Below are 56,914 nucleotides of genomic sequence, written 5' to 3'. Positions count from 1 at the left end.
CGTTTTTCTCCGGCACAAGGTTCAGACGACATCTGCAGTGGCAGGGGGCGCGCCGACCAAATCGATCTGATGTTCGATCACGGTCGAGGTGTCGTTGGTTGCGAAGATCACGCCGCCTTGGCTGAGATCGTCGCGCACGTCGCCCTTGAAAAGGACTTCAAAGCCGCGACCTTCGGCATCGTTATCCAGCGATTTGAGAGCCGTCTGGTTGCCCGCTGCGTTGACGCTGAGCTTCAAAGTGCCGTGATGGCCATCGCCCAGACCGGTAAAACCGAGTATCGAAAGGTCCACCAGATCACCATCCGCGGCGTTGAAGTCGGTGATCACGTCACGACCGCGCACATCGGTGGTATCGACCCTATAGCTGTCCATCACGCCGGCAAAAAAGAAAATGTCGCCGCCACTGCCACCGGTCAGCGTGTCACCGTCGCGCCCGCCGTCGATGCGGTCATCGCCTCCCGCACCGTTGAGCGTGTCACGTCCCAACTCACCAGACAGGGTTTCCTGGCCACCGTCCGTTCCAGTCAGCGTGTCGTCGAAACGATCTCTGGCTTCCAGACTCCAGAAGTTCGCGTTGGTAAGTGTCGTACGGAAGTCGCCCTGCAAGGCCACCTGAAATATTTGAGGTCTTCGCCTGGAATATAGACGTGGTCGTAGCTTCGCAGGTAGGTGCGATCCAGCGTCTGGTTGTAGATCAGGTCAGCCTTGCCGCCGTATCCCTGGCCAATCCCATCGATGCCCAGCGTGGTCAGGTCCAGCATGTCATTGGCGGGATCGAAACCCACGATCAGATCGCTGTGGCCTCCGGTGCTGTCGTAGTAGCTGTCGCTTTCGGTGAGATAACGAAAGGTATCGCTGTGGCTTCCGGCAACCAGCCGATCACGGCCTTCGCCGCCTACCAATACACTGACGCCAACGCCCTCACCCGCCGTGAGAACGTCGTTGCCTGCATTGCCGTAGAGAATGTTATTGCCATCGCTGCCGGTAATCGAATCGCTTTTGGCGGTACCGTACCAATCGGTTTGTTGGGCAAATGAAGTCATCCTGGCCTCCTCTCAATCGATGATTGCTGAGGGGGCAAGGGTAGAGAACGACCGCGATATCGCCAGATCGAATGGACGAGTGGTGCCGATCGCAAAAGGGGCCGGCGAGTGGAAAAACGCCGGAAGACGCTCGCCGACCAGCCTCGGGGTTCAATGATCACGAAGCGTGGAAAAATCAGAGCTCACAGTACAGCGGCCCGATGCAGCGGATCGATTACATGCTGCGTATTGGCTTGATCGATCCGCCCGCGCGCCTCTCGACGCGTCATTCATGGCTCCTTTAGCAAAAAATCGATGCGTGCCGGGTCAGGTAATGGCTCCGATCTGCCATGGTACGAATTCGTTCTGGCCGTAACCGTGGCTTTCGCTTTTGCTTCGCTCGCCCGACGCAATTCGCAGCATCATTTGGTAGATATAATCACCCCGTTCTTCGATGGTCATCGATCCGTCGGCAATACCGCCGCAGTTGACGTCCATATCGTCTTCCTGGGTTTCCCACAAACGATTGTTGGTGGCCAGCTTGATCGAAGGCGCGGGAGCACAGCCGTAAGCAGAGCCGCGTCCGGTGGTAAACGCAATCAGGTTTGCACCTCCGGCCACCTGCCCGGTGGCGGATATCGGGTCATAGCCCGGGGTGTCCATGAACACCAAGCCGTGGGCACGTACGGCTTGGGCGTACTCATACACATCCACCAGATCGCTGGAACCGGCCTTGGCCACTGCGCCCAGGGACTTCTCCAATATGGTGGTCAGGCCGCCAGCCTTGTTGCCCGCCGAAGGATTGTTATTCATTTCGGCGTTCATGCGCTCGCAATAGGCTTCCCACCACTTGATTCTGGCGAGCAGCTTTTCACCTACCGCTCGGCTTACGGCGCGGCGCGTCAGCAAGTGCTCGGCGCCATAGATTTCCGGCGTTTCCGAAAGGATCGCAGTGCCGCCTGCAGCCACCAGACGGTCCACCGCGTTGCCCAGTGCCGGGTTTGCGGTGATGCCCGAATAGCCATCCGAGCCACCGCATTGCAAGCCCACGGTCAGGTGCCGGGCACTGACCGGTTCACGCTCAACCTGATTGGCCTTGGCAAGAAGGTTTTTCACCTGAGCGATGCCGTTGGCGATGGTCTTGGTGGTTCCGCCAGTGCCCTGAATGGTGAAAGTGCGCAGGGTTTCGCCGGATGTCAGCCCTTGAGCAGCCAGCAGGTCGGGGATTTGGTTGGTTTCACAGCCAAGGCCAATCATCAGCACAGCGGCGAAGTTGGGATGAATCGCATAGCCACCCAGCGTGCGCTGCAACATGCCAAGCGCCTCGCCTGCCGGGTCGATCGCGCATCCGACGCCGTGAGTGAGTGCGACAACCCCATCGACGTTGGGGAAATCAGCCAGCGCCTGGGGATGGATGTCCCGCCGAAAGTAATCGGCGATGGCCCGCGCCACCGTGGCCGAACAATTTACCGAAGTCAGAATGCCAATGTAGTTGCGCGTCGCCACCCGGCCATCCGAACGCACGATACCCATGAAGGTGTCGTCAATGGGAGCGGTTTGTCCTTTGGCGTCGACCCCGAAGGCGTAGTCGCGGGCAAAATCGCCCATAGCCAGATTATGAACGTGCACATGCTCACCGGCACTGATGGCTTTGCTGGCAAAACCGATGATCTGGCCGTAACGGCGCAGCGGTTCGCCCTTGGCAATGTCCCGGGCCGCCACCTTGTGGCCGGCTGGCACGGGTTGGCGCACCTGAATGCCTTCCTTGGCGAGAGTCAGGCCTTGAGGCAGCGGTTGGCGAGCAATCAGCACGTCGTCCAACGGGTTAAGTCGAATCACGGCATTGGCGGCACTTTGGTCGCCCGTTTTAATAATGATTTGCATCGTTGTCTGTGTCCTGTTTGCAAGGCGCGGCAGGATGGCCTGCAGGCACCAGTTCGTACCGCATCAACGGATGAAAAACAGCGCCACGCTCAGCGGCGAGATCTACCAGCGCATCGGAGCTTGTAGGCCATGGCAAGGACTCAACAGCACCGTTCTCCCGCCCCGCCGATCATGCTGACCTTCCATCCCCCGACGGCAGGCCATTGAGCTCCTTCAATACGTTGAAGATATGCGGCACATACTTGTCGCCATGCCCAAGATTGGTCGCCAGCACGTAAAGCTGGCGTACCGCTTCAGCGATCACGGCTGTCGACGACTGCGCCGCGGCGAGCTGCGAGTACGAGCGCATATCCTTCGCGGCGTTGCGAATCGCGAATTGCTGACCGCTATCGTCACCCTCGAGCAGAAACGGAATGATTCGATCGAACGTCTTGCTGTGCGCACCGCTGAGACGGCAGACCGCCGCAAATTCGTGCAGATCGAGGTTGGCCTTGGCGGCCGTGCCGAACGCTTCGGCAAGAATTGCACCGTTGGCCTGCGCGATGAAGTTGTGGATTAGCTTCGCCCTATAGCCCGAACCGTGCGCGCCCAGATGATGCACCGTCTCCGCATAGGCAGCCATCAGCGGCCGCACGCGGTGGAGCACATCGGCATCGCCGCCAGCGAGCACGTTGAGCCTGCCTTCGCGCGCTTCCTTCGGCGTGCGATTCACAGGCGCGTCCAGGAAGACTGCGCCCTTCTCCGCGAACGCGGCGGCCGCTTCGTCGGCGAATTCGGGGTCGGCCGTCGTGCTGTCGATGACGATCAGTCCGGGATGCGCGCCAGCGAGCAGGCCGTCCTCCCTGAACACGACGTCACGCACCTGCGGCGTCCCGGTGACGCAGATGAGTACCACATCGGAGCCGCCCGCGAGTTCGGCAGCGCTTTGGGCTTCCGTTGCGCCTTTCCCGATTAGTGCATCGATCGCCGCCCGGCTGCGGTGCGCGAGCGCCGACAGTTGAAAGCCCTTTTGCAGCACCTGCTCGGCAATCGCGCTGCCCATCAGACCCAGTCCCACCATGCCGACCCGCTCAATGTGATCGGCCGGCAATCTTTTGTCCGTGTGTTCCATGATGCTCGTCTGGCTCATTGCCACTCCGCTTCTAATACTGATTGATGACCGGATGGTGTTACGCCGTGGCTCGTCTGTCGAAGCGCGCGCGGCGTCCATTGCACATACTGATGGTCGAGCGCCTGGATGCTGCTACAGCCCAACAATCCGATGACGCGATCAACTTCAGTCATCAAGATCTCGATGGCGCGATCCGCGCCCGAGCGGCCCCCGGCGGCCAGTCCCCAAGTGGTCGCGCGGCCCACAAGCACCGCGTCCGCGCCCAGGGCCATCGCCTTGACGATATCGCTGCCGCGCCGGAAACCGCCGTCAAGCATCACCGCCAGGCGTCCCTTCACGACATCGACAACTTCGGGCAATACGTCCATCGCCGAGACCGCGCCATCGAGTTGGCGACCGCCGTGGTTCGACAGCACGATGCCGTCCGCTCCAAGCGCCACAGCGCGTGCGGCGTCGTCCGGATGAAGCAGCCCCTTGACGATGAGTCGTCCGGGCCAGAGATCGCGCAGCCAGCGGATATCGTCCCATGACAGCGACGGGTCCAACTCCTTGGCGAGCGCCGATGCTGCACCGCGCACGCTGTCCTGTCCCGGCGGCAGCAGATCGCCGAGGTTGGCAAAGCGCGGCATGCCGTGTGGCCACAGTACGTCCATCATCCAGCGCGGATGGGCGAGTACATCGAGCGCATTGCGCAAGTCGAGCTTGAGCGGCCGTGCGTAGTTGCGTAGATCCCATTCACGTTTGCCATAGATGGCGCTGTCAGTGGTCACCACGAGTGCTTCCACGCCCGCGCGATGTGCCCGATCGGCCAGCTTTGCGACGAAATCCCGCGTGCGATACATGTACACCTGCATCCATACACGGCCGCCCGCAAGCTCAATCACACGTTCGAGCGGCACCGTCGATGCATTGCTCAGGATGAACGGAATGCCTGCGGCGGCGGCGGCGCTTGCCATCGCGATGTCCCCTTCCCGCGACAACAGCCCGCTGAAGCCTGTCGGCCCGATCATGAAGGGCGCCGCGCTCCGGCGTCCGAACAACGTGATGCCTATGTCGCGTTTGGACACATCGACGAGCGAGCGCGGCTTGAACGCGATTTCCGAGAACACGTCCCGATTGCGCTGCAGGGTGGCTTCCTGCTCCGAACCACCTTCGACGTATTCGAAGCAGAAGTTCGGTACGCGCCGAGCCGCCATCGCACGTAACTCTTCGATGCTGTGCGCGCGGCGCGGATCGTTGCCTGTGTAGAGACGACGTTGCACTTTGCTCTCCTTAGACGGGCAGCTTGTGTTGATAGTTGATGGTCAACACGCTGAGCATCTGGAACACCGCCACACCAACGAAGAACATCAGCGCCAGGAAATACGAGCCGGTGGTTTGTACGATATAGCCGATAAAGATCGGCACGAAAATGCCTGCAATATTGCCGACGAAGTTCATGATGCCGTTGAGCGTGCCGGTACGCGCGCGGGTGGCGAGCATCGCCGGCGTCGCCCAGTTGCAGCCACCACACCAGCGCAGGAAGAACAGCGCGACGCACAGGAGCGCCACCACCATGAACGGCGAGCGTACGTAGGCGACCCCAAGCATCGACAATGCGACGGCAAGCGCGCCGACGATCATCATGCTGCGATACACCAGATTGGAGCCGGCGCCCGACGCCTTCCACTTGTCCGCCACGTGCCCCGCTATTACCTCGCCGACGAAGCCGAAGAAAAATATGATGAACGTCGCGCCGCCGAGCGATTTTAGGTCGAAGCCGTGTACGTTGAAGAGATATGTCGGCAGCCAGGTCATCAGCCCGAAGAAGATAAGGTTGGTGCACGTATGACTCGCGCACATGCCCCAGACAGAACGGAACGAGAAGAAGCGGAATAACGAGCCGCCTTTCGCGACCTTCGGTTCACGCGCGTCTTCTTCGGCATGCGCATGCTCGATGTAGGCAATCTCGGCTTCGCTGATCGATGGATGCTCGCGCGGCGTGTTGCGGATATACCACCATGCCCAGATGCCACAGAGAATCGTGCCGACGCCCGCCACGATGAACGCCGCGCGCCAGGAGCCCAGCCAAGCCATCAGTGACGCGACAATCACCGCGCCCACGCCCGAGCCCAGCGCACAGCCTGCATCGACGAGCGATGCACCTCGTGTCTTCTCGTTCTGGGTCAACCAAAGAGCGTTAAGCTTGCCGCCGACCGGATAAATCGGTGCTTCGGCAATGCCCAGGCCCATACGCGTGAGCATTAACGCGAACCAGCCGGTGCAAAACGCACCGAGTGCTTGAAACCCGCCCCAGCCCACGGTTGCCGCCACGATCAGGAAACGAGGCTTCAGGCGGTCGGCGAGCATGCCGGAGGGCACTTGCATGAAGAGATACGTCCAGAAGAACGAACTCAGAAGCAGCCCCTGCTGCTCGGGCGTGAGAGAAAATTCCTGCGAAATGGCCGGCATCGCGACGGACAATGCGGCGCGGTCGATATAGTTGATCGAAACGAGTAGCAGCAGTAGAAGAAAAATCTTCCATCGCACGCTCGTCATTTTGACGCTTTGCACACTGGACATATCCATGCCTTGTCTCCTGTTATTTTTATAAGTTCGAGCGTGTTATCAGGTCAAAAAACTGCTTACAGCCCCCAACGCAGCACGAGGGGATCGAGACGGCGCGCGGCTGTCAGCAAACCTTCGCGAGTCTTCGGATGCACGGGTGCGAACGGACGACGCACGGCATCCGAGCGAATGATGCCGCCTGCCTTCATCAGAATCTTGCAGGCTGCAAGCCCACACTGACGATTTTCGTAATTGATCAGCGGTAACCACTGCTGGTACAAAGCGGCCGCCTGCTCATGCTCGCCGCGCATATACGCGTCGACGATCTTGCGGATGCCGTCCGGATAGGCGCCACCGGTCATCGAGCCGGTTGCGCCGGCCTCGAGGTCGGGCATCAACGTGATGGCTTCTTCACCATCCCACGGACCAATGACGCTGTCACCGCCGAGTTCGATGAGTTCGCGCAGCTTCGCCGCCGCCTGGGCCGTTTCGATTTTGAAATACGACACGTTGTCGATCTCACGCGCCATGCGCGCGAGAAATGATGCCGACAGCGGCGTGCCGGCGACGGGCGCATCCTGAATCATGATCGGGATGCGGATCGCGTTCGATACCTCGCCGAAGAAATCGTAAATGCCCTGCTCGGTTACGCGGATCGTTGCGCCGTGGTATGGCGGCATCACCATTACCATCGCGGCACCTGCGGCTTGCGCGGCGAAGCTGCGGCGCGCACAGACTTGGTTGCTGAAGTGCGTCGTCGTGACGATGACCGGCACGCGGCCCGCGACACGTTCCATCACCACGCGTATCACCGCGTCGCGTTCATCGTCCGCGAGCGCGAACTGCTCCGAGAAGTTCGCGAGAATGCACAGGCCATTGGAACCTGCATCGATCATGAAGTCGATGCATCGCTGCTGGCCTTCGAGGTCTAGTCTTCCGTCATCGTCGAAAATCGTAGGGACCACCGGAAATACGCCGCGATAGCGGTTATTGTTTTGTGTGCTCATAACTTGCTCATAACTGGCGAGGATGGATGTGAAATCGCAGAGGCTGGGCGGGCGCGTCCAGATGATCGCGCCGCTTTGGCGATATGCATGGCTGGCCCGGCTCGCGGGGCCGTAGTGATTGCCGCCGGGGCCGACTATACGGCGGCGTTTTCCGGCCTGTATATTGAGTCGTTTCCATCCCCTGATGACTTTTACGACTCACCGATGAATACCATCAACATGCTGCTGTCCAGACTGCGGGTGAAACAGCTGCAGCTGGTGATTGCGCTCGACGAGCACAAGTCGTTGCACAAGGCTGCCGCCGTGCTGTCAGTCACGCAGTCCGCTGCGAGCAAGGCGCTGCACGAGCTCGAAGTAATGCTCGATGCCGCGTTGTTCGAGCGCTCGGCAAGCGGCATGATTCCCAATCAGTACGGCCGGCGTGTCATCGAATACGCCCGGTTGCTGACCACGGACCTAACGCAACTTTGCGACGACATCACAAACATTAAATCCGGGCGCAGCGGACGGCTTGCAATCGGTGCGATCATGGGCGCCATTCCCGCGCATGTGGTCCCCGCGCTCGACGCGCTTCATGCGGAATTGCCGGCCATTACGGTCGAGATAGTCGAGGACACGAGCGCGCGCATGTTGTCGCAGCTCGACGATGGCCGTCTCGACCTGGTGATAGGCCGATCGGCCGTCAGCGCGCATCCCGCCAGATACCGCTATCTGAAGCTTGCCGATGAACCGTTGTCGGTCGTCGCGGGATACAGCCATTCGACCAAGTCCCAGGGGAACATCAGCATGCGCGAGCTGGCGCATTGCCGTTGGGTTACGTATCCGAGCAAGATGCCGCTACGCGAACTGCTGGAACGCGAACTCGATCTGGCCGGTATCAACACGCCCGTGGACACCGTATCCACCGCCTCGACCTTCGTCACGGTGGCGCTGCTCAATCAAGGCCGGGACCTCGTCTCTCTACTGCCGACCGGGATCGCCGAGCTGTTTGCTCGGCACAGGATGCTTCGAATTTTACCCGTTGTACTGCGATCACCTTCGCAGCCGTTTGGCATAGTCACGCGGCGCAGTAGCGTTCTTTCACCCATGGCAGAGAGGTTCATCGAGTTGCTGCAGGAGGGCGCGGGACAATAACCGATGTCCGTTTCCAGTACGCAGCTCTTCCCTTCTGCTTCGGCAACGAAGGGAGTGCTGACGCAGAATGGCGGGTCGCCTCGCTGTTTCCCATATCCATTGAGGCCATGCTGATTTTCCGACCGCAAATGTAGGCCAGCGCACGTCATTCTTCTTTAGGCGGTTTTTCACTGGAACTAATCGAGCCGCGCCGACCCAGCGACAACAGGAAGCCAGAGCTCTATTTGATCACGGTGAAGTGGTTTCGTACGCTGCCATTGGATGGATCAACAAACCACAACTCTCCGTTGGACTCTTTGACAACGCTGCATTCGCGGGGATAGGTCGGTGAAACTACGCAGACCTGGCCGCCCGCAACCGACCACCGCTCCACTTGCGTCTCGGAACCCATCGTAAAGACCTCCGTCCCATCACTTCGAAACGCCATGGAAACGCTCTGCCCGGACTTGCTCCGAGTTCTGAGTTCTTTTCCTGCTAGAGCTGCTGTGATCTGGGTATCGTCCAGGGTATTCGCGCCTGCAGGCACGCCCTCATGCCCTGGCGAGGAGGCGGTAGACGTACATCCCGCCAAGAAAGCCAGCGTGACGCCACAAACTGCTTGATGAGTTTTCATGACACTTCTCGGAGGTGATGTTTGACATGAAAAGTCTAGTTCGCCAAATTTCGCGGCCCTTGATATCCGATATGCGGAGATTTCATCGCTCGCCGTTTTGGGCGTGCAAGCGACACTGAAATGGCTTGTTCGGTGGACAGGCTTGTCTGCCATGCCTCTATCGGAACCGTCCTATAGGCGGCTTCCGCTAGACCTCGGGTTTGCACAAACAGGGATTCCGACCATCGACAGCTTCGGGGGTGCGACACCGACCACCGTATAACTGTCGTCCCACTTATGCGACAATCCGCAAAATGTCTGGCATGAATCCCTTCTTTATCGCCCAACAGCTTGGACACTCAGTCCAAATGCTGTTGTCGACTTATGCGCGCTGGCTCAATTCGAGCGGCGACTGGGGCGAGATGGAAAAGCTAAAGATTGGTCCAGTCCTGGTCCAAGGCCAAAACCAGCAACCTGTAACTCCTTGATAGGTAAAGTAATTGATTTCCACAGCTAACATCACGATGCAGTTCGGCGCCAAGCCGCTGTTCGAGAACGTATCGGTCAAATTCAACAACGGCAATCGCTATGGCCTCATCGGCGCCAACGGCTGTGGCAAATCCACCTTCATGAAGATTCTGGGTGGTGATCTGGAGCCTTCCGGCGGTCAGGTCATGCTCGAACCGAACGTGCGCCTGGGCAAGCTGCGCCAGGACCAGTTCGCCTACGAAGAATTTACCGTGATCGACACCGTGATCATGGGCCACGAGGAGCTGTGGAAGGTCAAGGCCGAGCGCGACCGTATCTATTCGCTGCCGGAAATGAGCGAAGACGACGGCATGGCCGTTGCGGAGTTGGAAACCGAGTTCGCCGAGATGGACGGTTATACCGCTGAATCCCGCGCCGGCGAGCTGCTGCTGGGTCTGGGCATTCCGCTGGAGCAGCACTTCGGCCCGATGACCGAAGTCGCGCCGGGCTGGAAACTGCGTGTGTTGCTGGCTCAGGCGCTGTTTTCCGATCCGGAAGTCCTGTTGCTCGACGAACCGACCAACCACCTGGACATCAACACCATTCGCTGGCTGGAAACCATTCTCACGGCGCGTAACAGCACCATGATCATCATTTCCCACGACCGGCACTTCCTCAACAGCGTCTGCACCCACATGGCCGACCTGGACTACGGCGAACTGCGCCTGTTCCCTGGCAACTACGACGAGTACATGACTGCGGCGACCCAATCCCGCGAGCAGTTGCTGTCGGACAACGCCAAGAAGAAAGCGCAGATTGCCGAACTGCAGACGTTCGTCAGCCGCTTCTCGGCCAACGCCTCGAAAGCCAAGCAGGCCACCTCCCGCGCCAAACAGATCGACAAGATTCAGCTGGCCGAGGTCAAGCCATCGAGCCGCGTCAGCCCGTTCATCCGTTTCGAACAGACCAAAAAGCTGCACCGTCAGGCCGTGACCATCGAGCAGATGTCCAAGGGCTTCGACGGCAAGACGCTGTTCAAGAACTTCAGTTTCACCGTCGAAGCCGGCGAGCGCGTGGCGATCATCGGCCCTAACGGTATCGGCAAGACGACCCTGCTGCGCACGCTGATGGGCGAGCTAACCCCGGACGCAGGCTCGGTGAAGTGGACCGAGAGCGCGGAACTGGGTTACTACGCTCAGGACCACGCCCACGACTTCGAAGACGACGTCAGCCTGTTCGACTGGATGGGCCAGTGGACCCAGGGCGAGCAGATCATCCGCGGCACCCTGGGCCGGATGCTGTTCTCCAACGACGAGATTCTGAAGTCGGTCAAGGTGATCTCCGGTGGTGAGCAAGGCCGTATGCTGTTCGGCAAGCTGATCCTGCAAAAGCCAAACGTGCTGGTGATGGACGAACCGACCAACCACCTGGACATGGAATCGATCGAAGCGCTCAACCTGGCGCTGGAGAACTACCCAGGCACGCTGATTTTCGTCAGCCACGACCGCGAGTTCGTATCGTCTCTGGCCACTCGCATCATCGAGCTGAGCGCCAACGGCGTCACTGACTTCAGCGGCACTTACGATGATTACCTGCGCAGCCAGGGTGTGGTGTTCTAAAGAGCAATGCGCAATACCTGAAAGCCCTGTCCTGGTGACGGGGCTTTTTTGTGGGCGATGATTTGACTTGATCAGGAGTCGTAGGAGCGCGTTCGCCCGCGCTGGCGATTTTCCAACCCCCCTTCAAATCCTGCCATCCTTTTCGCGGGCAAGTGCGCTGCCGCGAAGTTGCTCTCACTCAATCTTCAGGCGCGCCTGAGGATTATCCAGCCGAAACAAAGAGCGGGAATAAACCGTTAGCCAGCTTTCATTTCTGCTCATCACGGGCGATGATGGCGCACTCCCACCGCTCCTGCGAAGAGTCCCATGTCTGCTGCCCTGCCGCCGAATGCACCCATTCAGAACGCCAGTTCAATGGCGATCACCCTGCAAATCGTCTCCATCGTCCTTTATACGTTCATTGCCTTCCTGTGCATCGGTCTGCCCATCGCGGTGATGCCCGGCTATGTCCACAATCAACTGGGCTTCAGCGCTGTGGTAGCAGGTCTGGTGATCGGCTCGCAGTACCTGGCCACCCTGCTCAGCCGCCCCGTGGCGGGCAGGATCTGCGACACCATCGGCACCAAACGGGCAATCGTCTACGGTCTCTCAGGCATTGCCTTGAGCGGCGTCCTTACGGTGCTGGCCGTGTTGCTGGAAAAATTGGCTGGTATCAGCCTGATCATCCTGGTCATCGCCCGCTTGATCCTCGGCGGCTCACAGGGCTTGATAGGCGTCGGCACCATCAGCTGGTGCATCGGTCAGCTCGGAGCGGAACATACGGCACGCTCGATTTCCTGGAACGGCATTGCCTCATACGGCGCCATTGCCATCGGCGCTCCGTTGGGCGTGGTGATGGTCGACGCTCTGGGTTTTGTCAGCCTCGGGCTGGTACTGACGGTGCTGGCCGCCGGCGCGCTGCTGATGATCCGCAACAAGCCGCCGGTGCCGGTGGTGCGCGGCGAGCGCATGGCGTTCTGGTCGGTGTTCGGCCGGGTTGCCCCCTATGGCCTGGGCCTGACCCTGTCGTCCATCGGTTATGGCACGCTAACCACCTTCATCACCCTGTATTACGTCAGTCGCGGCTGGGAAGGTGCGGCCTGGTGCCTGACGATTTTCGGCATCTGCTTCATCGTCGCCCGGCTGTTCTTCATCAACGCCATTACCCGCTTCGGCGGCTTCCGCTCGGCGATCACCTGCATGTCGGTGGAAACCATCGGGCTGGTGGCGCTGTGGCTCTCGCCCAACACCACCGTCGCCCTTATCGGCGCGGGGTTGGCCGGGTTCGGGCTGTCGCTGGTGTACCCGGCGATCGGCGTCGAGGCAATCAAGCAAGTCCCCAACAGCAGCCGCGGTGCCGGGCTGGGGGCTTACGCGGTGTTTTTCGATCTGGCATTGGCGATTGCCGGCCCGCTGATGGGAGCGATTGCGCTGGGCATGGGTTACGGCTGGATTTTCTTCTTCGCCGCGCTGCTGTCGACTCTCGCTCTGGGACTGACGTTGCTGTTGTCGCGTCGCCCCGCCGTAGACACTCGGATGTGATCGAGCACAACCCAAAGCGTATTCGAAAAAGCTGAACTGCCCCGGTTCGAGTCGGTCGGAACTAGCACATCCCCTCGCAAAAAGGAGCGTGCGTGTGACCTCCGACCCCGCTGGCAACAGTATTCCCCCCTCGGACATGGCCGGTATGCGCGATGTGCACAAGCTGCGTGTATTGACCGTTAATACGCACAAGGGCTTCACCGCGCTGAACCGGCGCTTCATCCTGCCAGAGCTTCGCGAGGCGGTGCGCAGCACCGGCGCTGATCTGGTCTTTCTCCAGGAAGTGCTCGGCGGCCATGATCGTCACGCCACTCGTTACCACGACTGGCCAGTCACCTCCCACTACGAATTCCTCGCCGACAGCATGTGGAGCGACTTCGCCTACGGCCGCAACGCGGTCTATCCAGAAGGTCATCACGGCAACGCGATTCTCTCCAAGTATCCGATCCTGCATTACCGCAATCTCGATATTTCGATCACGGGACCCGAACGGCGCGGCCTGCTGCATTGCGTATTGCAGGTGCCGGGGCATGACGAGGTGCACGCGATCTGTGTCCACCTGAGCCTGTTGGAGAGCCATCGGCAGTTGCAACTGGATTTGCTTTGCGCGCTGCTGGACTCCTTGCCGGAGCATGCGCCGGTGGTGATTGCCGGGGATTTCAATGACTGGCAGCTGCAAGGTAACAAACGCCTGGCGCGTTGTACTTATCTGCACGAAGCCTTCGAACGCGGCAATGGACGGTTGGCGAAAACCTATCCAGCTCGTTTTCCGCTGCTGCGCCTGGATCGGGTGTACCTGCGCAACGCCACCAGCCATAACCCGAAGATCCTTGGGACGCGGCCATGGACGCATCTTTCAGATCATTTGCCGTTGGCGGTCGAAGTGCATATGTGACGCACGCCACGAATGCTCTACGAGTGTCGTTTAGCCATTCCACCGTTTGTCCGCTAATGCCTCTGATTATCTAAACCTACTGCCGCTCGGTTCATCACATTTAATGCGAGGCAAATGACTCGCCTTTCTTAGATAACAAGAGGTACGTAATCATGGCTAATACCGGAAAATCGAACCCTGGCAATTTCTCCAACGATCGCCAGAAAGCCTCTGAAGCAGGCAAAAAAGGCGGCCAGGCGTCGGGTAGCAGCAATGTCGCCAATGACCGGAGCAAAGCTTCCGACTCCACCCGTAGCGACAATAAAGGTGGCGCAGGCCGCAAATCCTGATCCAAGGCTGACTTTCAGCTGATCAGCGCAACGAGCGAGAGCGAAAGCTCTCGCTCGTTTTGTTTTCTGAGTTTCACTTGCCTCATTCGTCCGGATTGATCAACGGCACCGTGGCATCACGATCGAACTGCGAACCCGGGTCTTCGTTGCCCGGATCGTTATCGACATCTACTTCAACCTCTTCCTCGGCAGGATTGATCGCCCCTTGATGCGTAGGGTTCGGGGTGTTTTGCGGTTGCGCGTACATGGCAGATTCCTCATGTTCAGCCGAGTTCTTTCGCGACCCGGTTGGGTTGATTGAGCTTAGCTTGCGCTGACTGTCCAGTGGACGGCGTCTTCGTCGAATTGCAATTGCTCCATCCGATGGGCGATGCCGCAGGCCATCGAATCTTCAGCGCGGATGACTTTTTCTTCCGAAGACAGGCACCTGCCAATGTCCAACGGACTGGCCGCGCCCTCGGTTTCATTCTGGTAGATGTTGACGTAGCGCTGAAGATCGTTGTCCAGGCTGCGCAGGTATTCGCGCATGCGCGAGTGATCCACCGAACTCTGATTGAAATACCAGCTCATCGGATGAATCAAAAATCGCGAGTGGGGACAGACGATGCGCTCCTGCGCCGCGAGGTAGATAACGATGCCCATGGATTCGATATTGCCGCTGTTGAGCGCGCGAATCGGCACCTTCAGGGACTTCAGGAAGTTGTAGATCGTGAAACCCAGCGCGGTGCTGCCACCGGCGGTAGACAGATTCAACAACAGCCCGGTCGCGCCCTGGCCAAGGGCCTCAAGGCAGCGATCGCGAAAATGCTCAGTGGTGGTCTGATCGACCCCACAATGGAAATGGACGATGTGCTCGCTCACCGACTGCCCTCCCTTTGCGGTTATCGACGCGGCGTAAAGCGTTGGAAGGCGCACGGTCGGGAAAAGTTGCATGGTGTGGGTTTGGTGGATCCTGCAGGAGCCGGCTTGCTGGCGAATGTGCCAGCTGAGTTGTAGATAAGCAGCCTGACACGCCGCCTTCGCCAGCAAGCCGGCTCCTACACGCCATGCGTTGAGCGGCGCCAGCCGCGGTCGGACAGAACTCCTGCTTCAATACACGATCAGTAAACAACACCGGGCACTGACTTCACAGCGCATATCCGGTTCTTCATGACGCCAGACAGGACACCTTCATGAGTCTGCACGACAAGATCATCGGCCGCCTCGGCTTCGGCGCCGCGCCTTTGGGCAATATGTTCCGCAACATCAGTGAAGAAGAAGCCGCCGCCACTGTGCAATCGGCGTGGGATCAGGGCATTCGCTATTTCGATACGGCGCCGATCTATGGCGCAGGTCTGTCCGAACAGCGTGTGGGCAAGGCGCTCGCGCATGTGCCGCGCGATGAGTACACCCTCAGCACCAAGGTCGGTCGGCTGATTTCCGATGAACTCGACACCCAGGCCCGCAGCGGTCCGTTCACCGAAGGCCTGAAGAACAAGATCATCACCGATTACTCAGCCGATGCAACGATGCGCTCCATCGATGCCAGCCTCAAGCGGCTGAATACTGACCGGCTGGATATCGTGTTCGTCCACGACGTCGCCCAGGACGCCCACGGCGATGAGTGGATCGAGCACTTCAACGTGGCCCGCAAAGGTGCGTTCCGAACCCTGACTCGGTTGCGCGAAGAAGGCGTGATCAAGGCTTGGGGCCTGGGCGTCAATCGGGTCGAGCCGTGTGAGCTGACATTGGATTTGAGTGAAGCGCAACCGGACGGATTCTTGTTGGCCGGGCGCTATTCGTTGCTCGATCACGACCAGCCGCTGCAGCGGCTGTTCGCCAAGGCCCGCGAGCATAACGCTGAATTCGTCGTCGGCGGGCCTTATAGCTCGGGTGTGTTGGTGGGCGGCAAGCATTTCGAATATCAGGAAGCTCCGCAGGCCATGCTCGACAAAGTCGCGCATATCCAGGAAATCGCCCGCCAGTATCAGGTCGACATCAAGTCGGCGGCGCTGCAATTCGTTCTTGCCAATCCGCTGGTAGCGGCAGTGATACCAGGGGCCAGTCGCCCTTCGCGGATCGCCGAAGACGTAGCCGCGCTTCACGCCCAGGTGCCGGTCGGCTTCTGGCAGGCGATGCGCGATCAGGGTTTCATCGCGGTGCAAGCGCCGGTGCCGATGAAGGATTGACGATAACGGCCCTGTAGAAACATCTTCCTGTAGCAGTCCGGCTTGCCAGCGGCGACGACTTCACTGACGCCACTGCCGCCAAGCCTTGCTGCTACGGAGTTCACGTCGCACCGGGTTTTTCGGATCGCCCGATCTTCGCGGCGCACCGGGATTTTCGGATTGCCCGATTTTTGTAGGAGCCGGCTTGCTGGCGACCGGGTAGCTCAGACAAACGTCTGTAATTGACCCACCGCATTCGCCAGCAAGCCGGCTCCTACAGGTTGGCGGCGTGCCGGATTGGTGCGTAGATGCTGCCCCTTGTAGCAGTCCGGCTTGCCAGCGGCAGCGATCTCACCGACGCCACTGCCGCCAAGCCGTGCTGCTACGAATTCGCGGCGCACTGGGATTTTTCGCATGGCCCGATCTTCGCGGCGTACCGGGGTTTTTCGGACAGCCCGATCTTCGCGGCGCACTGGGATTTTCGGATTGCCCGATCTTTGTAGGAGCCGGCTTGCTGGCGAACCGGGTAGGTCAGATAACCGTCTGTAACTGACCCACGCATTCGCCAGCAAGCCGGCTCCTACAGGTGTGGTGGCGCGGCGGATTGGTGCGTAGATGCTGCCCTTTGTAGCAGTCCGGCTTGCCAGCGGCAGCGATCTCACCGACGCCACTGCCGCCAAGCCGTGCTGCTGCAGATTCTGTATCCCACCCCCCTTCCTAAATCCCGAAAATCACACCATCTGTAATCTTCGCGTTGACTCAACTGTCATTTGCGTTAGTCTTGCCTGCGCACTGTATACAAAAACAAATACAAATAGCGCCGGAGATTGTTGAACATGCCAGTAGACAACACCCTCGATCCAGCCCTTGCCAGTTCTACATCAACTACCGAATACGCGGCGCTCAGCCCCCGCCTGTACAACCAGGACCTTGCCCCAAGCAAGCGTGAAGGCAGGACCTGGGGTGGATACAGCATCTTTGCCCTGTGGACCAACGATGTACACAATCTTGCCAACTACTCCTTCGCTATCGGTCTTTATGCGCTGGGACTCGGCGGCTGGCAGATCGTGCTGTCGCTGGCCATCGGTGCCGCGCTGGTCTACCTGTGCATGAACCTGACTGGCGATATGGGGCAAAAGACCGGGGTGCCGTTTCCGGTGATCAGCCGGGTCAGCTTCGGCATTTTCGGCGCGCAGATTCCGGCGCTGATCCGCGCGGTCATCGCCATCGCCTGGTTCGGCATACAGACCTACCTGGCCTCGGTGGTGTTGAGGGTCTTGCTCACCGCGCTGGATCCGGCGCTGGATAGTTACGATCACGACGCGTGGCTGGGACTGTCGAGTCTGGGCTGGCTGTGTTTCATCAGTATCTGGGTGGTGCAGTTTGTCATTCTCGCTTACGGCATGGAGATGGTCAGGCGTTACGAAGCCTTCGCAGGTCCCGTAATTTTGTTGACCGTGGCCAGTCTCGCGGTCTGGATGTTCAGCCAGGCTCACGGGCAGATCGCCTGGTCGATCAAGGCGCCACTGGCAGGCGCGCAGATGTGGCGCAGCATTTTTGCCGGTAGCGCTTTGTGGCTGGCGATTTACGGCACGCTGATCCTGAATTTCTGTGATTTCTCGCGTTCGGCTCCCAGCAAGAAAACCATCCGCAAAGGCAATTTCTGGGGCCTGCCGGTGAACGTGCTGCTGTTTGCCTTCATCACGGTGCTCATCTGCGGGGCGCAGTTCTCTATCAACGGTCAGATCATTCAAAGCCCCACCGATATCATCAAGACCATTCCCAATACCTTCTTTCTGGTGCTCGGCTGCCTGGCGTTTCTGATCGTCACGGTGGCGGTGAACATCATGGCTAACTTCGTCGCCCCCGCGTTCGTGCTCAGCAGTCTGGCGCCGCGCTATCTGACGTTCCGCCGCGCCGGGATGCTCAGCGCTACTGTCGCGGTGCTGATCCTGCCGTGGAATCTCTACAACAGCCCGGTGGTGATCGTGTATTTTCTGTCGGGCCTGGGCGCCCTGCTCGGCCCGCTGTATGGCGTGATCACTGCTGACTACTGGCTTTTGCGCAAGGGTCGTGTCGACGTGCCGCAGCTCTATACCGAAGACCCGGCCGGTGCCTATCACTACTCCCGCGGGGTCAATCTGCGGGCGGTGTGGGCATTCATTCCGGCGGCGGCGATTTCCATCATCACCGCGCTGGTGCCAGCATTCGAATCGGTATCGCCATTTTCCTGGCTGATGGGCGCTGCCATTGGCGCGGCACTGCACCTGCTGTTGGCGGACCGTCGCAAGAGCTTCAGAGACGTCAGTGGTGAATCCATTGCCGTGCAAAATATCCAGCATTGATCGCAAGCGAGAGACCGTCACCCATGCGTATTTTGATCGTCAACGTGAACACCACCGAGTCGATGACCCAGACCATCGCCGAACAGGCCCGCAGCGTCGCGTCCCCCGGCACCGAAATCATCGGTCTGACCCCGCGTTTCGGCGCGGAGTCGGTGGAAGGTAACTTCGAAAGCTACCTGGCCGCCATCGCCGTGATGGATCGCGTGCTGTCTTACGATCAACCGTACGACGCGGTGATTCAGGCCGGTTATGGCGAGCACGGTCGGGAAGGTTTACAGGAGCTGCTTGAGGTGCCTGTGGTGGACATCACTGAAGCAGCCGCCAGTCTCGCGATGTTACTGGGGCACAAGTATTCAGTGGTGACCACACTGGATCGCGCCGTGCCGCTGATTGAGGATCGTCTGAAACTGGCGGGTGTGTTCGAGCGCTGTGCTTCGGTCCGCGCCAGTGGCATGAGCGTGCTGGAACTCGAAGAAATGCCCGACCGCGCTCTCGAAGCCATCGCCGGTCAGGCCGTCGAAGCGGTGACCCAAGACAAGGCCGAAGTGATCTGCCTGGGTTGCGGCGGCATGGCGGGACTGGATCAACTGATCCGCGACCGCGCGGGGGTCCCGGTGGTCGACGGCGTGACCGCGGCGGTCGCACTGGCGGAATCACTGGTGCGTCTGGGCCTGAAAACCTCCAAGGTGCGCACCTATGCCACGCCACGTCCGAAGAAGGTGGTTGGCTGGCCGTTTACTCTGTGATGACCGGTTAGCGGCCGAGCTCCGCGGAGCGTTCAGACATAGCGAAATCGCACCACCATCGAGGCTTTTGACTCCGGGCGAATCCCGTAGGAGTGCAGCTTGCCGACGATCTGACGCGAAGCGGCAGCAAAACCACGCTTGGCAGAAACGCCGCTCCAGGGCATCGCGCAATTACTCTGGGGCGCACACGCCGCCTTCAATGTGCCCCCGTCGCTACCGGCCGGATCGGCGCGCGTTCGGCTGCGACGTGGAGGTAAAACGGTGTTTTTCCGACACCCGAATCAGGACTCGGCCAAATCTCTTCTGCCATCAATCAATGCAAGACACTCTGCAGAAACTGCCGCGTCCGCGGATGCTCCGGCGCAGAAAATATCTGCGCAGGCGGTCCCATCTCGACAATCTTCCCTGCGTCGAAAAACACCACCCGATCAGCCACTTCACGGGCAAACCCCATCTCGTGGGTGACCACGATCATGGTCATGCCCTCGGCAGCCAGCGCCTTCATCACATTCAGCACCTCGCCGACGGTTTCCGGATCCAGGGCCGATGTAGGCTCGTCGAACAGCAGCAGACGCGGCTTCATCGCCAGCGCCCGGACGATCGCAACACGCTGCTGCTGGCCGCCCGACAGCTCGCCGGGATAACCATCGGCCTTGTGTTTCAGGCCGACCCGATCCAACAGCGCCAAGGCATTGGCCTGCGCATCGGCCTTGTTCATGCGTTTGAGCTTGACCGGCGCCAGAATCATATTGGCCATCACGGTCATGTGCGGAAACAGCGTGTAGTCCTGAAACACCATGCCGACGTCCTCGCGCAAGCGTGCCATGGCCTTGCGATCCCCAGCCTTGATTGACTCGCCGCCACCCACCACGACCGTCCCCGCCGAAGGTTCTTCCAGGCTGTTAAGGCAACGAATGAACGTCGATTTGCCCGAGCCGCTGGGGCCGATGATCACCACGACCTCGCCCTGACGCACGTCGAGATCGACACCCTTGACCACTTCGTGCTCGCCGAAATGCTTGTGCAACCCGCGGACTGTCAGCATCGCGCTCATATACCGGCCTGCGCGCGGGTGGCGGCCTGCAGCTTGTCCTGCGCCGCCAGCAGACGGTCTCGTCGCGCCTGATTGGCCTGACGCTCGGCCTGCAATCGCGCATTGGCCCGCAACAAACTTGGTCGCAGCGACGACAATGCCGGCCCGCCTGCTGAATCGCGGGACTGCACGTTGGCCGTCGGGTCCAGGCACTCGCGAACCTTGTGCGCGGGCAGATTCAGCGCATGACCCAGTTGCTCCATCGCACAGACATCCACCATGTCCGTGTCGATCCGGTGCGCGGGCAGCCCTGCATCCATTGCCATGCGCACCGCCGCGCCGACGATGTGATGGGCCTCGCGAAACGACAGGTCGGCCTCGCGCACAATCAAGTCGGCAAGGCCGGTGGCCGTGGAGAAGTCTTCACCTGCACGACGCACCGCGAGCTCGGCATTGGGAGTGGCGGTACGCAGCACCAGCTCCAGCAATTTCAGGCAACGCAGCGTCTCTTCGGCAGCTTCCCAGAACCCTCGCGTGCTTTCGCGGTTGCCGTCGCCGGTGTGCGAGAAGTTGCTGCCCTTGACGGTCACGCTCGCCGCCATCAACAGGCCGACGATATGCCCGGTGCGGCCTTTGAGGTACTCCAGGACGGTCGGGTTTTTCTTCTGCGGCATGATGCTCGACGTCGCCGCGACGCTGTCGGGGAAATCGATCAGGCTGAATTCGTGAGTGCTCCAGACGAAATAATCCTGAGCGACGCGGCTCCAGAACACCGACAACAGGCTCAGGTGCGACAGGCTTTCCAGAATGAAATCCCGCGACCCTACCGCGTCCAGCGCATTGTCGAGATAACCGTCGAAGCCCAGCAGCTCGGCGGTGCGCGCCCGGTCGATGTCGAACGGCGTGCCAGCAAAGGCAGCGGCCCCCAGCGGGCTCTGGTTCATGGACTCAAGGGTCTGGGTCAGGCGCTTGCAATCGCGTTCCAGCGCCTGTTCCACCGCTGACAGGTAATAGCCATAGGTGATCGGTTGTGCCGGTTGCAGGTGGGTATAACCGGGCATCACCACTTCGGCGTAGACCTCGGCGTTGTTCAGCGCGGTCTGGCGGGTCTGGATCAACGCGTCGATCAGGCTCATCAGCACTTCGCGGCAACGCAGGCGGTCGAGGGTGGCAAGGATGTCGTTGCGACTGCGACCGGTGTGCAGGCGGCCGCCGATGTCGGCACCGATCTGCTCGATCAGGTGCGCTTCGTAATTGAAGTAGGCGTCTTCGCGGGAAGGATCGAGGGTCACCACGCCGGGACCCGCGGCTTCCATGTCCAGCACCCCCTTGGCCAGCGCGGTCGCATGTTCGCCGCGAATCAGGCCCTGTTCGGCAAGCATCACGATGTGCGCCTTGTTGACGTTACCCAGGTTGATGAAGCCGTCGGCGAAACCCTCCAGCCGTGGCCGGTAGATGTACTCGTTGACCTCGGGGGCGGTGGTTTCCTTCAAGCGACGACTGACTTTGGACTCTTGCATGATCAAACCCCTTAACGAGTTGCGCGCATCGCCGGGCGACCCAGGCGACGTTCGAGATAACGGCTGAGCCAGCTCAGCAATGAACAGATGACGAAGTACACCAGCAGCACCGCCCCATAGACGGTAAATGCGGGGCTGACGCCGGTCATGACCGTGGAGCGCTCGACGATGATCTGGCCGACCTTGAGAAACTCGCCCACACCCACCAACGCCCCGAGTGACGTGGCCTGAACCAGCATGGTCAGCAGACCGGTATAGGCCGGGAGAATCGCCCGCATGGACTGCGGCGCAATCACATACAGGTAGATTTGCCAAGGGCGCAGGCCCAGGGTCCAGGCGCTTTTCCACTGGTGACTGGCGACCGATTCCAGACCACCGCGCACAATTTCGATGCCATTGGCACTGCCCCATAGCGTCAAGCCCGTGACCACCGCCGCGAAAGGGCTGAGATCGAGACCGAGCATGGGCGCGCCGAAGAAAATGAAGAACACGTTGACGATCAGCGGAATCGAACGAAACAGCTCGACATAGCCGTGAATCGTCCACCACAACAGGCGATTCTTTAGGGTCGCCAGCACGCCGAACACCGCCGAAATGATCGTGGTGAACAGCAGGATTACCAGCGCCAGGCGCACAGTCATCCATAAGCCCTTGAGCACGAACCCCCAGTTTTCGAACAGAAAATTCATCGAGGCCTCACTGCCGGAAGGGACGTTGCAGGTGGGCCGAGAGACGCCCGGTGCCCAGCGCCAGAATCGCAACCAATGCCAGGTACATCACACAGATCGCGCTGAACATTTCGATGGCGCGGAAATCCGTGGCAATGCGATCCACCGCCACGAACGTCAGTTCAGCCAAGCCAATCGCCTGCAAGTACGACGAGTTCTTCAGCAGCGAGATCGCGGTGTTGAGCACCGCCGGCAGACTGGTGCGAAAGGCAATCGGCAACGCCACCAGACAGAAGTAATGGCTGGGCTTGAGGCTCAGGGCCATGCTCGCTTCGCGCATCCCGTGTTCGACCGTTGCCAGCCCGCCGCGGATGTTTTCGACCTGGTATGCCCCCGCCCATAGCGAAAGACAGAACACCCCCGACCAGAACAGCGACAGCTCAAGGCCGATCGCGGGCAGGCCATAGAAGATGAAAAACAACTGCACCAGAATTGGCGTGTTGCGAATCAGCTCTACGTACAACGCCACGATCTGCGCCAGCACCGGCACCCGCATCACCCGTGCCGCGCCACCGAGAATGCCGATCAGCAGGGAAAATGCGATGGCCAGCAGCGAGACCCGCAGCGTCATCAACACGCCATCGAGCAGCGCCGGCCATTGCGCCAGCAGGTAGCTGTAATCGAAATCCATGACGGCGCCCGGTCAGAGTTTTTCAGCAGGTTTGGCCTGCTCGAATACGCTCAGGTAGTAGCTCTGGATATTTTCCGGGACGTACTGCCGCACCCATCCGCTGAACAGTTTTTCCTCGTGCATCTTCGCCACGGCGGCGCTGAGGTAGTCGCGGAACTGCTCGTCGTTCTTGCGCACGCCAATGGCGGCGTCGGAGATCTGGAAAGGCTCGTTGATCAGCCGCGCATCGCTGTCGTTGGCGGCAACCACCACCAGCGTTGCGGCGTCATGGGTGTACGCATCGGCGCGGCCCTGGCGGAAGGTCTGCAAGGCGTCGGCAGCGCTGTTCATGCGTAAGGTCTTGACCTCGGGCATGTGGTCCTCGAACCACTTGGCCTGAACCGAGCCCTTCAGCGTGGCCAGGGTCCTGCCATTGAGGTCCTTGATCGACTTGATCGGACTGTCTTTCTTCACCACCACGTCACTGGCGCCCCAGCGGTAGGGCGTGGTGAAGTCGATCACGCGCTGGCGTTCCGGGGTGACGCCCAGGGTCGCGATGAGGAAGCCGACCTTGCGCCCCAACAGTTGCGGCACGCGGTTTTCAGCGGTGACGCAGGTGAAGGTCACCTTATCCTTGGAGCCCAGCGCCCACAGGGCGATCTGTTTGGACATCTCGACCTCGACGCCGGCGAATTCGCCGTTGCCGTTCTGGAAGCCATAAGGCGGCTGGTCGCAGCGCACACCGGCACGCAGTTGCCCTGCCTCTTTTATTTCATCGGGAACCGGCGGCAGATCGGCGGCGTGAACCTGCGCCAGACCCGCCAGGGAGACACATGAGAGAGCCATGGCACGAACGAGAGTTTTCAACGAATACGACATGATGCCTCCTGGTAACTACCAGCGCGGCGGCGCACGACGCGATACCGCGCAACGATTTCAAGGGCAGAAAACAGCGGGGACTGCAGCGCGGTGTTGGCGATTGAAGTGCGCTTGGGCATCGCGTCCGTCTGCGCGGAACCGTCGATGTCGAAAACAGTTATAAAGCCTCTGGCTCATGCCAACAAATGACAATACATTGGTCATCCATACCGAATTGATATGGCCTGTCATGAACTTCAAACAAGTCGAAGCCTTCCGTGCCGTGATGTTGAGCGGCTCGATGACCGCTGCAGCCGAGTCGCTGCACACCTCGCAACCCAACATCAGCCGCCTGATCGCCCAACTGGAGCGCGGCAGTGGTTTCAAACTGTTCGAACGGGTTGGCGGGCGCCTGTTGCCGACCGACGAAGGGGCTGCGTTGTTCGCCGATGTCGAGCGCGCCTTCATCGGTTTGCAGAGCCTGGAAAAATCAGCGCAGACCATCCGTCGTGGCGGCACTGGCCAGTTGCGGATTGCCGCCGTGCCGTCGCTGTCGCTGACGGTGCTGCCGAGGGTGATTCAACGGTTTCGCCACGAGAATCCCGACGTCGCTATTTCGATCCACACCAGCGATTCGCCGATGGTCGCGCACTGGGCCGCATCGCAGTTCTGTCATCTTGGGCTGGCGTCGTATGTCGGCGAGGAAATGCCAGGCGTGCGCACGCAAAAAATCTGCGATGTGCCGGGGGTTTGCGTGTTTCCCAAGGGGCATCGGCTCGCGGCATTGGAGACAGTGGGGCCAAAGGATGTGTATGGCGAGGAGTTCATTTCGCTGTCGCAGAATGACGGCTCGCGCACCCGGGTGGATCGGGCGTTCGCCGCTGACAAGGAATACCGCAAGTTGAGCCTGGAAACGCCCTATGCGGCGACCGTGTGTTCGTTGGTGGCGTTAGGTCTGGGCGTGAGTATCGTCAGCCCGATGGTGGCGCGGGAGTACCTGCACATGGGCATCGAAACCCGGCCATTCAACCCGGCCATTCGCTTCTCGACCTACCTGATGCTGCCCGAAGACCGGCCACAGAGTCTGTTGAGTCAGCGTTTTGGGGTATTGATCCATGAAATGCTCACCGAGGCGAGCAAGCAGTGGCAGGTGTAGCGCAAATGTCTGTCTGAAACACCGCCAAACCTGCAGGAGCCGGCTTACTGGCGAACGGCGTAGTGTCAGTCGACATCCATGGCTGACCCGCCGCGTTCGCCAGCAAGCCGGCTCCTACCGAGGATCGCGGTGGGTCAGCCATATGGATATCGATTCAAACGCCGACCTCGTCCGACCGCTGCCTGCAGCAAGCCGGTTTTACGTCGGACTCAGATCCCGCTCAACGCCAGATCCATCGCGAAATAGGTGAAGATCAGATCCGCGCCAGCGCGCTTGATCGCGCCGAGGCTTTCACGCACCACGCGCGCTTCGTCGATGGCGCCGGCCTGTGCGCCGAACTTGATCATCGCGTATTCGCCGCTGACCTGATACGCCGCCAGTGGCAGGTTCGAGGCCTCGCGGATGTCACGGATGATGTCCAGATACGCGCCCGCTGGCTTGACCATCAACGCATCGGCGCCTTCGGCCTCGTCCAGCAGCGATTCGCGCAGGGCTTCGCGGCGGTTCATCGGGTTCATCTGGTAAGTTTTGCGATCGCCCTTGAGCGCCGAACCGCCCGCTTCACGAAACGGTCCGTAGAGCGATGAGGCGAATTTGGTCGAGTACGCCATGATCGGCGTCTGGGTGAAACCGGCGGCATCCAGCGCGGCGCGAATTGCCCTGACCTGACCATCCATCGCCGCCGACGGCGCGATCACATCGGCACCGGCGCGAGCGGCCATCACCGCTTGCTTGCCAAGGTTCTCGATGGTCGCATCGTTGTCGACGTGGGCGCCGTGCATCACGCCGCAGTGGCCGTGGTCGGTGTATTCGCAGAAGCAGGTGTCGGACATCACGACCATTTCCGGCACCGCGTCCTTGATGGTGCGCGAGATGCGCGACACCAGACCGTTTTCCTGCCAGGTGTCACTGCCGCTGGCGTCCAGGTGATGGGAGACGCCGAACGTCATCACCGACTTGATACCCGCGCGGGCATAGCGCTCGATTTCCTGAGCCAGCTTCGACTCCGGAATGCGGCTTACGCCCGGCATGCTGTTGATCGGCACGAAGTCGTCGACCTCTTCCTCAACGAAGATTGGCAGCACCAGATCATTGAGGGTGAATTCGGTTTCCTGAAACAGCGCGCGCAAGTGTTCGTTGCTGCGCAGGCGGCGTGGACGAGCGGCGGGAAACAGACTAGTCATGGCAATTCCTGATCGAAGATTCGCGAAAAACACCAGACCAAAGAGGTCTGGGCGTTATCAATGGCGCGAAGCTTATGCCTGCCTCGCTTCGGATTCAAATATCGGCGCGATAAAGAGAATTGTTGTGCGCGTAACAGTACGGTGCCTGACGCCAAACGCATTCAGTCATGGACAGGCATCGAGGGCAAACGGTCCCTGGCGTAAGGCGATGTCTCACCCCGGCAGATTGCCAGCTCCCTCGCCCAGTTCGCGCTGCATGATCACGGTGTCGAGCCAACGCCCATGCTTGAAACCCACCGACTCGAACACGCCGACCTTGCGGAAACCCAGGCGCTCATGCAGCCGGATCGAGGCGACGTTTTCGCTGTTGCCGATGATCGCCACCATCTGCCGACGCCCGCCCTCGACGCAGCGCTTGATGACGAGTTCCAACAGCGCCTGTCCGATCCCCATCCCTGCCATGCCTTCGCGCACGTAGACCGAATCCTCGACTGTGAAGCGATAGGCCGGACGCGGCCGGTAAAGCGTCGCGTAGCCATAACCAACGACCTCGCCGTCGCGTTCGGCGACTACGTAAGGCAGGTTGCTGGCACAGACATCCGCGCGACGTTGAAGCATCTGTTCAAGAGTCGGCGGTTCCAGTTCGAAGCTGGCGGTGCCGTGGAGCACGTGATGAGCGTAGATGGCCTGTACAGCGGGCATGTCGTCTTCATGGGCGTCGCGCAGGATTAGCGTGTGGGTCATGAGCGGTCTTCTTGAGATTGCGATCTTCTGTTGGGTCCACAGGATAATCATTCACCACCCACATTTGGGTTTAGAATGCCGCCCTTCTCACTGCTGACCCGCCGCCACCCGATGAATTCCGACGCGCTGACCACCCTCAATGAGCACCTGCTCGCCGCCCTCACCCCTGCGCCTGCGGAAACCCGCCGCCTGTTTCACGGCCGTGGGCGCCGCTGGCCGGGACTTGAACAGCTGACCGTCGACTGGATGCAAGGCGTGGTACTGGTGTCGTTGTTCAAGGAGCCTGCGACCGATGAGCTCGAAGCCCTGAAACGGTTGCTGCTCGACCTCGCACACGGTGAAGTCTGGCAACAGACACAGGCACACACCCTACTGCTGCAACATCGCTACCTGCCCGACAGCCACACTGAAGCGCTGCTGGGCGAGATGCCGGACGAATGGACGCTGACTGAAGGCGGCTTGCGCTACCTGGTGGATTTCGGCAAGAAGCAGAACACTGGGCTGTTTCTCGACATGCGTTACGGCCGGGACTGGGTGCGCGCCAATGCGTCCGGCAAGCGCGTGTTGAACCTGTTCGCCTATACCTGCGGTTTTTCCGTGGCCGCGATCGCCGGTGGCGCACAGCGCGTGGTCAACCTGGACATGTCCCGCGCGGCGTTGAGCCGGGGTCGCGACAACCATCGTCTCAATGGTCATGACCTGAGCAAGGTGAGCTTTCTGGGGCATGAATTGTTCAAATCCTGGGGCAAAGTGAAAAGCGGTGGGCCGTACGATTTGGTGATCATCGACCCACCGTCTTTTCAGAAAGGCAGCTTTCTGCTGACCAAGGATTACCAGCGGGTGCTGCGCAAACTGCCGGAACTGTTGAGCGACGAAGGCACGGTGCTGGCGTGCATGAACGACCCGGCAATGGGCGCGGATTTTCTGATCGAGGGCGTGATGCGGGAAGCGCCGGGGTTACGCTTCGAACAGCGGCTGGACAACCCGCCAGAGTTTGCCGACATCGAGCCGGATGGAGGACTGAAGGCGCTGGTATTCCGGCAGTTAGGCTGAACACTGTTGCACAGCACGGCGCCTCTTGCGGCAGGGCTGTCGGCGATGGCGTCTTCCTGTCAGTTGCAGATGCGTTGCTCACCCCGCCGCGTTCGCCAACAAGCCGGCTCCTGCAGTAGTTCGTGGGTGTTTGTGCCAAATTCCGGCACGCTGGAGACTCCAGAGCGTCTGCGGCGTGGCGGGATTTACCCGACGCTACGCCCATTGTGTTGATTAATTAAACATTCCTTCAACTATCCCCCGCCTCCATAGTCATACGACTAACGCTACCCAACCCCACTACGCATATCGAGGCCGGATGAGTTTCATTCTTTGCATGACTGTGCTCGGTGTCCTGCTAATGCTGCTGGCACTGACTTCTTCTTATCTGCGCTGGATGCCGGTCACCACGTCCGCGGTGTGCCTGGCGTTCGGGGCATGCATGGGGCCCTGGGGTCTGGACCTTGTTCAGGTGGACATCCGCGAATCACGCCACTGGCTGGAACGCCTCACCGAAGCCGCCGTGCTGTTCTCTCTGTTCAATACCGGCATCAAGCTGCGTCTGCCGCTGCACCGCTCTGTCTGGCGTTCGGCGTATCTTCTGGCAATGCCGGTCATGCTCGCCACCATCATCGGCGTTTGCGTGGCAACGCACTATCTGCTCGATCTCTCATGGCCGATGTCGCTGCTGCTGGGAGCCATGCTTTCTCCCACCGACCCGGTACTGGCCGGGCTGGTGCAGGTCAACAACGCTCAGGACTTCGACCGCGTGCGCTTCGGCCTGTCGGGCGAGGCCGGGCTCAACGACGGGACCGCTTTCCCCTTCGTCATTTTCGCCCTGCTGTTTCTCAGTCACGGCTCCGCGGATTTCAGTTGGGTTCAGGGCTGGCTGTTGAAGAACATCCTGTGGGGCGTGCCGGTGGGTCTGTTGCTGGGCTATGGCCTGGGCCGCGGCGTGGGCCATCTGATGATTTATCTGCGCATCAAGAATGCCGACAGCACCAGCTCCCCCAATGACTTTCTGGCTCTGGCATTGATCGCCATCGCCTATGTCACCGCAGAAGGCTTGGGCGCGTTCGGGTTTCTTTCGGTATTCGCAGCGGGCTTCGGGCTGCGTCAGGCCGAGGTGCGCACCACGCACTCGGACGTCCCCGCCGAGCATGTCGCCAAACCGGTATTGGGACACATGCACACCGACCCGCAAGCCGCGACAGTCGCGAGCCGTGAAGAACTCAGCGATTCACAGTTGGCTGCGGGCGTCATGATGGGCGACATGCTGGCGTTCGGCAGTCTCGTGGAGCGGGCCATGGAAGTGCTGCTGATCACCCTGCTCGGCGCTGCCATCGCCTTCTACTGGGACTGGCGCGCGGTCGGGCTGGGACTGGCACTGTTCTGCGTGATCCGACCATTAAGCGTTTGGTTGCTGATCAGTGGCCGTCTGTTGACTCGGCCGCAAAAAGCGTTGGTGGGCTGGTTCGGCATCCGCGGCATCGGCACTCTGTATTACTTGTGCTATGCGCTGTCCCACGGCCTGCCCATGGATGCCGTGCAAACCATCATCGGACTGACGCTGTCGGTGGTCGCACTGAGTATCCTGCTGCACGGCATCAGTATCCAGCCGCTGCTGGAACGCTATGAGCGCAGCATGGCGCAAGATAAAAAGTGAACCGATAGAGCCTGTCGATGAATTCATCGGAACAAGCGATTGGACGCTCTAGCGCCAGATAGGTAGCTTGCTCATCAACTGATCACGTATTTCTGGCTGCGCCTGAGTTGCGGCCAAAAGTCGCACATCGTTGCCTTTCAAATGGATTGGCGCCGTGTCCGCTGACACGTTCGCGCATCAAGACCGGACGCTTGAATACCTACCCGAAAATTGCGTGGTCCGCGACTTCGTGTCGTGGTGCCGACCCTTGCGTGCGAGTCGATAAGAACATGTCCATCAATACGCCCCAACAAATCGCTGAAATCACCGTCGAAGCCGGTGTGAAGAAATCGCATTTGCCCACCCTTTCGATTGTGGTTCTGGGTTTTCTTGCCGGTGCGTTCATCGCCCTGGGTTTCCTGCTGGACATCCATGTCAGCACCATGATTCCTGGGCCATGGGCCTCGCTGGGCAATTTGCTGGGCGCAGCGGTGTTCCCGATCGGCCTTATTCTGACGATTCTGGCCGGTGGCGAGCTGCTGACGGGCAACATGATGACCCTGCCGAGCGCGATGTTCGCCGGACGCATTTCCGCAGGCGCGGTTGCCCGTAACTGGATACTGGTCACTCTCGCCAACCTGCTCGGCGCGTTGTTCATCGCGTATTTCTTCGGTCATGTGCTGGGCCTGACCGAAGGCGCCTTTTTGGCCAAGACGCTGGCTATCGCCAAGGCCAAGGCCAGCGCCGATTTCGCTCAGGCGTTCATCTCCGGGATAGGCTGCAACTGGTTGGTATGCCTGGCGGTGTGGCTGTCCTACGCGAGCAAGGATGTCACCGGCAAGATTCTCGGCATGTGGTTCCCGATCATGGCGTTCGTCGCCATTGGCTTTCAGCACGTGGTGGCGAACATGTTTGTGATCCCGGCCGCGATCTTTGCCGATGCGCTGACCTGGGTCGATTTCATCGAGAACTTCTTCGCCGTATTCCTCGGTAACGCGGTAGGTGGTGCAATTTTCGTCGGGCTGGCGTATTACGTTTCCTATTCGAAGGCTGCACAGGCTTCGGTCACCGACGAAGACGCTGCACGCATCAAGCAACCGGTTAGCCAAAAGATTTAACGATTCACGCGCGTGCCACTCTAATCAACAGGCACGCGATTCGCTTCTGCCACGCAGCACGCTGTCGAGGAAACAATGTCCGATCGAGTCCTGATAGACGGGTATTCACGCAAAGTCGATTACGTTCGTATGTCGGTGACCGATCGCTGTGATTTCCGCTGCGTGTACTGCATGGCGGAAGACATGACGTTTCTGCCGCGCCAGCAGATTCTTTCTCTCGAAGAGATCCAGCAGATCGCCGAGCGCTTCGTTGCGCTGGGTACGAAAAAGATCCGTCTGACCGGTGGCGAGCCGCTGGTACGTGCGGGCATCGTAGGGCTGTGCAAAAACATCGCGGCCCTGCCCGGCCTTCGCGAACTGTGCATGACCACCAATGGCTCACAGCTGGAAAAGCTCGCGGCGCCGTTGTTCGACGCCGGGCTCAAACGTCTGAATGTCAGCCTGGACAGCCTCGACCCTGCGCGCTTCAAGGAACTGACCCGCACCGGCGACCTGAACAAGGTCATCGCCGGTATCGATGCCGCCAACGCTGCCGGCTTCACCCACACCAAGCTCAACTGCGTGGTGATGCAGGGCCGCAACGATCACGAGATCAACGACCTGGTGGCGTTCGCCATCGATCGCGGCCTGGACATCACTTTCATCGAGGAAATGCCGCTGGGCCTGATCAGCGAGCACAGCCGCGCCGAATCCTTCTTCTCCAGCGACCAGGTGCGCGAACGCATCGCCGAACGCTACACCCTGATCAACTCCACCGAATCGACCCAGGGCCCGTCGCGCTACTGGCGCCTGGCCGAAGCACCGAACATCCGTGTCGGCTTCATCTCGCCCCACAGCCACAACTTCTGCGCCACCTGCAACCGCGTGCGCGTCACCGTCGAAGGACGCCTGCTGCTATGCCTGGGCAACGAACACTCCGCCGACCTCAAAGCCACTCTACGCGCTAACCCCGGCCAACCCGAAAAGCTGGAAAAAGCCATCGTCGACGCCATGAAACTCAAGCCCTACAAGCACAACTTTGAGATCAACGATGACGTGCAGGTGGTGCGGTTCATGAATATGACGGGTGGGTAAATGCAGTCGCAGCACGGCTTGCCGGCGGTGGCGATCTCAAGTACGCCACCGCCGGCAAGCGGTGCTCCGGCGGACAGCCAGCGACCCGGGAGTCACCCCTCCCGCACCAGCAATTCAAACGCCTCCTCGATATCACTGACTTTGGTCGGTCGCACCAACCGGCTTATCTCCTGGCCATCTCGCATGAACACCAGCGTGGGCCAGAGCTTCACCCTGAACGAACGCCCCAACCTTCGTCCGCTGCCGTCCTCCACCTTCAGGCGGCGCACCTGCGGGTAATCGGCGATGACCTTGCCGATCAAAGGTTGCGCCGCGTTGCAGTGACCGCACCAGTTGGTGCCGAACTCGATGACGCTGGCGCCAACCAGTTCATCGACCTCGGCGCGGGTCAGGGTTTCGGGTACATAAAGCTGCTCAGTCATCTCAGATCTCCCGTGACGATTGGGCCAGTGTAACGAGCCTTTGCACCCTCTCACAGCTTTAGCTGACACAGCACCTTCCCATCACTTTCAGAATGGCCGGCAGTTGCTGGTCTCGCGGGATCAACTGGCGCAGTTGCACGCCAATGATGCGCGGGCGGCAGTGTCGACCTCTCTCGCACTCGGCGGTTGGCCGCAGGCGGCGAAGGAGGATGTAGCGAAGCATAATCGGGGGCCCCGTATCTGTGGGAGCGAATTCATTCGCGATTGGCGGGTTCAGCCGATAGAAATACATCGCCTGAGAATCCGTATCGCGAATGAATTCGTTCCTACAGTTATCGGCGTCTCACAGGACATCACGCGCATAAATGACGGCCGGAGCGCCTGCCATCACTCTTTGATGAACCCCAGCAGGATGTCGTTGATCTCAGCCGGCTCCACGGTATGCATGCCATGGGACCCAACCTTGACCACATGCAGGTCGAGCCTTTGACCCGTTCGTGGCTCTTGTAGCCGGAGGCCACGATCGGCACGATCTGGTCGTCGTCGCCGTGCAGGATCAAGGTCGGCACATCGATCTTTCAGGTCTTTAGTGAAGTCGGTTTCCGAGAACGCCTTGATGCAGGCGAACTCGCCCTTGATGCTGCCGAGCATGCTGCTGGACCATAACGAATCGATGGCACCCTGGGAGGTTTTCGCGCCTTCGCGGTTGAAGCCGAAGAACGACACGGCCAGATCCTTGAAGCATTGCGAGCGGTCGGCGGTGAAGCCCGCGCGGATGCCATCGAACATGTCGATCGGCCGGCCTTCGGAGTTCGCGGCGGTTTTCAGCATCAGCGGTCGAACGGTGCCGATCAGCACCGCCTTGGCGACCCGGGATGTGCCGTGACGACCGATATAGCGCGCCACCTCGCCGCCGCCGGTGGAGTGGCCGATCATGATCACCTCTTTCAGCTCCAGCGCCGTTTTGTACAACGATGTGGATGATGACCGGCCGACGTTATGCCTGACCGGTCATGCCCCCCTACCCAACATATCCACGCGCTCGTTGACCTTGACCTTCCTGGCGATGTAGCTACCCTCCTTCTCCGGGTCAGGCTCCCTGGTGAACGTCACACTTGCACCTATATCCGGAAGCTCTCCCCGCTCGTTCGAATCCCACACGAAATAAATCTGGTCAACATCAGCTTCGTTTCCTAGGCCGTATTCGATCCAACCGAATTTTTGTTCGAGGTTTCGCTTCACCACTTTCCCTGTGAACTGACTCATGATCATCACCTTCGTTTCGTTGATGCAGCCCATGTGAATATCCCAACAGCAATGGCCGCTGACTTGCTGTCGTCCGAGAACGGCAATTGATCAGCCGCTCAATCCAAGTGCCGCCCAGACATCATATCGAGGCCTGACATCACGCGGCTTGTAAGGGTTATCGCCGCGAAGACTGGTGCGCGTCCGCAAGCTGATGGAGGAGGAATCATCCCCTTGCGCCAACGCTACGGACGACTCCTCCATTCCTCGCAGGATATTGGCCTCGATTATCAACCCTTCGATTTCATTGACCTTGGAGGCGAAACGCGAACGGTTGGCCCACGCGTAAAGCCTGGCCGGCTGCCCTGTCAGGTTTAGAGGGTCCGGGCCGTCCCAATAGCTTCTCAGCTTACCGACCCAGCCACTTCTGTCGTAGGTGGGCATCGGCTGAAGTGGTGCGGCAGGGGCATCAAGGTAATCGCCGACATTGCGCATCAGTGCGCGCAGGCGCATCCGCAAAGGCAGGCGCGTGGCGCCCAGTTGGGCTTTGTAGACTTGGGTGAGACGTCCTTGACCTTTGAAGAATCGGACAAAGCTGCGACCGATCGCTTTTGCCCCGCGCCCTATCAGACGCACCGTACGTCCGACCGCGCTGATCGTCTGCTTGAGCAGACTGACGCCCGCCTTGATCGTCCCCATGAAACAGGCTGCGGACAATATACCCACGGCCATCGACGCAATACCAAGGGCCTTGGACAGTTCGGGATTGGACTCTGCGGTCAGCACCGAAGCCACCTCCAGCCCGAACGAAGCCACACTCAGTGCCGTCAACGCACCAAACAGCAACATGGAGGCCGTTCCTCCGGAAAAAACCGTTGCAACGACGCCTACAACCGTCAACACCAACGACAGAGCCAGCCCGCGCCATTTGCCACCGACCTCCATGGCCTGGGTATCCTGGAGTTCCTGGTCGAGGTTCTGCAAGACCAGATTCTGCTCCCAGCGGCTGAGCATGATCGCGCCACTGGGGTCATGCAGGTTGATCGGGTCCGGGCAGTGTTGATAGGGGTTGTGACCGCCCTCACCGACCGGGGCCAGCCAATCCGGCTGGGCGTAACGGCACAGCGTCGGATCGTAACTGCGGTAGCCATTGCCGGCATGGTATTGGCCGGTGACCGGGTCGCGGCGCATTCCGTTATAGCCGACGACCACCTCCTCCACCACTGCGCCCTCGCCGAACGGCAACAACGGCGCCAGCCTGAGCTCGCCATCCTTGACCTGCCCGGCGACGCCGACCTGCGGATCATCGATCAGCCAACGCACCTGCTCCCCGTCGTACTCGGCAAGCCCGGCCGAGATGCTGGTGCGACGGGTAATGGCCCTGTCCTTGTCGAACCAGACTTCGCCAATCAGCTCATCACCGTCGTAGCGCAGTTCACGGATGCTCTCATCCGCCTTGACGTACTGCGCCGCCAAGCGTTGATAGCCGTCGTACTCATAGCGTGCCAGCAGCACATCATTGGCATCGCTGACCTTGCTCAACTGGCCGCAGGCGTTATAGGCGAACGTGGGGCCGTGGGTTTCAGCGGCCTTGAGGTAGCCATTATCGCTCCAGATCAGGGCTTGGGGCCCGGAACCGCGCCGTATCGCAGTCATGCGCGTAGGATCGGTGCTGTCGTCATAGCTGAACGCCCGGGTCACAACGGAATCATCGAAGCCTGTGGTCACGCAGCTGACGAGGTTGTCCAGCGTGTCCCAAGTGAATACTTGCGCCTTGACCGCCTTGCCATCGGCGTCTTCAGGACAATGCGCGGCATCGTTGGCATCGCAGGTGTAGCGTTGTAGTCGATCGAGTTCGTCGTAGCTGAAACATTCAGTGGACCTGAGCAGGCCTCCCTCGTAACTCGCCTTGCTCGCCAGGCGACCGTCTCCGCGCCAGGTCATGCGTTGCTCGAAGCGCGACGCCCCGTTGTGCAAGAAGGTCCGGGTCACCTCCTGGCCAAACTGATTGTGCTCGCTGAGCACCTGCCATTGCTCGCCGGCCTTCAGTGCCTGGACCTGACGCGATTGCAGTTGACCCAATGTGTTGTAGCGGTAGGCCACGTCCTCATGCTCCTGACAAGTACGCAGGACACGTCCTTCGTTATCGACGAAACCGCGCTGCCAATGGCCGTCGCCGCGCAGCGTAGCCACGGTGGTGCCCCGCAGGCTTCGCCACTCGACACTTTGCGATTCGCCGCGCGGTGTGGTTTGCGCCTCCTTGATACGGCCAGGCAGGCGGGGCTGGGTAAAGCTGTACTTCCAAATGTCGTTTGCGGTGCTGCCCGACGCCACGGTGGTGACACCCTCGTTGCGCGTCAGGCTGGCCACGGCGCTGTCGCCTGCGCCCCATTGGACCCCCTCGGCATCGACTTGCGTGCGCAAACGCGTTTTGTCGGGCAGGGTCACTGTGTCGTCATCGAAGGTGTAGGTCCGGCTGCCGACGTTGCGCGATTGCAACGTGGAATCGTTGAGCATTTTCTGGGTGACCACCACCTTGCCACCCATCTTAAGTTCGGTGATCTGGTCGCTGAAACCGTGATAGGTCCGTTCGATGAGGGTGCCGTCAGGTCGCGTTATCCGGGTGACTCGGCCAAGGGCGTCACGCTCGAGGTTGTACGTGCGTGTTTCATCGCCGACGACACGCTCGCTGCTCACCACGCGGCCGTTCGAATCCAGACGTTGGCTCAGTTTCAGTTGCTGCTGACCGGTGCCGTCCGACAGGGTTTGCGTGCGTTCGAAGGTGCCATCGGTTTTGGGCAGGTACTCGGTCGTGCGTTGAGAGAGGCGGTGTTGGGACAGGCCTTGGTCAATGATTAGCCGAGTCTTTACGTCTCGATGCGCAATTGCAGAAGTGAAAAGTGTTGAACCAGGGAAGTGAAAACCTTTTGGCGCTTTTTTGGCGGCATCGTCGTTAAGAAATGCAGAAAACATCCAAGGTTCAACATTTTCTATATCTGGCGCGTCCCGCAGTAATTCAAAATTAATATAAGTGGCATCGTGTTCGAAATAGAGAATCCGTATATAGACGTCTTATTATAAGCATCATAAATCTCCAAGAGGTATTGTTCGCCCTTTAATCCTACCAAGGCCTGCAAAAACTTAAGGAATCTTTCCGTCTGAATATATTCAGAGCCAAACACCTCGCCTGCGACACTATATGCAGACTCAATTAGCGCAATTATGTTTTTGACGCTCTCCTTATCCAACGCCCCACCTTTAAAACTTTCGAGCGCTACTAAACATCCGAAAAAAACATAGCTGTTTCTTTTTTTGCACCCCCATATCCGTGATAAGAAACTTCAATGCCTGGTTCTTCCTTGTGTACAGCCGATAAAGTCTCTTGCCCTCCCACTTCTTCATCGACACCTGTCGCCCCCGCTCGCTCTGCCAAGGCTGACGCCCGTGCTGCATCTGCACCTGAGCCATTTCGATAACGGTCTGGCCACCCGGCAAGTAATCCCATTCACAACTGCCCACCACTTGCGACTCATCCAGCCCTTGCAGGGAACACTCGTAGAGCGGCAGATAACTTTGAGAGCCGCTCCTTCGCCACTCACTGCGCCATGTCCGCTGCAAGCCGTCCAGGTAAGCACGGCTTTCATCGCCGTTGCCATGGATCTGGGTCGCCAGCTTGCCATCCGCGGAATATTGGGTCTCGGTGCGTGCATCCGGTTTCTGGTCATCGGCCCTCTTTTTGCCTGGTTTGAGTCGATACTGCGCTTCAACGACCACACGCCCGGCGGCGTCGTAGACCCACGTCGTCTCGATACCTTGTTCGACTCGCTCCAGACAACGCTGGCTGTAACGTGAAGATCGCTCGGTGCTGACGGCTTGGCTGCCAGCCTGTGTTTTTGAAATCGTGCGCACCACAATGAATGACTTATTAGGGTTGTCTTCGCAGATGCGCGTGGTTTCCAGCGAGAGGGTATCGGTGCCCAGATGAGTCAGCTGTTCATCGTTGAGGCTCCACTCGCTGACTTTGCTCTCACCGCCACGCGTCGTCTTGGCGGCCACCGGCGAGACGGTAGTGATGCGCTGACGCCATAGCACCTCATCGGCGGTCTTGACCCACGCGGTGCTGCTGAGAAACTGCCCGTCGAATTTGCCCTCTACGCCTATCCCTTCAATAACAATCTGTTGCGCAAGCTCAAGGAACGTTCTGCCGTCACGCTGCACCGAGCGATAGCCAAAGAGTTTCAACCCAAGCGAATTGCCGAAGTCGTCACATTGATACTCGGCCATCAGAGGACGCACCGCATAATCAGGTAGCTTAGGGCAGCTCAATTGCGGCATACCGGATACGCCGCTCAGGCCATTCAAAGTAGCGGCACTGACGATGTTCTCCCCACCACCCGCCGGGTAGTAGGTACTATGAAGGGTGTGCTGACCCTGGGTGATCAGTTTTATCGGCAGGTCATCGTCGTCCTGTTCGATGACCAGCATATCGACCGCCTTGCCCAGTGCCGGACGCTGCGACGCCGGACAGACCTGTAGCAATGACTCGATAGAACTGATCAAACGCGTCCGGCCTCGCCGACCGTAGCTCCAGATGAGCTCGACGATAGCCTGTTGATACTTGACCCGCTGTTGGCCAAGGAGCAGCACCGTTTTTCCTTTTTTGATGCCCATCTTAAGCTGTTCAATTGCCTTGATCAGATCATCCCCGTACCCGGTGTAGCGAATAACTTGAGCCTTGCCCGATTGCCGTGCCTTGAACTCCAGCCATTGGCTGTCGGCCGACGCGGAGCCCACCAGCAGCTCCTGACGCTGTGCCTGATCGTCCAGGCCGAACACCTGCAGATGGTGCTCTCGCGCCCCATGCGCCCCGCGCTCGCCTTCAACGATGTACAACTGATCGGATGTGTCCAGCAGACGACCGGTATAGCGATAGGTATTCAGCTGATTTTCTTGCCCATCACCCGGAATCAATGAATGCAGCACGGCCTGCGGCCAAAGGGGTTTACCTTTTCCCCGAATACCTGGGCTGTACTGCACGCATTCGACCGACCCATCGAGCTCCGTCAACCGGCACAGCACCCGATCCAGGGTCGGATCGTCGGCATAGCCACAATTGACCTGCTGAATGATTTTCTTTGTTTGTTTCTTTGTTAGTTCCTCTGTTTTTGCCTGCGTGCGCGTGAGTGTGCGCAATAAATAGTTCTGCAATTGAAGTTTGACCTCGAAGCGTTCATCACTCCTCGGCCAGACCTGCAGGTTCACCTGTGCATCGCTTGTGTTCGGGGTAAGGGGTTCCGGGGTAAGGTATTCGGCGCTGAACAGCGCTTCTTCCCCGCTCTTGATGCCCATGAGCAGAAATTGACCTTTCTGACGCTTCCACTCCAGTTCCAATGCTTCGCCATACAGCGAGACGATGCGTGAGGGCAGCAGTTGCACGAAGGGTCGTTCGTAATAGGCGATACGCTCGTCCAGTTCCTTGACACTGCCGTGTTTTTCCCAAGCGCTGAGGGCGTCGTCGTAATCCAGCTTGGCTCCGATGTAATAGCCATCCGGTGATAGAACCAGAAGAATCCACTGGGTCCAGTGCTCGGGAACCGCAGGAAAGTTCGGTTTACTTTTTTGCTTGATGGCTTTGAACATCTTGAGGATGTCATCGACAAATTTTGCGTTGGGTTCCTCCTCGTCGCTGCCCGCCACGCCTGGTTTGCTCAGTACCTCCCGGCGACCACTGGGCAGGTCGAGGGTGAACTGGCTGTAATCCTTATTGGATTGCACCAGACAGTGTTTTTTCTTCAGCGGTTTTTCTTCACCGAGCGCCTGCCACTCCTCGCTGGTAAACGTGATCCGCATGCCATTGGCCAACGTCAGGCAACGGTCACGCACATTCAGGCTGGAAAAGCGCCAGGCCCAGCCATAGCCAAGCCCCGCTTCGTTGCCGCGCAAGGCCGAGTAATGCAAGGTCAGATCACATATTGGGCCGAGTCCGCTCAGGCCTTGCAACGTGGCGACCGGGTAATGCGCGTGAAACAGGCCTGTGCGTGGGTCCACGCCGCTTTCGCCCTGACCCAGCGTGTCAAAGATTTCAGAGCGCTCGGTATTACCGTAGTCCTCGCACAGCAGACTGGTCGGCTCGTAAGGCGTCAACGCGCTGGATGGGGTGTATGAGACCGGCTGGGGTACTTGCCAGAATTGCGTTTCGCTAAAAGCACCGATATGGCCGACGGTTTGTTCTTTCTCGCCGTAGATGTTCTCCGGGTAATCCAGGAGAACCTCATAGGTGCATTGGCTGGCCAGTGCGCCCCATGTGATTTTGTCGGCCGTCACTGAAATCGGCCATACGACATCCTCGCCAGACACCGCCTGACCAGGCACCTCTTCACCAGGCACGGGCACACAAGCGGCGATACGCACGCCTTTATCAAAGGCAACGCGGTTCAAACGAAACTCCAGCTCACCGGCATGAATACCGGCGGTTATCCGCAATGAACCGGTGCTCGAGGCGAGCGTCACCGTGGGCAAAGCGGATGCAACCGTCGCTGCAGACTCAACGTCGGCGGCGACCGGGTCGAGATCGACTTGCAGTTCGCAAAAGCGCGGCATCCAAACGTCTTCGTCACCCTGCATCTGCGCCTGGCTTGCCAGCTGCACTTGCAGCTCGGGCCAGGCCTGATCCTTGAGGAACTCGATTAGCGCAGCGCGCCAGGCTTGTTGATCGAACTCACTCTGATCTTCTGCCGCAGGGGCGAATACCGCTGCATGCAGCACCTGCCCGCTGAAAGGATGGCGCACCGTAACCTGCAAATCGTCGGTAGTTCGCGATCCTTGCGGTAGCTCAAGTGCAAGCCCCGCAGACCGATTCCCCACATCTGGCAGGGAGGTGAAGATGCGTAACCCATCACCCCGGTGCCAGAGCCCGAGGCCATGGGTAGCCGTGACCTTGAGGTTATCCTCAGTTGGGCTGGAAACACCGGCCCGCAGGTAAGCCGACACTTCTGAAGTGTTCAATGCGGTGGCCCACGCTGCCAACCATTTTTCACTGCCTAGCTGGGCGGTACTCGGGCTCCATTCATGCTGAGCCAGCAAGCGATGTGAAAACCCATCGAAGACCCAGGCGTGTAGCGTGGTTCCTGCGTCCAGTGCCTGCGACCCCTCTACTTTGCGGCTTTCCCACCAGTTCGCCAGCGTCAGCGTGACGCTCAGCTCGGCGCATTGCGGCCCCCAGAAAGCGTTGCCGTTGTCGGCAGGCACCACATGGCAGTCACCGCCCAGAACGCCCGCATGCAGCAGGTGACTGTCACGATTGATTTGCTCGCACAGAGGCCTGGACCAACCTGCCCCGGCCTGCTCCTCGGCAACCTGGAAGAAATGCTGCTCGAAGAGCGCCTGAGTCTTCAGGTCGCGCACCTGCAGGCAAAGGGTCTGTCCGGCGGTCAACTGGAAGTGATCATTGCAGGCCAGCACCTGGACCAGATTGGCGGTGAAAGGCGCGTTAGTGAATGCGCGGTACTTGGCATGGCACCAAAGGCGCAACGGCGTTGTTGCGGTCGAGAAGGTATTGTCCTCATTCCACGCCCCGGCGGTCATTGCCGCGCCCTGGCTTGCAAGGTATTGGGCGAATGCCCCAGGCCATTGGTCAACCTTGAATGCGCTCGCTCCCTGCACAACGCAGTCGAACCGGCTAATCTCGCCGTCGCGACGGTTGACCAGAAACGCGCTCAGTGTCTCACCGTCAGTCAGCGCTCGGTCGCCCTTGATCGGCACCGTGCTATACCAGCCGTCGTCGATGCTGCCTGCGCGTTCCAGCGTGAAGTCGTTCATGTCAGGCAGGTAGCCGTCGGGCTGGGTGGTAATCAGATAGGGAACGGCAAACGGTTCGACCGTTTGTGGTCTGACCCCGGCGGTAGGTTTAACGTTATCTTGTGCGGACGGAAGTTTGGCAAGGTCGACGCCCTGCAAGGCGTACATATTCTCGATGCCGGCAACCACAACATTATCGACGTCTTCGTTCACGCCACGTGCGGCGTTCAGCAGTGGCAGCACGGTCGAAAGTGAATCATAAGCCGTGCGACTTTTTTTATTAGCGCAAAGATCCAAGCAAACACGCCATTCTTCGAACGTTTCACTCCACTCGTTTCGAACCCGCTTTACACAACCGAAAAGATAGTCTCCGACGAACGTCTCGATCAACAATGGCCCACTATCAGGTGTCACTGCGACTCGATCCGGTTCCGCGACAACAACCCCTCCAGCGCTGATGAGCAAACTTAGCTGTCTGGCTTCTTCACTTTTCCGGAGATCAACTTGCGGGATCTTTTTAATGTTGTCATAAGCCACAGATATGCTTTCTTGCCCTCCAGGTAAAAAAAGCACGATGTGCGCGCCATCAGCCCTGACATAAGTGTATGCCTTACCGTTTAATTCAATGAGTTCGTCGGCTTCTAAAAATTTAATAATCTCACGTCGTGTGTAGGCCATCCTGGCAGTCCTCTGAAACTTGTGGCTATCCAATAGTTGCGCACGCAGAGTCGCAGTCAGGATCACTGAGCTGCGCCCTCAAGTAGGTCGGACGATCTTCAGAACACATTGCACGCGTTACCTTGACGCAACGGGCAAAACTGATGGGTGCACAGGCCCGATAAAAGGCCCCGTCAGAAAAGTGTAGTCATGGAATTGCACGCTCAAGCCGAAAACATCGCTACGGTGACGAGCGGTGTGCCTGCGCTACGTCAACAACCGACTCACCACCGCGTGCAACTTCCCGGGCTTCATTGGCTTGTTCAACAGCGGCGCATTGAGCGTCTGCCATTACAGCTCAAACCATCATCCCATCCCGCGCCATCACCACATGGCCCGGTAATGCCCCGGCATGCTCGATCATCCACGCATCCAGCGTATGCCCGACATGGGTCAGCACACCTTGCCGCGGCTGCAATTGCTCGATGATCTGCAACGCCAGATTCAGATCATTGTGATTGCGCGGCGTCTGCGGTTGCGGGGGCATGGAGCAATCGAGGATCAACACATCCAGCGATTGCTGTTGCAGAAAGGCCATGGTGTCCGGGGGCAATCCCACAGTGTCGGTGAGGTAGGCCATCCGCCGCCCGCCACCTTCCAACAGGTAGCCCAAAGTCGGCTTGGAATGCAGCAACGGCAGCGCGGTGACCTGTAATTCACCAAACAGGCGCTTCTCGAAAGGCGAAAACGGCTGGCTGAAATCGAGGATCCCCGGATGCTTGTACAAGTCCGACAACCCTTCCGAATCCACCGGGCCATGCACCGGAATCGTCAGCCCTTGCCCCCAACGCAGATGCAACAAGCCCTGAGCGTGGTCGGCGTGGTAATGGGTCTGGAGGATGCCGTTGAAGCTGCGCGGCGGGAAACGTTCGGTGAGATCCGGCAAGCCGCTGTCAATTAACCAGCGCTGATCATCTAGTTCTACCAGGGCCGAACATGGCCTTCGGCGCAGACGCGGATCGGCGTGGGCGGCCTGACACGCCTGACACTGACAGCCATAAACCGGCACTTGCCGCGCATCTCCGGTCCCCAACAACGTTAGGCGCATGCATGCTCTCGGTCGATTCGCTGCAGCAACCGGGCGACGGTCTGCTCCAGTGCACCTGAGTTGTCCAGCAGGATGATCGGCGTCCCGTTTGTCGCAGGAGCAGTGGCCAACAGATCATCGGCAAACTGCACATTGCGCGACAGCCGAGCCTCGACCTCTTGAGCCGACTCTCGACCTCGAGAAAGCAGACGCTCGCGAAGGACCGCCTGATCGACACTCAGCAGCACCACCAGCAGATCGGGATAGCGCGCCCGAGCCTGCGGCAGATGACCGCGTGAACCGTTGATCAACACATCGTGTCCTTCGGAGAGCCACTGATCGATCTCTTGCGGAATGCCGTAATGCAGGCCGTTGGCGAACCAGCTCAGGGCAAACGCGCCCTGAGCTTGCATCTGGTTGAACTCCTCGACACTGACGGCCTGCGCCGCCTCGCCCTTGGCTTCCGCCGAACGGGTGATGACCCGGCGCACGATCCGGCAGCCGCGTGCGGCCATCGGTTCGCGCGCGGCATCCAGCAGGCTGTCCTTGCCCGAACCGGACGGCCCGATGAGATAGATCAACCTGCCTGTCATCAGAAAACCCTCTTCGCTTGTCGCCAGACCTGTTGGATCACAGGCAAGGTGCCCACGGCGCGGACGTGAATCAGGTCGGCGCGCAGACCGACACGGATTTCGCCGCGATCATGCAGCCCCGCCGAACGCGCTGGCGACAGACTCACTGTCGTTACGGCTCTGGCCAACCCTGCACCCAGTCCTGCCCCTGCCACCGGGTGTTCTTCGTCAAGCTGAGCGCCTAGCGTGAACGCCGCCTGCAGCAGACTGGCCGGATAATAATCGCTGGAAAGAATATCCAGTAGCCCTTCTTTGGCGAGAGTTGCCGCCGCGATGTTGCCCGAGTGCGAACCGCCACGAACAATGTTCGGCGCGCCCATCAACACGTTCATGTCCAGACGACGGCACGCCTGCGCTGCTTCCAGGGTGGTCGGGAACTCGGCGATGGTCATGCCGTAGCCCGCCGATTCCTCGACGTGCTCGACAGTGGCGTCGTCGTGACTGGCCACCGACAGGCCTCGCGCCAGACAGATATCGACGATGGCCTTGCGGTAGCGGTCACTGTAGATCCTCGAGTTGGCGACCTGCTCGACGATGAATTCGTCCATCTGCGCGCTGCTCAGGTGATATTTACCCATGTAGTACTCACGGTACTTGGATTCAAGGGCGAACTGGCGCTGACCCGGCGAATGGTCCATGGTCGACACCAGCTGCACCAGCGGCTGCTCCACCAGATCACGAAACACGCTCAGCGTGTCCGGGTGGCAGACCTCGCAGCGCAGGTGCAGCCGGTGCTCGGCTCGGGTCATGTCGGCGGCGTTGGCCTTGGCAATCGCCTCGACCATGCCTGGCAGTTGCTGCATGCGCTTGCCCTTGGGGTTGACGTCGCCGATGGACAGCGCATCGAACACCGTAGTGATGCCCGCGGCGATGACCTGCGCATCGTGGCTCATCACCGCGGAAGCCGACGGCCAGTCCACGCCGGGACGCGGGCTGAGGTGTTTTTCCAGGTTGTCGGTGTGCAGTTCGACCAGCCCCGGCAGCAGGTAATCGCCGTTCAAATTCTGCGCGTGTGGCAGGTAGCTGACGCCGGTCTGCACGTCGCTGATCAGCCCGTCGCGCAGCACCACGGTGCCGGTGAATACCTGCTCGGCGGTGACGATCTTGGCGTTGGTCAGGATCTGTTCGTTCAGCATTCCAGTAACTCCTCGGCAGTCATTTCCAGCGGTGTCATGTCCAGCGAGCGGTCGGACACCGCCTCGCGGGCGAGATGGTCGTGGAAGATGCCGATCACGGCAGCGCCCGCCTCTTTTGCTTCGTTGATCAGCTCCAGCACTACTTGACGATTGCCGTCGTCCAGCGATGCAGTGGGTTCATCCAGCAGCATCACCGGCCACGGCACCATAAAGCCGCGAGCGATGTTGACGCGCTGCTGCTCGCCACCAGAGAAGGTCCCCGGCGCCAGTTGCCACAGTCGTTGCGCAATGTTCAGGCGACTGAGCAACAGCTCGGCGCGAACGGTGGCTCGTTCGCGGCTCCAGCCACGGCTCAGTGCCGGCTCCATCACCACATCCAGCGTCGCGACGCGGGGGATCACCCGCAGAAACTGACTGACGTAGCCCAGGGTCTGCTGACGCACCGCCAGCACATCGCGAGGCTCAGCGCCCACCAGTTCCAGCCACTCGCCTCGATGCTGCACACGAATGCTGCCACCCGCTGGCAGATAATTGCCGTAGAGGGTGCGCAGCAGAGTGCTCTTGCCCGCCCCGGAATGACCGTGGAGTACCAGACATTCACCACCGCGCACCGAGAAGCTCAGCCCGCGCAACACATTGAGCACCACCCCATTCTGCTGATGCAGGGTGAAGGTTTTCGAGAGGTCCTGGACCTCGATCAGCGTGTTCATCAAGCCACCTCAAAATCGGATCAGGGCTGCAGCACCGAAGACACCAGCAGCTGCGAATAGGGATGTTGTGGATCGTCGAGGATCTGATCGGTCAGCCCGGTCTCCACCACGCGGGAACGGCGCATCACCATCAGGCGGTCGGCGAGCAGACGGGCCACGGCCAGGTCGTGGGTCACGATGACCACCGCCAGATCCAGCTCGCGTACCAGACCGCGCATCAAGTCCAACAGACGCGCCTGCACCGACACATCGAGGCCACCGGTGGGCTCATCCATGAACACCAGACGCGGGCCGGACACCAGATTGCGGGCGATCTGCAGGCGCTGTTGCATGCCGCCGGAAAAGGTTCGCGGCAAGTCATCGATGCGCGCCGGATCGATCTCCACCTGATTCAGCCACTCCAACCCCGCCGCGCGCAGTTGCTGGTAATTGCGCACGCCTTGGGCCATCAGCCGCTCGCCAATGTTGGCGCCGGCGGAAACCGCCATGCGCAGACCGTCGCGCGGGTTCTGCTCGACGAAGCCCCACTCGGTGCGCAGCAGGGTACGGCGCTCGGCTTCGCTGGCGCTGTACAGGTCGAGCCACTCACCTTGCATTGTTCGGTAGTCGATGGCGCCACTGTCCGGCGGGCAACGGCCGCTGAGCAGCGACAACAGCGTCGATTTGCCCGACCCGGATTCGCCGACGATTCCTAGCACTTCGCCGGGGTACAGCTCGAAACTGACGTCCTGACAGCCTTTCTCCGGGCCATAGAGTTTGCTCAGCCCCCTGACCTTGAGCAGCGGCTGCGTGCGATCGGCAACTACCTCCTGATGCACGTTCTGAGCAGCGTTCATTGCCCGGTCCTCCCTTGATTGACCCGTTGCGCGCAGTAGTCGGTGTCCGAGCAGACGAAGCTCTGAGTGCCCTGATCGTCGAGGATCAGCTCGTCGAGAAACGAATCATGGCTGCCGCAAATGGCGCAGTTGTGCTCCCACTTCTGCACTTCGAACGGGTGATCCTCGAAGTCCAGGCTGGTAACGCGGGTGTAGGGCGGCACCGCATACAGACGCTTCTCGCGGCCGGCACCGAACAGCATCAGCGCCGGGCTCATATCGAGTTTCGGGTTGTCGAATTTCGGGATTGGCGAGGGGTCCATCACGTAGCGTTCGTTCACCGTTACCGGGTACGCATACGCGGTGGCGATGTGGCCGAAGGTGGCGATGTCCTCGTAGAGTTTGACGTGCATCACCCCGTAATCGTTGAGCGCGTGCATGGTCCGGGTTTCGGTTTCCGATGGTTCGATGAAACGCAACGGCTCGGGAATCGGCACCTGATAGACCATGATCTGATCGGCATGCAGCGACGTTTCCGGGATCCGGTGACGGGTCTGGATGATCGTCGCCTCAGGGGTACGCTCGGTGGTTTCGACGCCTGCGGTGCGGGCGAAAAAGCGCCGGATCGAGACAGCGTTGGTGGTGTCGTCGGCGCCCTGGTCGATGACCTTGAGCACGTCTTCGGCACCGAGAATCGCGGCGGTTAGCTGCATGCCGCCGGTGCCCCAGCCATAGGGCAGCGGCATTTCACGGCCGCCAAATGGCACCTGATAACCGGGAATCGCCACGGCCTTGAGCAAGCCGCGACGGATCATGCGTTTGGTCTGTTCGTCCAGATAGGCGAAGTTGTACGCCTCATCCCTGCCCGGGCGAGGCTGCGTAGCGGCATTCATTGGGCCTGCTCCTTGGAGGGCTTGCGCAGTTTGCGGATCAGTTCCAGTTCGGCCTGGAAGTCGACGTAATGCGGCAGTTTCAGGTGCGAGACGAAACCTGCGGCTTCGACGTTGTCGCAGTGGGCGAGGACGAACTCTTCCTGCTGCGCCGGCGAGACGATTTCTTCGGCGTACTCAGCGGCACGCAGCGAGCGGTCCACCAGTGCCATGCCCATGGCCTTGCGTTCCGCATGACCAAACACCAGGCCATAACCGCGAGTGAACTGCGGCAGCTCGGTGGCGGATCCGACGAACTGATTGACCATCTCGCACTCGGTGACCTCAATGGCGCCGATGGCGATGGGGAAACCCAGTTCTTCCGGCTCGATCCACACCTCGACCTCGCCGACCCGAATCTCCCCGGCGAATGGGTGATTGCGCCCATAACCGCGTTGGGTCGAATAGCCCAGCGCCAACAGAAAACCCTCGTCGCCACGGGCCAGGGACTGCAGACGCTCGGCGCGGCTGGCCGGGTACTCCAAAGGCTCGCGGGTGATGTCGGCGACCGGCGCGCCGGTGTCGGCTTCTTCCTTGATCAGCCCTTCCTTGGCCAGCAAGCCAGAGACCCGTGGACAAGCCTCGACCCTGGCGTCCGACTGGGATTGCGGACCTGGATACTCGCCCTCGGCCAGCAGCGTGAAATCCAGCAAACGGTGGGTGTAATCGAAAGTCGGCCCAAGCAGCTGTCCGCCCGGCACGTCCTTGAAGGTCGCCGACAGTCGGCGGCTGATCTGCATCGCCGAAGTGTCGATCGGCAGGCTGGCGCTGAAGCGCGGGAGCGTGGTGCGGTAGGCGCGCAGCAGGAAGATCGCTTCGACCAGATCGCCGGCCGCCTGCTTGATCGCCAGCGCCGCAAGTTCGGCGTCATACAGCGAGCCTTCTGTCATCACCCGCGCCACCGCCAATGGCAATTGCTGGCGAATCTGCTCGACGCCCAGTTCGGCGACCGAGGTGTCGCCCCGACGTTTTTTCGCCAGGAGCTTGTGAGCGTTGTCGATGGCCTGTTCGCCACCTTTGACGGCAACGTACATCAGGCATCCCTCTTAGGCAGCAATGGCTTGAACAGCACTTGGGTGCTGCGTGGCAGGCCCATCAGTTCGCTGCCAGCGAGGAAGAACACGTCGATGCCGCGAGGAAAATCATTGCGCGACTCGCGCTCTTCCCAGAACGCTTCCTGCAGAGGCAGGCTGACGTGGTTCTTGCTTTCGATGCCAGGCCCCTGCCAGGCCAGCTGGCGACCGCCTTGCAGACTCGGTAATTGAACCAGCAGCGTGCAGGACTGATCGGGGTAGCGGTCGTTGCCCAGATCGAAACCGCTGAGATCGTGCAGCTGGCTGTCGTCGAGCAAGGCGAAGCGCGCGTTCTGCCGGTCGTTGACGATCGGGCAGCCACAGTGGAAGGTCAGGTTGGCGCGAATCGCCTGGGTGTCGAATGTCGGCGCCAGCCACAGCGGCGTGTCGATATCCAGCAACGCAAGGCACAACGCGTGACTGGCCGACGCCAGACCTTCCAAGTGCGGCGGGGTTTGCGCCGACAACAGACTCTGGGCGACACCGGGCCCGGCCAGGGCCTTGAGTGCGGCACGGAAACTGCGCTGGGCGTCCAACACCGGATCGGCGAAAGCAGGCTGCAAAAGCGTCGAGGGCATGTCAGTTGCACTCCTAACGGCCGCGCCCATAAAAGTCTCGCTCACGGGAGTCGTACTCATCAGTTTTCTCCTCTGACCAAGGTAAAAAAGTCCACCTTGGTCGCTGCGGTTTCGGCTTGTTGTTGAGACCGGCGTACGGCTTGGGCCTGAGCCAGCGGTTCGATCAGTTCACGGAGCCAGTGAGCCTGTTGCGTGCCTTGCAAATGGGCATCGGCCAGCGCGGCCAGCTCGGCGTGAGCCTTGTCGCGACCGGCCAGATAGCTGTAACCGGTGCGTCCGTCGGCCAGACGCACGACGCAACGGGTCACGCTCATCTCGCCGACATTGAAGGGCGCGCCGCTACCGCCCATGCGGCCACGGACCAGGGTCATGCCAATTTCCGGGGCGCGGATCAGCTGGTATTCGGCGTCGCGCAACGCTGGCTCGTGGGCCAGCAGTTCAGCGCGGCGGGTGCGCGACAGCACGCCGATCCAGTGCTGGCGGGCAGCCTGCTGTTGTGAAGAAGGGGTTGAGGTGAAAGCAGGTGGGGCAGTCATCGAGGGCATCTCCATCAGGTGACGATCTGATACTGGAAGCGGTCGGAGCGGCTGGTGGAGTAAGCAATCTCCACCGGCTGTCCGTCTGCATCGCGGGAAAGTGTGAGCACCGTCAGCGCTGGCAGGTGGCGCGGCATGAGCAAGACGCTGGCTTCCTCGCGACTGGGCAAACGTGCGCCGATCAGGCTGAAAGTGCGGGTCAACGGCAGGTCGTGGGCGGCCAGGAACTGGCGCACCGAACCGCTTTTGTAATCGGCCACGAGGGCGGTGCGACTGGCGCAATAGCGGTGACGAATCAGGCTCACGGGTTGGCCGTCGAGACGGCGCAAGGTTTGCAGCTCGACCAATGGCGCATGTTCGTCAAGGCCCAGGTGCTGGGCCTCTTCGCGGGTGGCGATGCACTGACGGCGCTGCAACAGAAGTGCTTCGACTCCGTGGCCCAAGGCCGACAACGACTGGCTGTAGGCACTCTCGGCGGCCATCGGGTACACCAGCGGACGGCCCAGCACCTGCGTGCCCTTGCCTTGGCGGCGCAACAGGCTTCCTTCGCGCACCAGTTCATCGATGGCCCGGCGCACCGTGTGGCGGTTGACCTCGAAGCGTGCTGCCAGCTGGGTTTCGGCCGGCAGGAATTCGCCCGCGGTGTAGCTGTTCAGTTCGCTGCGCAAGGTATCGGCCAGTTCGCGATACATGGGTTCTCGATGCAGAGATTCGGCTTGTCTAGACAACTGCATGGCTAAAAAAAGGGTTCGCACCCTCTCCTGTCGTGATCGTTAGATGAACTGCTTGCGCAGGCGCTGAGAGAAAATATCGATGACGCTGACCACCACAATGATCACCAGCAACACGGCGCAGGTCTGAACGAACTGGAAGGCGCGGATGTTTTCCCAGAGGATCACGCCGATCCCGCCGGCACCGACCATCCCCACCACCGTGGCCGAGCGCACGTTGGATTCGAAGCGGTACAAGGCGTAGGAAATCCACAGCGGCATGACTTGCGGAATTACCCCGAAAATCACTTCCTGCAAGGCACTGGCACCGGTGGCGCGCACGCCCTCCACAGGACCGGGATCGATGGCCTCCACGGCTTCGGCGAACAGCTTGGCCAGCACGCCGGTGGTGCTGATCCACAACGCCAGGACACCAGCGAAAGGCCCCAGGCCCACCGCGACCACGAACAGCATCGCGAAGACCATTTCATTGATGGAACGGAAGGAATCCATGACCCGGCGCAGCGGCTGGTGAATCCACCAGGGCGTGATGTTGTCGGCGCACAGCACGCCCAGCGGCACCGAACAGACGATCGCCAGCAGCGTGCCCCACAGGGCGATGTGCACGGTGACGATCATTTCCTTGAGGTAGGAGCGCCATTCGTGGAAATCAGGCGGGAAGAAGTCGGCGGCGAAGGTCGCCATGTTGCCTGAGTCGCGGTACAGGGCCAGCGGATTCATCTCGGCGCCGTGCCAGGCCCAGGCCATGATGGCGAGGAAAATTCCCCAGCCCAGGTATTGCGGCCAACTGCGCTTGCCAGCGGTTTCAAGGTAAGCAGCGTGAGCGGTCATGAGAAGTCTCGATTTCGATTACGTGTAAAGCAGGCGCGATGGATCGACACCGCGCCGAGCCGGTCAGCCCGCCTTGGCGGTGCTTTGTTTTTCCAATTCGGAGATACGGTCCTGCAGCTTGCTCAGGCTTGCGTCGATCTCTTTCAGGCGGCTGGCCTTCTCGTCAGCGCTGAGGCTGGTACTGGCCGTGGTTTCGGTCTTCTGCTTGAACAGTTCGAGCTGGCGGATCGTCAGTAACTGGTCATCCGAAGACTTCAGGAACTTGCCCATCTGCATGTTCTTGAGCACGGCTTTTTCTTCGTCGGTATCGCCGTAGTTGGCGAAGAAATCGCGGATCTTGTTCTTGGTCTCATCGGCCATGCCCTTGCGCCAGACCATCGGGTCAGCCGGGATGAGCGGCGACTTCCAGATCACCTTGAGCTTCGCCGCGCTTTCCGGCTGGGTGACCTCCAGGCGGTCCATGCTTTCGGTGTTGAAGGTCGCGACGTCCAGTTGGCCCTTGGCGACGCTCAGAGCGTTGACTTCATGGCTGGAGTTAAGCGTGCGCTTGAACGCGGTGGCGGCATCGACGTTGTTTTTGGCGAAGACGTAGTAGCCCGGTACCAGATAGCCGGAGGTGGAGTTCGGATCGCCGTTACCGAAGGTCAGCTCCTTGGCATGCTTGAGCATGTCGTCGACCGAATTGATCGGGCTGTCCTTGCGCGCGATGATCACACTCCAGTAACCCGGCGCGCCGTTGGCGGCGGCGGTCTGGGCGAAGATTTCGCCGCCGGAGCGGTCCACGGCTTCCATTGCCGCCTTGTTGCCGAGCCAGGCCACATCGACCTTGTTAAAGCGCATGCCCTGGATCAGGCCGGCGTAGTCAGAGGCGAAGGTGGCGTTGACTTTCAGGCCGGTCTTTTTCGACATGTCGTCGAGAAAGGGCTGCCAGACGCTTTTCAGGTTTTGCGAAGACTCGGTGGACATGATGCCGAAGTTGAGGGTGTTGTCGTCCGCTTGCGCGGTGCCCATCAGGCAGCCGGCAACGACAGCGGCAGACGCGAACACGCGACCGATACGGTTCAACATGGAGAGCTCCTGGAACGTGGGTTGAGGTTTTCGGATTGACAGAAGTTGCGCGAATCAGACCCGCGCCAGCACCAATCGCGGCGCGCGCTCGGCGCTGCGGCCCTGATCGGCGAACATCAGGCTGGCGTCAGCGTCAGCGCCATACAGGTCATTGAGGAACTGCCCGTTGAGGTCCGCGCCGTTGCCGTCGAAATGAATGCGTCCGCTCTTGAGCGCCACGGCACGGGGGCAATAGCGCACGGCGTAGTCCACTTGATGCAGGGTGACGACCACGGTCTTGCCGTCCTGACGATTGATGTCAGCGAGGATTTCCATGACCTTGCGCGCCGATTCGGGGTCGAGGGAAGCGATGGGTTCGTCAGCCAGAATGACTTCGGCCTGCTGGGTCAGTGCACGGGCGATTGCCACCCGCTGCTGCTGCCCACCGGAGAGCGTCGAGGCCCGTTGCTGAGCGAAATCGGCCAGCCCGACGCGGTCGAGATTGGCCAGGGCACGAGCCTTTTCTTCGGCATTGAACAGGCCCAGGCTGCCACGCCAGCGCGGCATGCGCCCCAGGCAACCGAGCAGGACGTTGTCCAATACGCTCAGGCGATTGACCAGATTGAATTGCTGGAAGATGTAGCCGATGTCGGCACGCAATCGGCGCACCTTGCCGTTGAGGCGACCTGCGGCCTGCACTTCACGGCCCAGCACCTGCACGCTGCCGCCATTGCCGCGGTCGCAGCAGGCAAGCCCGGCCAGATGGCGCAGCAGAGTGGATTTGCCCGAACCGGAAGCGCCGATCAGCGCTACCATTTCTCCGGGTTGTATAGACAACGCAAGGTCAACCAGAGCGGTCTTGCGAGCAAATGTCTTGTTCAAGCGGTCGACATGGATAGCTGCGTTCATGGGCTTCTCTTGTCTCGTGTGTCTGGGCTCTGGCGTCCTGCCAGGAGGTAATGTTCAGTTGCCCCGACCCGTCCTGGTCAGCGTTCGGTGCGAGTGACATTAGAGAGAGCGTGTGGCATTTCGATGACCCGACGATGAACGTCGGATGGCAGTTCGTTGACGATTTGATGCGGGGTTTTTCGAGGTTTTTGTCAACATGTTTGCTGATAACAGCGGCACCGAGGGCATGCGGAATAGACAAGTTGGATGCAGTTGGAACCGCGCCGTGAGCAGGGCTTCGTCTTGTATGAATTTTTTTTTGGCGGAACCGGCCTCTTCGTCGGCAAGCGCGCTCCACAGAGGCGCGCGCGTTTTGCAAACTGTATGAACACCTCTAATCCTGTGAAAGTGAGCTTGCTCACGAAGGCGAACTGTATGAAACGAATTTATTTGCGCGGACATCGCATTCGTCAGCACAGACACCCACCTAATCAAGGTCACCCATGAACTGGATCAGATCACTCACGTTTACGCTGCTCAGCGTCTTGTCATTTATAGGCCACGCTGCCAATCAGGAGACCCACCCCTTGGCTGAAACCGGCTCCACTCACTACCGCTTCGAACGCCTGCACATCGACTCCCCGGATGGCCAGCGTCATTACCGGCTGGACATCGGCATTCCACGCAACCCGCCTCCCGCTTCGGGCTATCCGGTGATGTACCTGCTGGACGGCAATAACGTCATGGCCGAGCTGCACGAAGGCTGGCTTGGCGAACTGGACGCAGGCACCCCGCCGCTGCTGGTGATGATCGGTTACGACATCGACGGGACGTACGACGGCGAGCAGCGCACACGGGATTACACCGGGGCGACGTCCGAGGCGTTTTTGCAGGTGCTTGAATCGAGGATCAAACCCGAGGTTCAAGCGCGCTACAGCGTCGACCTTGGACGGCAGACGCTGTGGGGGCATTCCTTTGGCGGATTGTTTGTGCTGTATGCGCTGCTCCAGCAACCCCACGCGTTTCAGACCTGGATCGCCGCCAGCGCCTCGCTGTGGTATCAGCCAACGACTTTTGACAATGGCATGTCGCTCAAGGCATTTCCGGCAGGCACTGCCCCGACCGTGCGGCTGGTCAAAGGGGAAAGAGAAGGCAAGCCGCCCATTGCGCAGTTCGATGGGGGTTCGCCGGAAAGAAGAAGGGAAATGTCAGCCGTGCCCCGCGATGCCAACCGCCTGCTGGCCGAGCATCTGGCGACGCTGCCTGGCACCGAAGCCAGTTATCAGGAATTCAACGGCCGCAATCACGGACAGATGTTCGGTACGGCGTTGCATCTGGGTTTGCGCAGGGCTGCGGGATTGCCCGAGCAGCCTTGAGCGTGTGCACATCGGACATCACGTTGCAATACGACCTGTGGGAGCAAATTTATTAGTGGGAGTTGGTACAGGCGATACATCTGCATCGCCTGAAACACCGCTTCGCGAATAAATTCGCTCCCACCGTTATCCGGTGTACGCACGTCCAATCGGGTGATCGTGGATGCGGATTTCGTTAAATCCGGAACGTCCCCACCAAATGCTGCAGGCGCGCGGCCTGATGCTCCAGATGGCTACAGGCGTCCAGTGTCGATTTCAGATTGTCGACGCCTTCCTGGTTGAGGGTGTTGATCTCGGTGATGTCGACGTTGATCGACTCGACCACCGCCGTCTGCTCCTCGGTCGCGGTCGCCACTGACTGGTTCATCCCGTCGATCTCGCCGATGCGGCGGGTCACGCTGTTCAGCCGCTCACCCGCCTGATTGGCGATGGTCACGCTGCTTTCGCTCTGCCGCTGGCTTTCAGTCATGTTGGCCACGGCATCGCGCGCGCCAACCTGCAATTCTTCGATCATGCCCTGCACCTGCTGAGCGGAGTCCTGAGTGCGATGTGCCAGATTACGCACTTCATCAGCCACCACCGCGAAGCCACGCCCGGCCTCGCCGGCCCGTGCCGCTTCAATGGCGGCGTTGAGCGCCAGCAGATTGGTCTGCTGGGAAATACCGGTGATCACTTCGAGGATCTGACCGATGTTGGCCGTCTTGTCGTTCAGCGTTTCGATGTTCACGCAGGACTCGCTGATCTTCTCCGACAGCTGATTCATCGCCTTGATGGTCTGGGTCACGACGCCCTGACCTTCGCTGGCCAGCTGAGTGGCTTCGCTGGAATGCTGCGAGGCCAAAGCGGCGTTCTGGGCGATTTCCTGAGCGGCGGCGCCCAATTGATTGATCGCCGCGGCGACGCTGCTGGTGCGGCTGGCCTGTTGATCGGAGTTGCCCATTGACGAGTTCGAAGCACCGACCACGCGAGCCGCCACTTCGCCGAGCTGACCAGCCGTAGACGCCACTTCGCGGATCGAGCCATGAATACGCTCGACGAAACGGTTGAACGACTGCGCCAGATCGCCAAACTCATCTTGCGACACGATCGACAGGCGCTTGGTCAGGTCACCCTCACCGTCGGCGATATCCTGCATCGCCCGCCCCATTTGATGCAGCGGCTGCATCAGGACACGAATCAGCAGGCCCAGCAGCAACATAATGATGGCTACGGCGATGACCATGGCCGTGATGGCCGACGAGCGGAATTCGCTGAGCATGGAGTAAGCCGTGTCGCGGTCAAGCACCAGCGCCACGTACCAGTTGGCCGAGGAAAGACCTTCAACCTTGGTGAACGAGATGAACTGCGCCTTACCGCCGGACTCGATTTCCGCCACGCCCGGCGCGATCTTCGGCGCACCGTTGGGGTAAGCCTCGCTGACATTCTTGAGCAGCAGTTTGCTGTCCGGGTGAATAAGAATCTTGCCGTCGGCACTGACGATATAAGCGTAGCCATGACCGCCGAAGTTCAGCGAGTTGATGGTCTTACTGATGGCGTCCAGCGAAATGTCCGCCCCCGCCACTCCGATCATCTGCCCTTGCTGACGCACCGGCGTTGCCAGGGTCACCACCAGTTTGCCGGACGAGGCCGCGATGTAGGGTTCGGTGACGATGATGCCTTGCGCCGCGTCGGCGGCCTTGTACCAGCCGCGAGCGCGCGGATCGTAGTCGGCAGTGCGGTTACCGGCAGGCACCGAGAACATGACGCCGTCTTTGCCGCCGAAATAACTGAGTTGGAAGTTGTCCGGGTACACCGGCAGGCCGATGGTCCGTTGCAGGTTGGCCGACGCAGGGCCGTCAGCGGCAATTTGCTGGGCCATCGAGTAGAGCAGCTGCGTGCGGCTGTCCAGCCAGATCTGAATGTTTTGTGTAGTCAGACTTCCCAGTTGTTGCAGTTCGGCATCGACATTGTTCTTCAAGGTTTCGCGCTGGCGATAATCGTTCACCAGAATAAAACAGGAGAAAGCAACAACAACTATCAATGCAGCGGCCAACAGGATCTTTCTGCTGAAACCTAGACTTTTGATCATACGATTGTGTCCATAACCAGGAATGACAGCGACGTGAGTGCGTAGCCGATCAGGCGCGCGCCGCGCTTTGTACGGGGTTAAGCGGAGAAAGGGAAGTCGCGGCCTGAAATATAATTCGGCCGATAACGCGCGGAGTTTAAGACCGGTCGTCGAAGTCTGTTAGTTGGACGCAAGTTGATTCGACAGATCATCTTGGCCCCTGAATTCAGGATCCAATTATCGAGCTTCATAACATCGTAAAAACGTAGGAGCCGGCTTGCTGGCGAACGACGGGTTCGCCAGCAAGC

The 56,914-nt window shown here is 60.0% G+C and carries 51 protein-coding genes and 2 pseudogenes; 15 read left to right on the top strand and 38 right to left on the bottom strand.

Features of this window, described 5'->3' with window-relative positions; all coding sequences use genetic code 11:
• Positions 1 to 21 precede the first annotated feature (21 nt).
• The 7 genes from ACRER8_RS09395 to ACRER8_RS09365 all read right to left on the bottom strand — a co-directional run bounded on the left by ACRER8_RS09395 (position 22) and on the right by ACRER8_RS09365 (position 7,571).
• Positions 22 to 606 (bottom strand): hypothetical protein, encoded by a 585-nt coding sequence (locus tag ACRER8_RS09395; protein ID WP_431746053.1) that lies wholly within the window; start codon positions 604 to 606, stop codon positions 22 to 24.
• Positions 525 to 1,043, bottom strand: a complete 519-nt coding sequence (locus ACRER8_RS09390) for a M10 family metallopeptidase C-terminal domain-containing protein (protein ID WP_431746052.1) — start codon at positions 1,041 to 1,043, stop codon at positions 525 to 527. The genes ACRER8_RS09395 and ACRER8_RS09390 overlap by 82 nt, the downstream gene beginning before the upstream one ends.
• A 306-nt stretch (positions 1,044 to 1,349) precedes the next feature.
• Positions 1,350 to 2,906 carry a UxaA family hydrolase gene (locus ACRER8_RS09385; RefSeq protein WP_431746051.1) on the bottom strand — a complete coding sequence of 519 codons (1,557 nt, stop codon included), beginning with the start codon at positions 2,904 to 2,906 and terminating at the stop codon, positions 1,350 to 1,352.
• A 169-nt stretch (positions 2,907 to 3,075) separates the two neighbouring features.
• A complete protein-coding gene (locus ACRER8_RS09380) occupies positions 3,076 to 4,035 on the bottom strand; it encodes an NAD(P)-dependent oxidoreductase (protein ID WP_431746050.1) in 960 nt (319 codons plus the stop codon).
• Complete coding sequence (locus tag ACRER8_RS09375) at positions 4,032 to 5,279, bottom strand: alpha-hydroxy acid oxidase (protein WP_431746049.1); 1,248 nt, start codon at positions 5,277 to 5,279, stop codon at positions 4,032 to 4,034. Before ACRER8_RS09375 ends, ACRER8_RS09380 begins: the two co-directional genes overlap by 4 nt.
• Before the next feature lie 10 nt (positions 5,280 to 5,289).
• A complete protein-coding gene (locus tag ACRER8_RS09370; protein ID WP_431746048.1) occupies positions 5,290 to 6,585 on the bottom strand; it encodes an MFS transporter in 1,296 nt (431 codons plus the stop codon).
• A 56-nt stretch (positions 6,586 to 6,641) separates the two neighbouring features.
• Positions 6,642 to 7,571 (bottom strand): dihydrodipicolinate synthase family protein, encoded by a 930-nt coding sequence (locus ACRER8_RS09365; protein ID WP_431746047.1) that lies wholly within the window; start codon positions 7,569 to 7,571, stop codon positions 6,642 to 6,644.
• Positions 7,572 to 7,658: 87 nt separating this feature from the next.
• Between ACRER8_RS09365 and ACRER8_RS09360 the strand changes: the two genes are divergently transcribed.
• The 6 genes and pseudogenes from ACRER8_RS09360 (at position 7,659) to ACRER8_RS09335 (ending at position 14,129) form a co-directional block, all read left to right on the top strand.
• Positions 7,659 to 8,705, top strand: coding sequence for a LysR substrate-binding domain-containing protein (locus ACRER8_RS09360; RefSeq protein ID WP_431746046.1), 1,047 nt, complete (start codon positions 7,659 to 7,661; stop codon positions 8,703 to 8,705).
• An 804-nt stretch (positions 8,706 to 9,509) separates the two neighbouring features.
• Positions 9,510 to 9,785 (top strand): annotated as a pseudogene (locus ACRER8_RS09355) (hypothetical protein); the annotation flags it as partial.
• A gap of 12 nt (positions 9,786 to 9,797) precedes the next feature.
• Positions 9,798 to 11,384 (top strand): ABC-F family ATPase, encoded by a 1,587-nt coding sequence (locus ACRER8_RS09350; protein WP_431746045.1) that lies wholly within the window; start codon positions 9,798 to 9,800, stop codon positions 11,382 to 11,384.
• Between the two features lie 306 nt (positions 11,385 to 11,690).
• Positions 11,691 to 12,905, top strand: coding sequence for an MFS transporter (locus tag ACRER8_RS09345; protein ID WP_431746044.1), 1,215 nt, complete (start codon positions 11,691 to 11,693; stop codon positions 12,903 to 12,905).
• 136 nt (positions 12,906 to 13,041) lie between these two features.
• A complete protein-coding gene (locus ACRER8_RS09340; protein WP_431746074.1) occupies positions 13,042 to 13,800 on the top strand; it encodes an endonuclease/exonuclease/phosphatase family protein in 759 nt (252 codons plus the stop codon).
• Between the two features lie 152 nt (positions 13,801 to 13,952).
• The gene (locus tag ACRER8_RS09335) at positions 13,953 to 14,129 is read left to right on the top strand and encodes a general stress protein (RefSeq protein ID WP_431746043.1); all 177 of its coding nucleotides are present in this window, start codon (positions 13,953 to 13,955) and stop codon (positions 14,127 to 14,129) included.
• 82 nt (positions 14,130 to 14,211) lie between these two features.
• On the opposite strand, the gene ACRER8_RS09330 is transcribed toward ACRER8_RS09335, so the two are convergent.
• Both ACRER8_RS09330 and ACRER8_RS09325 read right to left on the bottom strand, forming a co-directional pair.
• Positions 14,212 to 14,376, bottom strand: coding sequence for a hypothetical protein (locus tag ACRER8_RS09330; protein ID WP_431746042.1), 165 nt, complete (start codon positions 14,374 to 14,376; stop codon positions 14,212 to 14,214).
• Positions 14,377 to 14,432: 56 nt separating this feature from the next.
• Positions 14,433 to 14,990 (bottom strand): ATP-dependent Clp protease proteolytic subunit, encoded by a 558-nt coding sequence (locus ACRER8_RS09325; protein WP_431746041.1) that lies wholly within the window; start codon positions 14,988 to 14,990, stop codon positions 14,433 to 14,435.
• 311 nt (positions 14,991 to 15,301) lie between these two features.
• Here ACRER8_RS09325 and ACRER8_RS09320 point away from each other — a divergent pair, with 311 nt between their 5' ends.
• Positions 15,302 to 16,297 carry an aldo/keto reductase gene (locus tag ACRER8_RS09320; RefSeq protein WP_431746040.1) on the top strand — a complete coding sequence of 332 codons (996 nt, stop codon included), beginning with the start codon at positions 15,302 to 15,304 and terminating at the stop codon, positions 16,295 to 16,297.
• Between the two features lie 203 nt (positions 16,298 to 16,500).
• Here the strand turns inward: ACRER8_RS09320 and ACRER8_RS09315 are convergent, their stop codons facing one another.
• Positions 16,501 to 16,692 (bottom strand): hypothetical protein, encoded by a 192-nt coding sequence (locus tag ACRER8_RS09315; RefSeq protein WP_431746039.1) that lies wholly within the window; start codon positions 16,690 to 16,692, stop codon positions 16,501 to 16,503.
• Positions 16,693 to 17,112: 420 nt separating this feature from the next.
• Here ACRER8_RS09315 and ACRER8_RS09310 point away from each other — a divergent pair, with 420 nt between their 5' ends.
• Both ACRER8_RS09310 and ACRER8_RS09305 read left to right on the top strand, forming a co-directional pair.
• The gene (locus tag ACRER8_RS09310; RefSeq protein ID WP_431746038.1) at positions 17,113 to 18,621 is read left to right on the top strand and encodes an NCS1 family nucleobase:cation symporter-1; all 1,509 of its coding nucleotides are present in this window, start codon (positions 17,113 to 17,115) and stop codon (positions 18,619 to 18,621) included.
• A 23-nt stretch (positions 18,622 to 18,644) separates the two neighbouring features.
• The gene (locus ACRER8_RS09305) at positions 18,645 to 19,367 is read left to right on the top strand and encodes an aspartate/glutamate racemase family protein (protein WP_431746037.1); all 723 of its coding nucleotides are present in this window, start codon (positions 18,645 to 18,647) and stop codon (positions 19,365 to 19,367) included.
• Positions 19,368 to 19,399: 32 nt separating this feature from the next.
• On the opposite strand, the gene ACRER8_RS09300 is transcribed toward ACRER8_RS09305, so the two are convergent.
• The 6 genes from ACRER8_RS09300 to ACRER8_RS09275 form a co-directional block, all read right to left on the bottom strand.
• Positions 19,400 to 19,531, bottom strand: coding sequence for a hypothetical protein (locus ACRER8_RS09300; protein ID WP_431746036.1), 132 nt, complete (start codon positions 19,529 to 19,531; stop codon positions 19,400 to 19,402).
• Positions 19,532 to 19,680: 149 nt separating this feature from the next.
• On the bottom strand, positions 19,681 to 20,421 hold the full coding sequence (locus ACRER8_RS09295; protein ID WP_431746035.1) for an amino acid ABC transporter ATP-binding protein: 741 nt from the start codon (positions 20,419 to 20,421) through the stop codon (positions 19,681 to 19,683).
• Positions 20,418 to 21,920: an argininosuccinate lyase gene (gene argH, locus ACRER8_RS09290; protein ID WP_431746034.1), complete on the bottom strand. Its 1,503-nt coding sequence runs from the start codon at positions 21,918 to 21,920 to the stop codon at positions 20,418 to 20,420. Before argH ends, ACRER8_RS09295 begins: the two co-directional genes overlap by 4 nt.
• Positions 21,921 to 21,931: 11 nt before the next feature.
• Complete coding sequence (locus tag ACRER8_RS09285; RefSeq protein WP_431746033.1) at positions 21,932 to 22,609, bottom strand: amino acid ABC transporter permease; 678 nt, start codon at positions 22,607 to 22,609, stop codon at positions 21,932 to 21,934.
• Between the two features lie 7 nt (positions 22,610 to 22,616).
• Positions 22,617 to 23,279: an amino acid ABC transporter permease gene (locus ACRER8_RS09280; RefSeq protein ID WP_431746032.1), complete on the bottom strand. Its 663-nt coding sequence runs from the start codon at positions 23,277 to 23,279 to the stop codon at positions 22,617 to 22,619.
• Between the two features lie 12 nt (positions 23,280 to 23,291).
• Complete coding sequence (locus ACRER8_RS09275) at positions 23,292 to 24,137, bottom strand: transporter substrate-binding domain-containing protein (RefSeq protein WP_431746031.1); 846 nt, start codon at positions 24,135 to 24,137, stop codon at positions 23,292 to 23,294.
• Between the two features lie 229 nt (positions 24,138 to 24,366).
• On the opposite strand from ACRER8_RS09275, the gene ACRER8_RS09270 reads away from it, so the two are divergent.
• Positions 24,367 to 25,272, top strand: a complete 906-nt coding sequence (locus ACRER8_RS09270) for a LysR substrate-binding domain-containing protein (protein ID WP_431746030.1) — start codon at positions 24,367 to 24,369, stop codon at positions 25,270 to 25,272.
• Positions 25,273 to 25,481: 209 nt separating this feature from the next.
• Here the strand turns inward: ACRER8_RS09270 and hemB are convergent, their stop codons facing one another.
• A complete protein-coding gene (gene hemB / locus ACRER8_RS09265) occupies positions 25,482 to 26,456 on the bottom strand; it encodes a porphobilinogen synthase (RefSeq protein ID WP_431746029.1) in 975 nt (324 codons plus the stop codon).
• 213 nt (positions 26,457 to 26,669) lie between these two features.
• On the bottom strand, positions 26,670 to 27,200 hold the full coding sequence (locus ACRER8_RS09260) for an N-acetyltransferase family protein (RefSeq protein ID WP_431746028.1): 531 nt from the start codon (positions 27,198 to 27,200) through the stop codon (positions 26,670 to 26,672).
• A gap of 111 nt (positions 27,201 to 27,311) precedes the next feature.
• Here ACRER8_RS09260 and ACRER8_RS09255 point away from each other — a divergent pair, with 111 nt between their 5' ends.
• The 4 genes from ACRER8_RS09255 (at position 27,312) to moaA (ending at position 32,069) form a co-directional block, all read left to right on the top strand.
• The gene (locus ACRER8_RS09255) at positions 27,312 to 28,253 is read left to right on the top strand and encodes a class I SAM-dependent methyltransferase (protein ID WP_431746073.1); all 942 of its coding nucleotides are present in this window, start codon (positions 27,312 to 27,314) and stop codon (positions 28,251 to 28,253) included.
• A 298-nt stretch (positions 28,254 to 28,551) separates the two neighbouring features.
• The gene (locus ACRER8_RS09250) at positions 28,552 to 29,898 is read left to right on the top strand and encodes a cation:proton antiporter (RefSeq protein WP_431746027.1); all 1,347 of its coding nucleotides are present in this window, start codon (positions 28,552 to 28,554) and stop codon (positions 29,896 to 29,898) included.
• A gap of 269 nt (positions 29,899 to 30,167) precedes the next feature.
• On the top strand, positions 30,168 to 30,995 hold the full coding sequence (locus tag ACRER8_RS09245) for a formate/nitrite transporter family protein (RefSeq protein WP_431746026.1): 828 nt from the start codon (positions 30,168 to 30,170) through the stop codon (positions 30,993 to 30,995).
• A 75-nt stretch (positions 30,996 to 31,070) separates the two neighbouring features.
• Positions 31,071 to 32,069, top strand: a complete 999-nt coding sequence (moaA, locus tag ACRER8_RS09240; RefSeq protein WP_431746025.1) for a GTP 3',8-cyclase MoaA — start codon at positions 31,071 to 31,073, stop codon at positions 32,067 to 32,069.
• A 92-nt stretch (positions 32,070 to 32,161) separates the two neighbouring features.
• Here the strand turns inward: moaA and ACRER8_RS09235 are convergent, their stop codons facing one another.
• From ACRER8_RS09235 to phnC, 18 genes are all read right to left on the bottom strand, one after another.
• Positions 32,162 to 32,491 (bottom strand): thioredoxin family protein, encoded by a 330-nt coding sequence (locus ACRER8_RS09235; protein WP_431746024.1) that lies wholly within the window; start codon positions 32,489 to 32,491, stop codon positions 32,162 to 32,164.
• Between the two features lie 387 nt (positions 32,492 to 32,878).
• Positions 32,879 to 33,463 (bottom strand): alpha/beta fold hydrolase, encoded by a 585-nt coding sequence (locus ACRER8_RS09230; protein WP_431746023.1) that lies wholly within the window; start codon positions 33,461 to 33,463, stop codon positions 32,879 to 32,881.
• Between the two features lie 39 nt (positions 33,464 to 33,502).
• Positions 33,503 to 33,757: a hypothetical protein gene (locus ACRER8_RS09225; RefSeq protein WP_431746022.1), complete on the bottom strand. Its 255-nt coding sequence runs from the start codon at positions 33,755 to 33,757 to the stop codon at positions 33,503 to 33,505.
• 90 nt (positions 33,758 to 33,847) lie between these two features.
• Complete coding sequence (locus ACRER8_RS09220) at positions 33,848 to 36,709, bottom strand: RHS repeat-associated core domain-containing protein (protein ID WP_431746021.1); 2,862 nt, start codon at positions 36,707 to 36,709, stop codon at positions 33,848 to 33,850.
• Positions 36,710 to 36,994: 285 nt separating this feature from the next.
• Positions 36,995 to 42,211 carry a hypothetical protein gene (locus ACRER8_RS09215; protein ID WP_431746020.1) on the bottom strand — a complete coding sequence of 1,739 codons (5,217 nt, stop codon included), beginning with the start codon at positions 42,209 to 42,211 and terminating at the stop codon, positions 36,995 to 36,997.
• Between the two features lie 337 nt (positions 42,212 to 42,548).
• Positions 42,549 to 43,298, bottom strand: a complete 750-nt coding sequence (gene phnP / locus ACRER8_RS09210; RefSeq protein WP_431746019.1) for a phosphonate metabolism protein PhnP — start codon at positions 43,296 to 43,298, stop codon at positions 42,549 to 42,551.
• The gene (gene phnN, locus ACRER8_RS09205) at positions 43,289 to 43,870 is read right to left on the bottom strand and encodes a phosphonate metabolism protein/1,5-bisphosphokinase (PRPP-forming) PhnN (RefSeq protein ID WP_431746018.1); all 582 of its coding nucleotides are present in this window, start codon (positions 43,868 to 43,870) and stop codon (positions 43,289 to 43,291) included. The genes phnP and phnN overlap by 10 nt, the downstream gene beginning before the upstream one ends.
• Complete coding sequence (locus ACRER8_RS09200) at positions 43,870 to 45,045, bottom strand: alpha-D-ribose 1-methylphosphonate 5-triphosphate diphosphatase (RefSeq protein ID WP_431746017.1); 1,176 nt, start codon at positions 45,043 to 45,045, stop codon at positions 43,870 to 43,872. Before ACRER8_RS09200 ends, phnN begins: the two co-directional genes overlap by 1 nt.
• Entirely contained in the window at positions 45,039 to 45,755 is a 717-nt protein-coding gene (gene phnL / locus ACRER8_RS09195) for a phosphonate C-P lyase system protein PhnL (RefSeq protein ID WP_431746016.1), read from the bottom strand. The genes ACRER8_RS09200 and phnL overlap by 7 nt, the downstream gene beginning before the upstream one ends.
• Before the next feature lie 20 nt (positions 45,756 to 45,775).
• Entirely contained in the window at positions 45,776 to 46,591 is an 816-nt protein-coding gene (phnK, locus tag ACRER8_RS09190; RefSeq protein ID WP_431746015.1) for a phosphonate C-P lyase system protein PhnK, read from the bottom strand.
• Entirely contained in the window at positions 46,588 to 47,463 is an 876-nt protein-coding gene (locus ACRER8_RS09185; RefSeq protein ID WP_431746014.1) for an alpha-D-ribose 1-methylphosphonate 5-phosphate C-P-lyase PhnJ, read from the bottom strand. Before ACRER8_RS09185 ends, phnK begins: the two co-directional genes overlap by 4 nt.
• Complete coding sequence (locus ACRER8_RS09180) at positions 47,460 to 48,533, bottom strand: carbon-phosphorus lyase complex subunit PhnI (RefSeq protein WP_431746013.1); 1,074 nt, start codon at positions 48,531 to 48,533, stop codon at positions 47,460 to 47,462. Before ACRER8_RS09180 ends, ACRER8_RS09185 begins: the two co-directional genes overlap by 4 nt.
• Positions 48,533 to 49,150, bottom strand: coding sequence for a phosphonate C-P lyase system protein PhnH (phnH, locus tag ACRER8_RS09175; RefSeq protein ID WP_431746012.1), 618 nt, complete (start codon positions 49,148 to 49,150; stop codon positions 48,533 to 48,535). The genes ACRER8_RS09180 and phnH overlap by 1 nt, the downstream gene beginning before the upstream one ends.
• 59 nt (positions 49,151 to 49,209) lie before the next feature.
• On the bottom strand, positions 49,210 to 49,686 hold the full coding sequence (gene phnG, locus ACRER8_RS09170) for a phosphonate C-P lyase system protein PhnG (RefSeq protein WP_431746011.1): 477 nt from the start codon (positions 49,684 to 49,686) through the stop codon (positions 49,210 to 49,212).
• 14 nt (positions 49,687 to 49,700) lie between these two features.
• Positions 49,701 to 50,420, bottom strand: coding sequence for a phosphonate metabolism transcriptional regulator PhnF (phnF, locus tag ACRER8_RS09165; protein ID WP_431746010.1), 720 nt, complete (start codon positions 50,418 to 50,420; stop codon positions 49,701 to 49,703).
• A gap of 39 nt (positions 50,421 to 50,459) precedes the next feature.
• Positions 50,460 to 51,248 carry a phosphonate ABC transporter, permease protein PhnE gene (phnE, locus tag ACRER8_RS09160; RefSeq protein WP_431746009.1) on the bottom strand — a complete coding sequence of 263 codons (789 nt, stop codon included), beginning with the start codon at positions 51,246 to 51,248 and terminating at the stop codon, positions 50,460 to 50,462.
• Positions 51,249 to 51,311: 63 nt separating this feature from the next.
• A complete protein-coding gene (gene phnD, locus ACRER8_RS09155; RefSeq protein ID WP_431746008.1) occupies positions 51,312 to 52,316 on the bottom strand; it encodes a phosphonate ABC transporter substrate-binding protein in 1,005 nt (334 codons plus the stop codon).
• 54 nt (positions 52,317 to 52,370) lie between these two features.
• A complete protein-coding gene (gene phnC, locus ACRER8_RS09150) occupies positions 52,371 to 53,204 on the bottom strand; it encodes a phosphonate ABC transporter ATP-binding protein (RefSeq protein ID WP_431746007.1) in 834 nt (277 codons plus the stop codon).
• 566 nt (positions 53,205 to 53,770) lie between these two features.
• Here phnC and ACRER8_RS09145 point away from each other — a divergent pair.
• The gene (locus ACRER8_RS09145; protein ID WP_431746006.1) at positions 53,771 to 54,559 is read left to right on the top strand and encodes an alpha/beta hydrolase; all 789 of its coding nucleotides are present in this window, start codon (positions 53,771 to 53,773) and stop codon (positions 54,557 to 54,559) included.
• A gap of 175 nt (positions 54,560 to 54,734) precedes the next feature.
• On the opposite strand, the gene ACRER8_RS09140 is transcribed toward ACRER8_RS09145, so the two are convergent.
• On the bottom strand, positions 54,735 to 55,499 hold the full coding sequence (locus ACRER8_RS09140) for a methyl-accepting chemotaxis protein (RefSeq protein ID WP_431746072.1): 765 nt from the start codon (positions 55,497 to 55,499) through the stop codon (positions 54,735 to 54,737).
• A gap of 93 nt (positions 55,500 to 55,592) precedes the next feature.
• Positions 55,593 to 56,627 (bottom strand): annotated as a pseudogene (locus ACRER8_RS09135) (HAMP domain-containing protein); the annotation flags it as partial.
• Between the last annotated feature and the right edge of the window lie 287 nt (positions 56,628 to 56,914).

Source organism: Pseudomonas sp. (assembly GCF_050739935.1).
Lineage (GTDB): Bacteria > Pseudomonadota > Gammaproteobacteria > Pseudomonadales > Pseudomonadaceae > Aquipseudomonas.
The sequence above is the reverse complement of the archived record's forward strand: the minus strand, read 5'-3'. Positions and strand labels throughout refer to the sequence as shown.

Bases quoted from the DNA above. Each gene is read 5' to 3' on its own strand.
- ACRER8_RS09345 (WP_431746044.1), top strand. From the start codon at position 11,691: ATGTCTGCTGCCCTGCCGCCGAATGCACCCATTCAGAACGCCAGTTCA.
- ACRER8_RS09365 (WP_431746047.1), bottom strand. From the start codon at position 7,571: ATGAGCACACAAAACAATAACCGCTATCGCGGCGTATTTCCGGTGGTC.
- ACRER8_RS09250 (WP_431746027.1), top strand. From the start codon at position 28,552: ATGAGTTTCATTCTTTGCATGACTGTGCTCGGTGTCCTGCTAATGCTG.
- ACRER8_RS09200 (WP_431746017.1), bottom strand. From the start codon at position 45,045: ATGCTGAACGAACAGATCCTGACCAACGCCAAGATCGTCACCGCCGAG.
- phnC (WP_431746007.1), bottom strand. From the start codon at position 53,204: ATGAACGCAGCTATCCATGTCGACCGCTTGAACAAGACATTTGCTCGC.
- phnE (WP_431746009.1), bottom strand. From the start codon at position 51,248: ATGACCGCTCACGCTGCTTACCTTGAAACCGCTGGCAAGCGCAGTTGG.
- ACRER8_RS09305 (WP_431746037.1), top strand. From the start codon at position 18,645: ATGCGTATTTTGATCGTCAACGTGAACACCACCGAGTCGATGACCCAG.
- ACRER8_RS09245 (WP_431746026.1), top strand. From the start codon at position 30,168: ATGTCCATCAATACGCCCCAACAAATCGCTGAAATCACCGTCGAAGCC.
- argH (WP_431746034.1), bottom strand. From the start codon at position 21,920: ATGCAAGAGTCCAAAGTCAGTCGTCGCTTGAAGGAAACCACCGCCCCC.
- ACRER8_RS09330 (WP_431746042.1), bottom strand. From the start codon at position 14,376: ATGTACGCGCAACCGCAAAACACCCCGAACCCTACGCATCAAGGGGCG.
- ACRER8_RS09295 (WP_431746035.1), bottom strand. From the start codon at position 20,421: ATGAGCGCGATGCTGACAGTCCGCGGGTTGCACAAGCATTTCGGCGAG.
- ACRER8_RS09380 (WP_431746050.1), bottom strand. From the start codon at position 4,035: ATGAGCCAGACGAGCATCATGGAACACACGGACAAAAGATTGCCGGCC.
- moaA (WP_431746025.1), top strand. From the start codon at position 31,071: ATGTCCGATCGAGTCCTGATAGACGGGTATTCACGCAAAGTCGATTAC.
- ACRER8_RS09225 (WP_431746022.1), bottom strand. From the start codon at position 33,757: ATGAGTCAGTTCACAGGGAAAGTGGTGAAGCGAAACCTCGAACAAAAA.
- ACRER8_RS09270 (WP_431746030.1), top strand. From the start codon at position 24,367: ATGAACTTCAAACAAGTCGAAGCCTTCCGTGCCGTGATGTTGAGCGGC.
- hemB (WP_431746029.1), bottom strand. From the start codon at position 26,456: ATGACTAGTCTGTTTCCCGCCGCTCGTCCACGCCGCCTGCGCAGCAAC.
- ACRER8_RS09285 (WP_431746033.1), bottom strand. From the start codon at position 22,609: ATGAATTTTCTGTTCGAAAACTGGGGGTTCGTGCTCAAGGGCTTATGG.
- ACRER8_RS09215 (WP_431746020.1), bottom strand. From the start codon at position 42,211: ATGGCCTACACACGACGTGAGATTATTAAATTTTTAGAAGCCGACGAA.
- ACRER8_RS09315 (WP_431746039.1), bottom strand. From the start codon at position 16,692: ATGCGAAAAATCCCAGTGCGCCGCGAATTCGTAGCAGCACGGCTTGGC.
- ACRER8_RS09260 (WP_431746028.1), bottom strand. From the start codon at position 27,200: ATGACCCACACGCTAATCCTGCGCGACGCCCATGAAGACGACATGCCC.
- ACRER8_RS09275 (WP_431746031.1), bottom strand. From the start codon at position 24,137: ATGTCGTATTCGTTGAAAACTCTCGTTCGTGCCATGGCTCTCTCATGT.
- phnF (WP_431746010.1), bottom strand. From the start codon at position 50,420: ATGCAGTTGTCTAGACAAGCCGAATCTCTGCATCGAGAACCCATGTAT.
- ACRER8_RS09220 (WP_431746021.1), bottom strand. From the start codon at position 36,709: ATGTTTTCTGCATTTCTTAACGACGATGCCGCCAAAAAAGCGCCAAAA.
- ACRER8_RS09320 (WP_431746040.1), top strand. From the start codon at position 15,302: ATGAGTCTGCACGACAAGATCATCGGCCGCCTCGGCTTCGGCGCCGCG.
- ACRER8_RS09280 (WP_431746032.1), bottom strand. From the start codon at position 23,279: ATGGATTTCGATTACAGCTACCTGCTGGCGCAATGGCCGGCGCTGCTC.
- ACRER8_RS09310 (WP_431746038.1), top strand. From the start codon at position 17,113: ATGCCAGTAGACAACACCCTCGATCCAGCCCTTGCCAGTTCTACATCA.
- ACRER8_RS09185 (WP_431746014.1), bottom strand. From the start codon at position 47,463: ATGAATGCCGCTACGCAGCCTCGCCCGGGCAGGGATGAGGCGTACAAC.
- ACRER8_RS09385 (WP_431746051.1), bottom strand. From the start codon at position 2,906: ATGCAAATCATTATTAAAACGGGCGACCAAAGTGCCGCCAATGCCGTG.
- ACRER8_RS09235 (WP_431746024.1), bottom strand. From the start codon at position 32,491: ATGACTGAGCAGCTTTATGTACCCGAAACCCTGACCCGCGCCGAGGTC.
- ACRER8_RS09300 (WP_431746036.1), bottom strand. From the start codon at position 19,531: ATGCCCTGGAGCGGCGTTTCTGCCAAGCGTGGTTTTGCTGCCGCTTCG.
- phnK (WP_431746015.1), bottom strand. From the start codon at position 46,591: ATGAACGCTGCTCAGAACGTGCATCAGGAGGTAGTTGCCGATCGCACG.
- ACRER8_RS09140 (WP_431746072.1), bottom strand. From the start codon at position 55,499: ATGGGCAACTCCGATCAACAGGCCAGCCGCACCAGCAGCGTCGCCGCG.
- phnG (WP_431746011.1), bottom strand. From the start codon at position 49,686: ATGACTGCCCCACCTGCTTTCACCTCAACCCCTTCTTCACAACAGCAG.
- ACRER8_RS09390 (WP_431746052.1), bottom strand. From the start codon at position 1,043: ATGACTTCATTTGCCCAACAAACCGATTGGTACGGTACCGCCAAAAGC.
- phnN (WP_431746018.1), bottom strand. From the start codon at position 43,870: ATGACAGGCAGGTTGATCTATCTCATCGGGCCGTCCGGTTCGGGCAAG.
- ACRER8_RS09335 (WP_431746043.1), top strand. From the start codon at position 13,953: ATGGCTAATACCGGAAAATCGAACCCTGGCAATTTCTCCAACGATCGC.
- phnH (WP_431746012.1), bottom strand. From the start codon at position 49,150: ATGCCCTCGACGCTTTTGCAGCCTGCTTTCGCCGATCCGGTGTTGGAC.
- ACRER8_RS09370 (WP_431746048.1), bottom strand. From the start codon at position 6,585: ATGGATATGTCCAGTGTGCAAAGCGTCAAAATGACGAGCGTGCGATGG.
- ACRER8_RS09360 (WP_431746046.1), top strand. From the start codon at position 7,659: ATGGCTGGCCCGGCTCGCGGGGCCGTAGTGATTGCCGCCGGGGCCGAC.
- phnP (WP_431746019.1), bottom strand. From the start codon at position 43,298: ATGCGCCTAACGTTGTTGGGGACCGGAGATGCGCGGCAAGTGCCGGTT.
- ACRER8_RS09255 (WP_431746073.1), top strand. From the start codon at position 27,312: ATGAATTCCGACGCGCTGACCACCCTCAATGAGCACCTGCTCGCCGCC.
- ACRER8_RS09180 (WP_431746013.1), bottom strand. From the start codon at position 48,533: ATGTACGTTGCCGTCAAAGGTGGCGAACAGGCCATCGACAACGCTCAC.
- phnL (WP_431746016.1), bottom strand. From the start codon at position 45,755: ATGAACACGCTGATCGAGGTCCAGGACCTCTCGAAAACCTTCACCCTG.
- phnD (WP_431746008.1), bottom strand. From the start codon at position 52,316: ATGTTGAACCGTATCGGTCGCGTGTTCGCGTCTGCCGCTGTCGTTGCC.
- ACRER8_RS09340 (WP_431746074.1), top strand. From the start codon at position 13,042: ATGGCCGGTATGCGCGATGTGCACAAGCTGCGTGTATTGACCGTTAAT.